This window comes from Buchnera aphidicola (Brachycaudus tragopogonis) (assembly GCF_964059175.1).
GTDB classification, from domain to species: domain Bacteria; phylum Pseudomonadota; class Gammaproteobacteria; order Enterobacterales; family Enterobacteriaceae; genus Buchnera; species Buchnera aphidicola_BM.
Window position 1 is genome coordinate 346,029 of the sequence record NZ_OZ060418.1, and the last position, 57,671, is coordinate 403,699.

Here is a 57,671-nt window from a genome sequence, read left to right on the forward strand (position 1 = left end):
GTTGACCTTTTATATAAAAAACATTATAAGAATCATGTTTCACATTTATAGAAAAAGATTTCATTAAATTAATTGTAATATCAATATAAGGTTTAGAAACTAGATGTCCTTTTATAATAATAGTAGTATCTTTAAAAGCAAGGGGTGCAATCATTAATAATGATGTTAAAAATTGACTAGAAATATTTCCATTTAAAAAAATGGATCCTCCAATAAAACCACCTCTTGTACGTACAGGCGGAAAACCTTTATTTTTTTCATATTCTATAATAGCTCCACCTTGTTTTAAAGCATCAACTAGATCTTCAATAGGTCTTTCGTGCATTCTATCATCTCCGCTTAATACAACATTATTTTTATGCAAAGATAATGCAGATAAAAGAGGTCTCATAGCAGTACCTGCATTACCTAAAAATAATGAAATTGGTTGAGACAATTGAAAAGCTTGACCAATACCTTGAACATAACATTCCTTTTTATTATCAGACAAAATATACTTAACACCTATTTTTTTTAAAGCTTTTAACATATATGTAATATCATCACTATCTAACAAATTAGTTAAACATGTTGTACCATTAGCCATAGAAGATAACAATAAAGCTCTGTTTGAAATGCTTTTAGAACCAGGTAAATAAATAGTTCCATTAACGTAAGATATTGGTTTTAAATTCAAAGAATCTTTCATAATAAATATGCACTCTATTTTATTAAGGTGATCAATTGTCAATACTTATATATTTATCCATATCGATTTTCAAAATATGACATAAATTTTATTAAAGATGCAATACCTTCTAATGGCATAGCATTATAAATAGATGCACGAATTCCACCTATTGCACGATGTCCTCTTAAAGCAATTAAACCTGATTGAAAAGCTTCTTTTAAAAACAGTTCATTTAAATTAGAATCAAATAAATTAAATATAACATTCATTTTAGATCTATTTTTATGATCTATGGTATTAATATAAAAATCACTATTATCTATTTTTTCATATAATAAATTGGATTTAATTTTATTTAATTCTTCAATTTTTTTTAAACCACCTTGTTTTTTTAACCATTTAAAAACTAATCCTGATAAATACCAAGAAAATGTAGGTGGCGTATTAAACATAGAATTATGTTCTGATATTATTTTATAATCTAAAATAGAAGGAGACATCTTAGAAGCATATCCTATTAAATTTTCTCGAATAATAATTATTGTTATACCTGCTGGACCAATATTTTTTTGAGCACCTGCATAAATAAGATCATAATTTTCAATATTAATTAAACGAGATAAAATACACGATGAAAAATCTCCAATTATTATTTTATCTTTAAATTTTGGTTCTTCATCGATAGATAATCCATCTATAGTTTCATTAGGACAATAATGAACATATGCTGAATTCTTACTAATCTCCCATGTTGAAATGGGTGCAAGAGATGTTTTTCCATTAATTGTTTTCTTAATTAATATAGAACGAGGAATACAATATTTCTTGGCTTCTATAAATGCACATTTTGACCAGTATCCGCTATTGATATAATCAGCTGTTTTTAAATTACCTAATAAATTCATAGGAATAGCAGAAAATTGTCCTCTCGCGCCACCTTGACAAAATAATACCTTATAAAAATCAGGTATATTTAGTAAATCTCTTAAATCTTTTTCTGCTTCTGCAGCAACTCGCATAAAATCTTCACTACGATGACTAATCTCCATAACAGAAAAACCTAATTTTTTCCAGTTTTGCAGTTCTTTTTTAGCTTTCTGAAGTACATCTTTTGGAATCATAGCTGGCCCAGCACTAAAATTATAAATTATATTCATATTTTCACCAAACGTATTGATTGCAGCAATATATTTATAATTAATTTATAAATTTTAAGCCCTGCATATATTTTTTTTGAAGGATTTTCGGAATTTCTACACGACCATCAGCATGCTGGTAGTTTTCTAATATAGCTGCTAATGTTCTTCCTATTGCTAATCCTGAACCGTTTAATGTGTGTACTAAAGAAATCTTTTTTTCACATTTTTTTCTATAACGCGCTTTCATACGACGTGCTTGAAAATCGGTCATATTAGAACAGGAAGAAATCTCTCTATATTTTTTTTGGGAAGGAAACCAGACTTCTAAATCATATGTTTTAGATGAAGAAAAACCCATTTCTCCTGTACATAAAAGTACCTTTCTATATGGTAACTGTAACAGTTGTAAAACTTTTTCAGCATGATTGGTTAATTTTTCTAATGCCTCCATAGATTTTTCCGGTTTTACAATTTGAACTAACTCAACTTTATCAAATTGATGTAATCTAATTAATCCTCTTGTATCACGTCCGTAAGAAGAAGCTTCTGATCGGAAGCAAGGAGTATGTGCAGTTAACATAATAGGCAAATCTTTTTCATCTATAATTTTATTATAAAAAAAATTAGTTAATGGTACTTCTGCTGTTGGAATTAATATATAATTATTTTTATCTGTAAAATTTATATGAAATAAATCATCACTAAATTTGGGTAATTGCCCAGTTCCATATAAAGCTTTAGGATGAACTAAATAAGGCACATAAGCTTCTATATAACCATGTTCTATAGTATGTAAATCTAACATAAACTGACCAAGTGCTCTATGTAAAAGAGCAATATTACCTTTCATTATAACAAATCTTGATCCTGACATGTTTGCTGAAGATGTCCAATCTAAATCATCGAATTTTTTTCCTATTGCCACATGATCTTGAACTGTAAAATCATATTTTCTTTTTTGACCCCAGTATGTTATTTCGTGATTACTAATGGATGTATGACCTTCTGGAACGTTATCATCAGGAATATTTGGTATACATAGTGAAAAATTCTGAATTTTTTCTTTTAAAATATTTAATTGAATTTTAGAATCTTGTAATTCTTTTCCAGATTTTATAATCTTATTTTTTAAAATTTTACTGTCTGTTTTTAGATTTTTTGTATCTTTAAATAAACGTGATAAAAAATTGTGATGACATTGTAAATTTTCAGTTTTAACTTGTAATTTTTTACGTTCTTCTTCCATACGGGAAATTTCACATATGTTTAATTTATAACCTTTTTTTAATAATTTTTTAGCTGTTAAATGTAATTCATGTCTTAATAAATAAGGATTTAACATAATATGTTTTGCTTCTTTTTTTAATTATCAATAAATATCGTTGTTGAAAAGCAATATTATTGAAGTAGTAAATATTATTAATTCAAATAAAAAATGTTTTTATATTCATTTTTTTAAATAAATACTTAATATATGAAAGTAAATTGTTGTAAATTTTAAATAAATGTAAAACATTTTTTCACAACATGCATTAAAAAATAATAATTTATTTTATTTAGTAAGATTCTAATCTTATATATTAATTGTATCTATTAACAATAATAATTTATAATATTTTACTAATAAAATATTTTTTCTTTAGATTATATATAACAATTTCTATAACTAGGATAATACACATGAATAACTTTATTAAACATAGTAAAATAATTATTTTAGGTTCTGGACCAGCAGGATATACTGCTGGTATATATGCTTCTAGAGCAAATTTAAATCCTTTATTAATTACTGGAATTAATAAAGGAGGACAATTAATGAATACTGATGAAATTGAAAATTGGCCTGGAGACATTAATAAAATTACTGGCTCAGAATTAATGCATCGTATGCATAAACATGCTCTTAAATTTAATACTGAAATTATATCTGATAATATACATTCAGTCGATTTTAAAAAAAAACCTTTTTATCTAATAGGAGAAAAATATCAATATACTGCTGATTCTGTAATTATTGCTACTGGAGCGAATCCTCGTTATTTAGGATTAAAATCAGAAAGCATTTTTAAAGGAAAAGGTGTATCAACATGCGCAATATGTGATGGTTTTTTTTATAAAAATAAAGAAGTAGCAGTTGTAGGAGGAGGCAACACAGCTATAGAAGAAACATTATATTTATCTAATTTTGTTAAAAAAGTACATTTAATTCATCGTAGAATGAATTTTAGTGCAGAAAAAATTTTACTTGATAGATTAAGAAAAAAAATAGAAAATAAAGAAGTAATTCTATATTTAAATGCTACTGTTAAGGATATATTAGGCAATTCTTCTGGTGTTACCAATGTATTAATTATAAAAAAAAAATCACAGGAACAAAAAGAAATAAAAATACAGATTTCTGGAATATTTATAGCAATTGGATACACTCCCAACACTAGTATTTTTGTTGATCAATTAAAAATGGATGAAGGTTATATTGAAATAATGAAAGGAATGCATGGTGGAAATTACACTCAAACAAGCGTTCCTGGTATTTTTGCAGCAGGAGACGTTGTAGATCACGTATACAGACAAGCAATTACATCATCTGCCAGCGGATGTATGGCAGCATTAGACTGTGAACGTTATCTAAGTACACTAGAATAAAAAAATATTATAAAATATTTTTTCAATTTCTAAAACATACTAGTCAAAATGACTAGTATCTGATATATTCATACCATGAGTAATTGTATAATGAGAATAAAATGCCTAAAGAAGACAACATTGAAATGCAAGGAATAGTAATAGATACATTACCCAATACTATGTTTCGTGTTGAATTAGATAATAAACATGTTATTACAGCACATATTTCAGGAAAAATGAGAAAAAACTACATTAGAATATTAACAGGAGATAAAGTTACTGTAGAATTAACACCCTATGATTTAACTAAGGGAAGAATTATTTTTAGAAGTCGTTAATTTTCAATCAGATACTTTTAAAAAACTACTCAATATACTAATACAAAAAATGTTTGAAATAAAAAAATCAAATTTTTTATATAAAAATTCACTTCTTAAATAAAATGTAATTATCATTTGATAATCAAAACTATTTTAAAAAAATCAACTAATTAAAATTAATTCTATTATTTTATCTTACACAAATAAAAATAAATTTTAAAGAGAATTTATGCGTACTAAATATTGCGGAAAGATACAAATAATTGATGTACATAAAACTGTTCAATTGTGTGGTTGGGTGCATAAAATAAGAAATTTTGGTCAATTTATTTTTATTGATATGAGAGATTACACTGGTCTTGTTCAAGTAATTTTTGAATTAAAAAATATTATAGTTTTCAAAAAAGCTATCAAACTAAAAAATGAATTTTGCATTCAAATTTCTGGTATAGTTAGAAAAAGAGAACAGAAAAATAAAAATTTAAAAATAACTACGGGTGAAATAGAAATATTAGCGAATACATTAAATATCTTAAATACTTCAAAATCGCTGCCATTAAATTATACGAATCATAATTATGATGATTCCCGATTAAAATATCGATATTTAGATCTACGTCGTTTTGATATTCTAGAAAATCTTAAAATAAGAAATCACGTAACTTATTTAATAAGAATATTTATGAAGAAGAAAAATTTCTTAGATATTGAAACTCCTATTCTTACAAAATCTACACCAGAAGGTGCTAGAGATTATTTAGTTCCTAGTCGTAATTATCATGGAAAATTTTATGCATTACCTCAATCTCCTCAACTATTTAAACAATTATTGATGATTTCTGGCATTGATAGATACTATCAAATAGTAAAATGTTTTCGTGATGAAGATTTACGTTCAGATCGACAACCAGAATTTACTCAAATTGATATTGAAGTATCATTTATGAATTCTAAAAAAGTGATCAAGTTAACAGAAAATCTTATAAAACATATTTGGTTAAAAGTCATTAATATTGATTTAGGTAAAATCCCTAAAATATCATATCATGAATCAATAAAACGATATGGATCAGATAAACCTGATTTACGGAATCCAATAGAAATTATTGATGTATCTAATATATTTAAAGAGAAAGAGTTTATATTATTTTTTGATGTAAATTGTTTGAAACATTATCGAATTGCATTATTATGTATTTCTCAAGGTGCTCATTTAAGTAGAAAAAAAATTGATACATATAGTCAATATGTAAAAAAATACAATGCAAAAAAATTATTTTATATAAAAATAAGACAATTAAATCTTGGATTAGAAGGTATCGAAAGTTCGATAAAAAAAATTCTAGATGAAAATATTTTAAACCAAATACTTTATAAAACTAATGCAAAAAATGGAGATATATTATTCTTAATTGCTGATGAAGAAATTATTGTTAATAAATCTCTTGGCATGTTACGTTTAAAATTAGGAAACGATCTGAATATTACTAAAAAAAATATCTGGAAGCCTGTTTGGATCTTAAATTTTCCAATGTTCCATAAAGATTTTAAAGGAAATCTATCTTCTGTACATCATCCTTTTACTGCTATAAAAAATATGGATATAAAAAAATTAAAAAATTCACCGGATAATGCTATTTCAGATAGTTATGATCTTGTCATGAACGGTTATGAAATTGGTGGTGGTTCAGTTCGTATTCATGATGTCAATATGCAAAAAACAGTACTTGATATTATTGGAATAAAAAAAGAAATGCAAAATAAAAAATTTGGTTTTTTAATAGAAGCATTACAATATGGTGCTCCTCCACATGCTGGAATAGCTTTAGGATTAGATAGAATTGTGATGTTACTTACTAATAGTACCAATATAAGAGACGTTATTGCTTTTCCAAAAACCACATCAGCAACTTGTTTAATGACTAATTCTCCTAGTATATTAGATAATGTAATGCTAAAGGAGTTAGGCATTAAAATATTAAAAAAATAAGATTTAGTTATATATTTAAAAAAAATATTTCTTAAAATTACTAAGTAAATAAAGAAATGAAGCAAATAAAACAATAGATGGACTAGCTGGTGTATTATAAAAAACAGATAAAAACATTCCTCCTGTAACAGATATAATACTTACTATTATGGCAATTACGACCATTTTTTCAGGTGATCTAGAAAAATGTTGTGCAGTTGCAGGTGGGATAATTAATAAAGATGTGATTAATAGTGCACCTACGAATTTAATAGATATAGAAATAGTTAAAGCAGTCATCAACATTATAGTCAAACGAGCATAAAATATATTTATACCGTCTATCTGAGCTAATTCTTCATTAATAGTTGCTAATAAAACAGAATTCCAACGATAAAATAAAATACTAAGTATTATTATACTACTTATTATAATTATAATTAAGTCAGATTTTGTAACAGCCAATAAATCACCAAATAAGTAATTTGTAATATCTATTTGTTGAGAATTAGAAGCTATTAAACTGATAAATACTATTCCTAGAGATAATGAACTATGTGATATTATACTTAATATGGTTTCTAGAGCACAAGGTAATAATTTTTCTAACCAGGCTAAAATAATTGCAAGTAAACTTATAAAAAAAAATACTATATAAATAGAGTTAACGTCTAAAGCAACAGATATAGATAAAGCTAATAAAGAGGAATGTGATAAAGTATCACCGAAAGATGACATACGACGCCAAACTATAAATGAACCTAATGGACCAGTTGTTAAAGATAATATAATACCTGCTAGCCATCCTGGTAAAATTAGTTCAAACATAAAAAATCACTCTATTCTATAATAACATATTATTGTTTAAAAATAGTGAACATGATTATGATCGTGATGATAAATTGCTAATTCTTTTCTACTTTTAATACCAAAAATAGAAGTAAATTCTGCGTTTTGACAAACAGATTCAGGTGTTCCAGAACAACAAATATGATTGTTTAAACAAATCACTTCATCCGTTTTAGCCATAACAAAATTTAAGTCATGAGACACCATTAATACAGAACATTTTAATTCGTTCCTAATTGTATTGATTAATTCATATAAAGCAAGTTGTCCTATTACATCTACTCCTTGTGTCGGTTCATCTAAAACAAGCAAATTTGGATCATTTAATAAAGCTCGTGCTAAAAGAACACGTTGCATTTCTCCACCAGATAATTTTTGCAATTGAAAATTTTTTAATGATTCTGCTTTTACACGCTTTAATATTTCTGATATTTTTATATCATTTTGGGTTTTTTGAGATAACTTCATAAATCTTGCTACTGTCATAGGTAAGAGAGTGTTAAGGTATAATTTTTGTGGTACATATCCAATAGATAAATTATATGCTCGAAAAATTGATCCTGAATCAGGTTTTATTAATCCTAAAACAATACGTACTAATGTAGATTTACCGGCACCGTTAGGCCCAATAAGAGTAAGTATACGATTAGGAATTAAAGATAATGATATATTAGAAAGAATTGAACGATTAGAAAAATTCACATAAATATTTTTTAATTTAATAAATTCTAACATAATTTTGTAAATAATATTTTTTATATAGTTTTTAATATAAATATTATAAGATATATTTTTTAATATGAATATAAATATTATGTTAAACAAAAATAAAAAAAAAAATATTATACTGATAATTTTATTATATTGTATACCTAATCTTTGTGATGCTTCTATAGTTACAATATCAAAACCATTAGGATTTATTGCAGCAGCAATTGCAGATGGGATAACTTCAGTAGAAGTCATTACACCTAATAGTGCTACTATGCACAATTATTTTTTACGTCCTTTAGATATTATGAAAATAAGAAATTCTGATTTTGTAATTTCAATTGGCAATAATTTTGAACCACCTTTTTTAAAAAAAATTATACATCATTTTAAAAAAAAAAATATCGAACTTAGTTCGATAAAAAACATTCAATTATATTTAATATATAATTCTAAACATTTCACAAGTAAAAAAAAACAAAAAAATACTTTACAAAACAATCATGAAATTAATAATATATTATATGATATGCATATATGGTTATCACCAAAAATTGCTCTATTATCTGCAATTGTTATACATAACATGTTAATTAAGATTATACCGCAAAAAAAAATACTCATAGAAAAAAATTTAAAACAATTTAAGATTAATTTATTACAATTAGATAAAAATATAAAAAATAGACTTTTATCAGTTAAAAATAAAAAATATTTCATTTTTCATGATGCTTATAAATATTTTGAAAAACATTATAAATTACATCCAACAGGATATTTTAAAAAATATTCCGGAATACAAACAGGAGCTCGCAGTTTATATGAAATTAAAAATCAATTATTGAAAAAAAAAGCAATATGTATTTTTACAGAACCGCAGTTTAATACAAAAATTATAGACGTTATGATACGTGGAACAAATGTTCGAAAAGGTCTTCTTGATCCTATGGGCGTAACGATACCATTGAGTAAAGATAGTTATTTAAAGTTTCTTTTGCAATTGTCTAATCAATATATTCGCTGCTTAAAAATACCTTAAGGAATAAAATAAAGTGCAGCAGATTTATAAAATATTTTCTTTATACTCTTATTGTACATCTTACTTTTATAAGATTGTGCAGATATTAATGAATAACATAATAATTCTTTCTTGTTTATCAGGTTGCGATATTTTATATCATAATCCAGTGAATCAATCTGAAATAAAAACACAACAAATACCCAATAATACAAAAACAAAAAAATATTTAAATGAAATCGATAATATTAAAAAATATTTTCATCGAATTGAAAAAGGAGATAAAATTGTCACATTATTAAATGAATCTAAAGTTCGTTGGAACGACATTTCAAAATTAATTGAAATAGATTTCAATTTAAATAATTTAGAAAATGGTCAAACATTATCCTGGAAAGTTGATTCATTGGGTAAATTGTTAGAATTAAAATGGCAAATATCTAATTTTCAAAAAAACATATATAAAAATGTTAATAATTATTTTTTAGTTTCTAAAAAAAATTTACAAGAAAAACTCATAAATAAAAGAATTTTAATTAAAAAAAATTCAAATTTTTTTCAAAGTGCGCTTCAATCAGGTTTAAATTATTCTGAAATAAATAATGTTATTCAAGCTCTTCAATTACAAGTAAATTTTAAAAAATTAAATACAGGAAGTAATTTTAATTTAGTTTTTTCACACGATTTGTCTAAAAATAAAAACATATTATTAGGCATTAAATTAAATAACTTTGGAAAGAAATATTATTTTATACGTGCATTTAATGGTATATTTTACAATATTGATAATCTAAAAAAAGAAAAATGTCTTATAAATGTGTCCTTTTTGAAAAAATATCGAATCTCTTCTCATTTCAATTTACAACGTTTAAATCCAGTAACACATCGTATTACTCGTCATTTAGGAGTCGATTTAGCCATGCCTCAAGGAACACCTGTTTTAGCAACTATTGATGGCAAAGTGACAAAAATACGATTTAATAAAATAGCTGGTTTTTACATTGTATTAAAAAATAAAAATTATTATACTACTCGATATATGCATCTTAAAAAAATTCTAGTTAAATTAGGTGATAACATCAAAATGGGCCAAAAAATTGCTTTATCGGGTAACACTGGTAGAACTACTGGACCACATTTACATTATGAAGTTTGGTTAAATAACCATGCAGTTGATCCTATAAAGCTAAAATGTATATTATCTGAAACATTAACAAAAAAAGAAAAAAAAATATATCTAGAAGAATCAAAAAAAATATTAAAATATTTGCAATGACAGTTTTTTATTTCATAAAAAACTATCTTACTTTTAAAATTCTACTAGTATTAGTTTTTCCTTTTTTACGCATAATGTCACCTTGAGTAATTATAACTAAGTCTCCAAGAGATAAAAAACCTTTTCTACGTAAAAGAATAATTGCTTCATTAGCTGCTTTAAAACCATCATATTTACTATCAAAATATATTGGAGTGACACCTCTATAAAGCGCTGCTAAATTTAAAGTTTTTTTATGTTTTGATAAAGCAAAAATAGGTAGTCCAGATGTAATTCTGGATGTCATTAATGCAGTTTTACCTGATTCAGTCATTGTAATAATTGCAGTAATGCCTTTTAAATGATTAGCAGCATACATAGCTGACATAGCTATAGTTTCTTCAATATCATTGAATTCAGCATTGAGACGATGCCTGGAAACATTAATACTAGGTACTTTTTCTGCTCCCTGACAAATTTTTGCCATTTTTATAACAGTTTCAGATGGATAATTACCAGATGCGGTTTCTGCTGAAAGCATTACTGCATCACTACCATCTAAAACAGCATTTGCTACATCCATAACTTCTGCACGAGTAGGTGATGGATTAATAATCATAGATTCCATCATCTGTGTTGCAGTAATAACGACTCTATTTAATTGTCTAGCAGCTCTAATTAATTTTTTTTGAATACCTGCTAATTCATAATCACCAATTTCTACACCTAAATCTCCTCTAGCAATCATGATTGCATCAGATGCCAATATTATATCTTCTATAGTTTTTTGATTCAATACAGCTTCAGCGCGTTCTATTTTTGCGATAATTTTAGCGTCACTACCAGATTTTTCAGCTAATCTTCTTGCTTTTTTTAAATCGTCACTACATCTTGGAAATGATATCGCTAAATAATCTACATCAATTTCAGAAGCAAGTATGATGTCTTGTCTATCTTTTTTAGTTAATGAGTTCGCTGATAAACCACCACCTAATTTATTAATACCTTTATTATTAGATAGAATGCCACCTATAATAACTTTTGTAAATATTTCATGATTTATCACTTGTGTGACTTTTAATTGTATTCTTCCATCGTCTAATAATAAAATATCATTTATTTTTAAATCTAATGGTAATTGTTTATAATCGATACCAACTCTTTCTTGATTTCCCTGATCTGGACCTAACAATGAATCTAGTATGAAAATATCACCAATATTTAAAAAAATATTATTTTTTTTAAATTTAGAAATTCTAATTTTAGGGCCTTGTAAATCACCCAGTAACGCAACGTGACAATTGAATCTTGTCATAATTTCTTTTGCTTTTTTTGCTCTTAATTTATGCTCGTTTGCTGAACCATGAGAAAAATTTAATCGCAAAACATTAACTCCAGAAAAAATCATTTTTTCAAGATTATTGTCAATATCTGTAGAAGGTCCTAAAGTAGCTACAATTTTTGTTCTTCTTAAACGCTTTAACATAAAATACCTTTTCATTAAATGTTTTTAAAATCTATGTTGTATAAATTAGTTCGTTTTCTTATTTCTCATACAAAATTGTCAACATTAAATATATATTTATATTTATGAAGTTATTTAGTAAAATCAAAAAAAATATTTCTAATAATAAAAAATAATATTTTATAAAATATAATTATTGATACACGAAAAAAAATTAAATTTTTTTATAAAAACGCTTATTTAAATAATACTGTTTAAATTATTACATTAAAATTTTAAATTTTATATGTAAATTTTAAAAAAAAAGAGAAAATTATGATTATTAAAATAAATCAAGCTTGTGATTTAGTAATTTTTGGTGCAAAAGGAGACCTAGCAAAAAGAAAACTATTACCTTCTTTATACAAATTAGAAAAATCTAAAAAAATACACGAAAATACACGTATTATTGGAGCAGGACGAGCTAACTGGAACACACAAGAATATATAAGCATGGTAAAAACAGCAATCAAAACTTTTTTAAATGAAGAAATTAAAGATGTGGTTTGGAAAAAGTTTAGTTCTCGTTTATATTTTTGCAATATTGATGTTTGTGAAGGTTTGCATTTTTTAAGATTAAAAAAAATATTAGAACAAAAAAAAAATATAGTAATTTACTATTGTGCTGTTCCTCCTAATACATTAAACGCTATTTTTAAAGGTTTAGGTGATACAAATTTAAACGTTCTTCCAGCACGCATAGTATTAGAAAAACCATTAGGAATTTGCTTAAAAACATCTAAAAAAATAAATAATCAAATTTCCAAATATTTTTTAGAATCACAAATTTTTAGAATTGATCATTATCTTGGAAAAGAATCTATACTTAATCTTATTGCTTTACGGTTTGCTAATTCATTTTTTTTTAACAACTGGAACAATCAAACTATTGATCATATTCAAATTACTGTATCTGAAGAAGTAGGTATTGAAGGTAGATGGAATTACTTTGATGAAATGGGACAAATGAGAGATATGGTACAAAACCATCTTTTACAAATATTGACAATTATCGCCATGGACCAACCTGACAGTATTACGTCTGAAAACATTCGACATAAAAAATTAAATATATTGCGTGCATTAAGCCGAATTGATGTTAATAACATTAACGTTAAAACTGTAAGAGGACAATATGATTCTGGAATAATTAAAGGGAAAAAGGTACCAGCTTATATAGAAGAACAAGGTGCAAACAAAAACAGTCAAACTGAAACATTTGTTGCTATTCAAGCAAATATTAATAATAAAAAATGGTTAGGTGTTCCTTTTTATTTAAGAACAGGAAAACGCTTGGCATATAAATATTCTGAAATAGTAATTGTTTTTAAAAAAATACCTACAAACTTATTTCAAAATTCACATTTAGAAATGTTTCAAAATAAATTAATTATACGCTTAGAACCTAATGAAAGTATTAAATTTAATTTTTTTAATAAAATACCAGGATTAGATCAAGAATATAAATTAGAAAGCTCTGAACTAAAATACAACTATTTTGATAGAAAAAAACCAAAAAAATCGATTGATGCTTATGAAAGATTATTACTTGAAAGTATGAGAGGTATACAATCTTTATTTGTATGTCGTGATGAGGTCGAAGAAGCATGGAGATGGATAGATCCAATTATAAATGCATGGAAACAAAACGATAGTAGTACTATTCAATTATATATGTCTGGAACTTGGGGACCACAAAGTTCAAATTTATTGCTAACTCGAGATAATCGTGTTTGGCATAAATATAATTAAAAAAAATTATCTATCTTGACTTAATTAAGATAACTATGTTAGCTTTAAAAATCAATTTTTTAAAATTGGCACAAGTAAAACATTTTTATAATGCTTATCTTTAAATATATTTAATGTTATGTTTTTATAAATATTTCTTTTGCTAATGGAGGAAAATAATATCCTATGATACGCATGATTCTTTTCTTATGTACTAATTTAGCGGTTATGTTAATATTTAGTTTGATTCTTAGCTTAACAGGCATTCAATCAAATACTTTTTATGGTTTGTTAGTTATGTCATTTTTATTTGGTTTTAGTGGTTCTATCTTATCTTTAATTTTATCAAAATGGATAGCATTACGATCTGTTAATGGTAGAATTATCACCCATCCTAAAAACGAAATAGAAAGTTGGTTAATAGATACAATTCGCGAACAATCTATAAAAAAAGGTATAATTATGCCTCAAATAGCAGTATATGATGCTGCTGATATTAATGCATTTGCGACCGGCGCTCGTCGAAATTCCGCTCTAATTGCTATTTCTACAGGATTATTAGAAAATATGACTCGTAATGAAGCTGAAGCTGTCATTGCTCACGAAATCAGTCATATTTCTAATGGTGATATGATCACAATGACATTAGTACAAGGAGTTGTTAATACCTTTGTAATTTTTATATCTCGAATTCTTTCTCAAATAATAAGTAATATTTTGTCAAATAACAAAAATGAAAACGAAGAAAAAAATCCATTTGTGTATTTTTTAATTTCTACATTTCTAGAATTAATTTTTGGTGTTTTAGCCAGTGTTATTACAATGTGGTTTTCTAGACATCGTGAATTTTATGCAGACGCTAGTTCTGCAAAATTAGTAGGTCGTGAAAAAATGATTTCTGCATTAAATCGTTTAAAAACTAGTCATGAACCTCAAGAATCTGATAGTATGATTGCATTCTGTATTAATGGAAAAACTAATTCTTTTTTACAATTATTTGCATCTCATCCTTCTTTAGAAAAAAGAATAGAAGCACTATATAATAAAGAATATATGTAATCAAAAAAAATGTCTCTCTTAATAGAAAGATAAAAAGATTTCTATTAAGAGAAATAAACATATTTAAACTTGTTTTTTTAATATAAGAACATTATAATATAAAAATATTATACATTTTAAAATTTAATTTTTAATTAAATTCTTTAAATAAAAAAACATAAAATTATGCTTATTTATTAAATATTTTTTTAAAAAAATTCAAGTGAAGACAGTAATATAACTTCTTTTACCCAATCTTAAATTCATACCGTATACAAAAATTTTTGTCTTGCTATAATTTTATGGCATCGAGACAAAATAAATATCGTTAAGGAACCCAAAATATGACTAAGATAAAAGATCAAATTAAGTAGTTTAATAAATTTAAAAAAAATTTTTTTATTCTTTTATTTTAAGAAAAAAATAAAATAGCTCTCTGTTCTAAAAAATTAGAAAACTTTTTTAAGCGTAACTTGAGTAAAATATTATTTAAATCAAAAAATATTTTTTATTAACCATTTTTGGTTTTAAAATTCTAAAAATATATTAGTATTAAAAGTCTTTAAAGTATTTTTTAAAAATATTTACTATGATTATCAAAAATAACTCATTAAAACATAATAAATATTCACTGCATAGATGAATTCTCTTAAAATCTTTTCATTCATACGACCTATTTTTATCTAAAACGATATTAAGCTTATAAATATATGATATATTTATAAATTCTATATCTTAGATAAATTGAATATTATGCTGTCCTATTTTTTTTTATGGAGTCTTTCTGATGGAGTTTTTTCTAGACCCGTCAACTTGGGCAGGATTATTAACACTAGTTATTCTAGAAGTAGTATTAGGAATTGATAATTTAATATTTGTAGCTATTTTATCAGAAAAACTACCTCCTAATCAAAGAGATAAAGCACGTTTAATTGGTTTAGGATTAGCTTTAATAATGCGATTAGCATTATTATCATTAATATCTTGGGTTGTAACACTTACTTCTCCTATTATTCAAAATAATTTTTTTTCTTTATCAATACGTGATGTAATTCTTTTATTTGGTGGTTTGTTCTTATTATTTAAAACCACCATGGAGTTACATGAAAGATTAGAAAATAATCATCATGAAAACTCAGAAAATAAAAATTATGCTGGGTTTTGGGCTGTAGTAATTCAAATAGTCATATTAGATGCAGTATTTTCTTTAGATGCTATTATCACAGCTGTTGGTATGGTGAATCAGTTATTAATTATGATGATTGCAGTTATATTGGCAACTATTTTAATGTTATTAGCATCGAAAGCGTTAACTAATTTTATTAATCTTCATCAAACAGTAGTAGTACTATGTCTTAGTTTTTTATTAATGATTGGTTTTAGTTTAGTTACAGAAGCATTAAGATTTTACATTCCTAAAGGATATTTATATGCTGCAATAGGATTTTCTATTTTAATAGAAATTTTTAATCAAATAGCACGTCATAATTTTATGAAAAATCAGTCTAGAAGACCTATGCGACAAAGAGCAGCTGAAGCTATTTTACGTTTAATGGTCGGAGAAAATGACAAAAAAAAACAAGCAATAAACACAGAATTAGATAATAAAAAAACAACATCTATTCCATCTTCACCAGAAACGGAAACATTTAAAGAAGAAGAGCGATATATGATTAATGGTGTTCTTACTTTAGCTGGACGTTCTATTAGAAGTATTATGACTCCTAGAAGAAATATTTCCTGGGTTAACACCGAGAAAAATACTGATGAAATTCGCATGCAATTATTGGATACACCGCATAGTTTATTTCCAGTATGTAAAGGAGAATTAGACGAAATAATAGGAATTGTACGTGCTAAAGAATTGTTAGTTGCTATCGAAAAAAGAATAGATGTATCCACGTTTGCAAGTAAAATATTACCTATTGTTATACCTGATACCTTAGATCCTATTAATCTTCTTGGTGTACTGCGTCGTGCACAAGGTAGTTTTGTAATTGTGAGTAATGAATTTGGAGTAGTTCAAGGGTTAATTACTCCCTTAGATGTTTTAGAAGCAATAGCAGGAGAATTTCCAGATGCTGATGAAACACCAGATATTATAAAAGAAAATAACAGTTGGCTAGTAAAAGGCGAAACAGATTTGCATTCATTACAACAATTATTAAATACCGAAGAACTGATTAAAGAAAATAATTATGCTTCTTTAGGAGGACTTTTAATTGCTCAAAAAGGTCAATTACCCCTTCCTGGAGAAATAATTGATATTTATCCTTTTCATTTTCATATTGTTAAAGCAACTGAATATCGTATTGATTTAGTAAGAATTATTAAAAATCAAGATAAAAATGAATAAATAAAGAAAAAAATTTTTTCATTAATGTTAAAACTTATAGTTTTTTTAAAAATATTTAATTAATCTTTTGAGAAAAGTATGTCTAATATAATTTTGGCAATTGACACATCAATTGATTGTTGTTCTATTGCTATATATAAAAAAAAAATATTTATTTTATATCAGAGAAATGTCAAAAAAAACATACCTCTAAAGTATTACCCATGATTCAAAAATTATTGTTAGAGAGCCAGACAACATTAAAAGAATTAAATTACATTGGTTTTTCAAAAGGACCTGGCAATTTTACTAGTATACGAATTGCAGAAAGTATTGCACAAAGTTTTTTTTTAAGTTTAAAAATTCCTGTAATTGGTATTTCTACTTTAAAAATAATGGCTGAACAAGCGTGGCGAAAATATAAAAAAAAACAAGTAATAGTTGCAATAAAGGCACAATCAACACACGTATATTGGGCTAAATATACTAGAAATGAAAAATCTATTTGGATAGGAGAGCATACAGAATCTTTAGTAAAAAAAGAATTAATTCAAAAAAAAATTAATCATTTGAAAAAACAATGGACTCTTGTTGGTAATGGATGGAAAATAATTGAATATAAAAAATTTTCCAATATTAATAATGTTAATGTTTTTTTTCCTAATGCACGAGATATAATTCCATTTATTTTATTAAAAATTAAAACTGGGATGGTCTTGTATTCTGTTGAAGATGGTCCAAATTATTTATATAATAATTTTTAGAATAAATTATTAATAGTATTATATAAAAAACAATCAATTCTGAAATATTAATATACTTCAGCATTGATTGTATAAAATTAGTATATTTTAAAATAAAAAGATATATTAAAGTATTTAATTAAGTACTTTAATCAGGCAAACTAATATTTAGTTCTAATATAGAAATATCTTCTCTTTTTTGTTCTAATTGAACACTTATCATATTTGGATCTATATTTACATATTTACAAATTACGGAGAGTATTTCACGTTTTAATTGCGGAAAATAATCAGGTTCATTATTATATTTTCTTTGTTCTGCAATAATTATTTGCAATCTCTCTTTTGCAATATTGGCATTTGTAATATTAGCAGTATTTTTGTTCCGGGATAAAAAAAAATCTAATAAAGCCATATCTATCTCCCGAATAAACGTTGTAAAAAACTTTTTTTTTCTTCTTTAACAAAACGAAAACGATGTTTTTCACCTAATAATCTATTAACAGTATCAAAATAAGCACATCCTGCATTAGAATTAACATCTAATATAATTGATTCTCCTTGATTGGACGCACGAAGAATAGATGGATCTTCTGGTATTATACCTATAATAGGTATTTGAAGAATGTCTACAACGTCTGTCATACTTAACATTTCACCTTTTTTAACACGCGTAGGGTTATAACGTGTTAATAAGAGATATTCCTTTATAGGAGTTCTGTTCTGTTCAGCTCTTTTTGATTTTGATGAAATAATCCCTAATATTCGATCTGCGTCTCTTACTGAAGAGACTTCTGGATTAGTAGTAACAATAGCTTCATCTGCAAAATAAATTGCTAGAACTGCACCAGTTTCAATTCCTGCTGGTGAATCGCAAATAATAAAATCAAATGCCATATTTATAAGTTCAGATAAAACTTTTTCTACTCCTGAACGTGTTAAAGAATCTTTGTCTCGAGTTTGTGATGCTGGAAGAATAAATAAGTTATTTATTTTTTTATCTTTAATTAAAGCTTGATTTAGTGTTGCGTCACCTTGAATAACATTAATAAAATCATATACTACTCTGCGTTCGCATCCCATTATTAAATCTAAATTTCTTAATCCTATATCAAAGTCTATAACAATGGTTTTTTTCCCTTTTTTTGCTAAACCTGTTGCAATAGCTGCACTTGAAGTAGTTTTACCTACACCTCCCTTCCCTGAAGTTACTACAATAATCCGTGTCATATAAAAATGTCCTTAAAACAACATGCTTAACTAAGAGAATTTATAGTTAAAAATTTATTTTTCAAGTAAATTTGAACTGGTTTTCCAATAAATTCTGATGGTATTTGATCTGACAACCAATATTCACCAGATATAGAAACTAGTTCAGCAAATAACCCTGTACAAAATATTTTTCTTGTTATATCGCCATTAGCACCTGCAAGAACTCTTCCACGAACTATACCATAAATATGAATATTTCCATCTGCTACTAATTCTGCTCCAGCACTAACATTATTTATAATAATTAAATCGGCATCTTTCGCGTAAATTTTTTGACCGGATCGTACTGGTATATCTACAATATGAGTTTTTTCTATTTTTTGTGTTATACTTTTTTGGTTTTTTTTTAAAGAAGCAATACAAGGATTATAAATAACATTGATGTTATTATTTTTACTTTCTGATAAAATCGGTAATCCTGAATCAATGATATTTTTTTTTAATATATTGTCTTTACAACCACTAACCCCCACAACAGACAAACCATGAGAAACAATAATTTCTTGTATTCTTTTCCAATTTGCTTTATTACACAAAGCTGAAATATTAACAATAATAGGTGCATTTTTAAAAAAATATGGATATTCTTGAATTTTTTTATGTAATGATTGATTTATTAGATCTATATCATGATTATTTATATATAGTACTAACAATGTAAAATTACTACCTTTAATTTCAATAGGTGTTTTTTGCATATTTATTGCTCAATAATATTTACATAAAACATATAATTTTTATTTTTAATAATAAAAATAAAAATTTATACTATGTAGATTATAGTATAAATATTAATTGATAACAATTTCTATTTTTTAATAAAAAAATATGTCATATTATCAATTAAAATAAGTGTTAACTTGAATGAAAAAAAATTTTTTATAAATTGTTACATTAAATAAATTTTTACTTCTTTTATAATCATATATATTTGAAATATAAGGAATATATTTATTTTGTTATTTTCTAAAAGCAGTCAACTTATGTTGCGTCATAGTAAAAAATTTAAAAGAAAAAGAGTTTTTTTTTCAGGAAACATACAAGATAGTTTTCCTATCTATTTATCTACACTAAAAACAAAAATAAATTTTCAAAAATATAGTGATTACATTAATTTTAAAAAAAATAATGTAAAAAATATTAATATTTATAACAATTTATTAGTATCTGATGACATGGTGAAAAATTGCGATACTATAATTTATTATTGGCCTAAAAATAAATCTGAAGCACAATTTCAATTCATCAATTTAATATCTTGTTTACCAATCAACACTCAAATATTTATTGTAGGAGACAATTCCAGTGGAATAAAAAGTGCACCTTTAATACTAAAAAAATGGATTACTTTATATAAAATAGACAACGCTAAACATTCTATATTAATGACTGGTTTGCTTGAAAGAAAAAAAAAATTTATATTAGAAGATTTCTTTAAAACACATGTGTGGGAGAATTTTTCTATAAAATCTTTGCCTGGTGTTTTTGGTAATAAAAAAATAGATGAAGGTAGTAAATTACTTGTTTCTACTTTTTCGAAAAATATAACTGGAAAAATTTTAGATGTTGGTTGTGGAACAGGATTTTTATCAGTGTCTCTATTACATAGAGCACCAAATGTTATGATTACACTAATTGATAATAACATAGTTGCATTAAAATGCAGTGAAGCTACGCTAGATATTAATAAATTAAGCGGAAGAGTTTTATGTAGTGATTTTTATTCAAATATATCTGAAAAATTTGATTTAATTATTTCAAATCCACCTTTTCATGATGATTTAAAAGTTAATTTTGATATAGTAAAAAAAATAGTATGTGACTCAGTAAAACATTTAAATTTTAGAGGAGAATTAAGATTTGTTACTAATAGTTGCTTTAACTATCATTTTTTATTAAAAAAAATGTTTAAAAAATATTTTATAATAACTAGAACCAATAAATATAAAATATATCAAGCTTTTTTAAATTAATTGAATAATATATTTTTGGTACCCGGAGCGGGACTTGAACCCGCAAAGCTATAAAGCCGAGGGATTTTAAGTCCCTTGTGTTTACCAATTTCACCATCCGGGCTTAAATATTTTTAGAGGCGTATCCCGGAATCGAACCGGGTTATACGGATTTGCAGTCCGCTACATCTCCAATCTGTCAATACGCCTATATAACTATTATAGAAAAAAAAAATAAAAATTACAAATAAAAAAATATTTTTTTAAAAAAAAAATAATTTATATGATATATATAAAATTATCTTTACAAAAAGTAAGATAATGATTTATTATTACTTTAATATATAAAAAATTTTTTACTATCGGAGAGGTGGCCGAGTGGTTTAAGGCAGCGGTCTTGAAAACCGCCGACGAGCAATCGTCCGAGAGTTCGAATCTCTCTCTCTCCGAAAAAAAACATTAAAAAATACATATTTAGTAAAAATCATTTTTTATAAAATATTTATCCAATAAAGAAATTTAATAGTAAACATACTTATTGAGTATCAGTAGACAAAATTTCAATTTCTACACGACGATCAGGAGCTAAACAACTAATTAATAAAGGTTTGTTTTCTATATCATTACATACCTGATTAGTTAATGAATATGACTTCCCCATTCCTTGAATAGTTATTTGATTTCTAGAAAACCCTTTAGATGTTAAATAATTTTTAACACTGTAGGCTCGATCTTCAGATAATTTTTGATTATATTCATCATCTCCTAGCCTATCAGAATATCCCGAAAGAACAATTGAGATATTATTTAAATTCTTTTTTTTAATATTTTGATCTAATTGAGCAAGTTTGTCATAAGCAATAGGTTTTAATTCTGTACTATTGAAAGGAAAATTAATATTTTCATTAAATACGGTATAAGGTTTATTTAAAAATTCATCATCCTCAGATGAAAACACATCATTTATATGAGATTCTCCAAATTTCCATCCGAAAGATAAAACTGCGTCTCCTAAAGAAGGTTTAATAGATGATTCTGTTATATTTTTTATACTATTTTTCCAGGTATAATCTAATCTAGTAATAAATTTTTCATTAAAAATATATTCTGCCCCTAAAGAAAGACTAGGAAATAACGGACTTTCTTTATTAAACATGTTTTTTAAATCTTTTTTAGAAGTAAGATTGTCCCAAAAAACTATTCCTCCTAATCGCGTATAAAGATGAAAATCATCTGTTATTGGAAAAGACAATTTTGTGGCAAGTTGAACACTATTGATCTGTACATGTTTTGGTTGTTTTTTTTGAAATATTTTATAAGGGAAAAAACCATTAGTATCATTTTCTATTTCAAAAGAAAAATATGGATTAAATTCATAACCTAAAAAAATCCCAATAATTGGAGCACTTAAATTTTCCTGTAATACATCAACATCACTTTCAGGATCTTTAGAATCATTAATAATATTATATTTTAAAGGATGCAAATGCGACCATCCAATTTTTGTACCTAAATACCATCCATTTTTTTCTTCGGCTTGAACAGACGTCACTAAGCTTGCTAATAAAAATGCGATAGCAAAAGCTCGTTTTTTCATTTGAAACTCCATTGTTTATAGATTAAATGTAAATTAAAAAAAGTTTATAATATATTTTTATAAAAAATAATTAACTTTAAATCTGGCAAGATTTTAAAAATATTATATAGTAAATGTAACGTTAATCATATATCAATAACAATATATCATTAATATATAATTAACATTATCTTACTCTAATTGAGAAAAATTACAGGAAAAACTTAACAAACGTATTCCTAAAAAATGTAACATAACTAAGTATCCGACTCCAGAAATAAAACATACAAAAATTAAACGAATTATTTTATTGAAAAAAGAACCTACATTCCAAAGAGGCATAAAGTGCAATATAAAAAATAAAATTACAAGCATGACTAATATGGATAATATTAAACGAAAAATAAAAACAAAATCATTATATTTTAAAAAAATCATTTTTTTTTGATATAATTTCCAATAAAGTAATAAAAAATTTATCCATCCAGATATACTAACAGATAAAGCAAGACCTGCATGTTTAAAATAAAAAATCAAAATCGGATTCATTAACTGTGTTAAAAATAGCGTTAAAAATGAAATCTGCATAGGAATATTTATTTCTTCACAAGCATAAAAAGCAGAAGCTAATATTTTTACTAAGATAAAAGAAACTAGACCAAAAGAATATAATTCTAGTACTTTTTCAGTCATTAAAACATCAAAATTTGTAAATTTTCCGTATTGAAAAAGAACAACAATTATAGGTTTTGCAAGAAAAAAAAGTATGATAGCACTTGGTAACGATACTATTAGACCAATACGCAGTCCCCAATCAAGTAATTTTTTATATTCTGATTTTATATTATTTTTATATCTTTTAGTAAGAGATGTAAATAAAACAGTACTTAATGATACACCTAATATACCTACTGGAAACTCTATTAATCGATCAGCATAATATATCCAAGATATTGATCCTGAACATAATAATGAAGTAAAAATAGTATTAATGATTAAAGAAATTTGATTAGCAGAAGTACCTAAAATAGCAGGACCTATTTTTTTTAAAAATCTCAAAAGACCAATGTTATTCCAACTGATATTAGGCATAACTAACATATTTATTTTATATAAAAATGGAAATTGATAAAATAATTGAATAAAACCACCGATAATAACAGCCCATGCTAAAGAAATAATAGAAGGATTAAAAAAAGAACTAAAAAAAATAGAAAAAACAATAATACTTATATTTAAAAATACTGGAGATAAAGCAGGAACAGAAAAATAATTCCAACTATTTAAAATAGATGAAAAAAACGAAGATAAGGAAATTAATAAAATATAAGGAAGCATAATTGTTAACAAATGTTCAGATAATCTCAATTTTTCAGGTAATTCTAAAAAACCTGGAGCATTAATTAAAATTAAAAATCTAGAATAAAACATTCCTAATATGATTAAAAAAAACATAAAAAAAATCATAAAACCAAACATAGAAGAAATAAAATTTTGAACATATTTTTCATTTTTACAACTTTTATATTCCATTAATATAGGTACAAACGTTTGAGAAAATGAATTATCAGAAAAAATACGACATAATAAATTAGGAATTTTAAAAGATATAAAAAAAGCATCAGTAAACATAGAAGCGCCAAATGTACTAGCAATTAAAACATCTCGAATAAAACCTAATATACGAGATATTAGAGTCATAAAACTGACTGATATTAAAGATTTTAAAAGATTCATACTAAACTAACCTATAACTATAAAAATATCAGAATATTTAAAAAAAATAAATTAAATTAATTATATACCGAGTTAAACTATTCTAATTCTCTTTAATAAGAAAATAAAAATGACAGAATATGAAAAAAAAATAACTATTATAAAACCTGATGATTGGCATGTTCATTTAAGAGACAATAAAATTTTAAAAAAAGTAATTAACTATACTGGTAAATTTTATGCAAGAGCATTAATTATGCCAAATCTTGACGATCCTATTACAAATTGTTTTAAAAGTATTTCTTATCGTAATAGAATTTTAAAATCAATGAATTGGAATTATAAATTTCAACCATTAATGACTTGTTATTTAACTGATCGTACTATTCCTGAAGAATTAGAAATTGGTTTTTTAAAAAAAATATTTATAGCGGCTAAATTATATCCTTATTGTTCTACAACTAATTCAAAAAAAGGTGTAAAAAAAATTAGTCATATTACTCATATTTTAGAACGTATGGAAAAAATAGGGATGCCATTGTTAATTCATGGTGAAGAGGTTAATAAGAGTATTGATATCTATGATAGAGAAGCAGAATTTATTAAAAATACTTTAGATCCTTTGCGTAATTGTTTTCCAAAATTAAAAATAGTATTAGAACATATTACAACAAAAGAATCTGTAGAATACATTAAAAAATATGGTTCTAATTATTTATGTGCAACAATTACACCACATCATTTAATATTAAATCGAAATGATATGTTTTCTGGTGGAATTCAACCATATCTTTATTGTTTACCTATTTTAAAAAAAAACATACATCAAAAAGCATTGAGACAAGCTATCGCAAGTGGAAATAAACATTTTTTTTTAGGAAGTGATACAGCACCACACTTACATAAAGATAAAATTAATTTTTTTGGTTGTGCAGGAATATTTAATGCTCCCTCTTCTTTATTATCATATGTTACAATTTTTGAAGAAATGCAAGCTTTAAAGTATTTACAATCTTTTTGTTCAGAAAATGGTCCTAAATTTTATAATCTTCCTATTAATAAAGAAACTATTACATTAATTAAAAAACCATTAAAAATAAAAAAAAGAATTAGTGTTGGCAATAATATAATTATTCCATTTTTATCAGGTAAAATTTTAAATTGGTCACTTGAAAACTGATTTAAATAAATTATAATAGTTTTTTAGAATAATAAAAAATACTCAAATCTCTAAATTTCCATTAATATTATAAGTAATACATTTTTGATGTGGCGAAAACAATTCTAAAAAATATTGATTTAAATAAAACTTTTTGTTCAAAAGAATTTTATTTTGCAAATTTATTTTTTTTAAATACAAACATTTTTTAACGATTAAAGTCCAATATTTTTTTAATTTATAATGATTTTCATAAGGAGAAAATATATTAATTTTTTTTTCAAGAGATATTCTCTCTTTATTTAATTGTAAAAATAAATTAAAATAATGCTCCTTTTTTTTAAAAATTGTCTTTAATTCCTTTATAGTAGTATTTTTTAACAAATTTTTATGTTCTTGATCAAGTATATTATCTAAAGAAAGTAAAATATTTTCTATTTTTTTGATTATATTTATTAATATTTCCATGTAATAATTAAAAAAGTTTTTTGTAAATAGCATTATTTTTACATAAAGAGAGAGTTACATCAATAAAAAAATTATATAAAAATTATATTTTTTTATATTATATTAAAATTATTTTAAAAAATGACTTATACAGATATTATAACTTCTCTGTTTTTATTTACAATACCTGTAAGAATTTTTCCATTTTTTGTTTTAACACGTATTTCTTGATTTTCTGCTCCATTACTTAATGATATTGCTGTAGAAGAAATAGTAAAATTTTCTTCATGAATAATAATAACAACATTTTGATTTATGTGAACTAACCAAAACGGACGTGTCATAAAAGATGTTATTGGCTGTAATGGAAAAATATCACGTAGTGTGACTTTGTTAATAACATCTTCTTTCTTAAGATAGGTATTATTAGGTAATATATCTAAACGTCCTATGAGAATTTTTAAATCTGATTTTTGTATTTTAGTACCGCGGGGGATTTTTCTATTTGCTACAATGTATTCCCCTTTTGTTTGAAGTTCTACTTGTAAATAATAATGTCTTTTATCACAAGTTAAAAGAACATCAACTAAACCTAAATAACGAAAATTACTTGGAACTGAAAAAAAAGGTTTTTTACAATATATATTTTTTTTTAATCGAGTACGTAATATAACATTTATGTTTATACTATTTTTTTCAAAAGGATATTCTTTTTTAAAGAAATTACTTAACTGATCAGTTAAACTACTAGAATTAACTTTAAAAGATAAAAAAAACAAAAAAAAACAAAGCATTATTTTTTTTAATATCATTCTTGTCCTTAATTTTATAATACTGACTTGTACTTATGATTTTTTTAAAATTATTTTCTTGATACAAAATGTTTAATAAATGTTTAATAATATAAATATATTATTTTTCAAATATTCCTGAAAATTATATTAAAAATAATAGATGTTATAAGAAACAAAAATAATATTTTTATGTCACTTCCTCAAATAAATTTGTATACTAAATTTTAAGGATAAAATATGTTTAATAACATTAATAAAGTTTTTAACTTTGGTCAACAAGCATTAAATCTATATGCTCAAAGACAAGAAATTTTAGCTTCTAATATTGCTAATGCTGATACACCTGGATATCAATCAAAAGATATGAATTTTGAAAAAGAACTGAATAAAATATTAAAAAATAGAGATATAAAAAACAAATATATTATTTTAAAAAAAACGTCTCCTAATCATTTGAATGCAAGATATAATAATATAATTTCATTAGAAATTAAACCTGTTATTAATAACGAAATTAAACCAGATGGAAATTCAGTTAATATGGATAGAGAAAGAATTGAATTTGTAAATAATAGTTTAAAATATCAATCAAGTTTAACATTTATAAAAAACGAAATTAAAAACATGAAACATGTTATACAAGGATAATATACATCATGTCTCTTTTAAATATATTTAATATTGCAGGTTCAGCAATGACAGCGCAATCACAAAAAATAAATATTATTGCGAGTAACTTAGCAAATATAGATAGCGTAATACAAAAAAATGGCAAGTTTTATCCATATATTGCAAAAAAAGTTGTTTTTGAATTTGATCCTTTAAACAATTCAGAAGTAGGCGGCGTAAAAATATCTGCTATAATCGACGATCCTAGTCCTATGAAATTGATATATAATCCAAATCATCCTATGGCTAATAAAAAAGGTTATATTTTGACATCTAATGTCAATCCTATTTCAGAAACAGTAAATAATCTTGCAGCGGCAAGAAGTTATCAAGCAAATATAGAAGTATTTAAAGCAGCTAAATCTATGATAAATAAGACATTAACGATCAACGAATAATGGAGAATAAATGAGTACTATTTATACTAATTCATCTATAGATAATAAGTTTATTGAAAAAAATGGAAATGACTTACAAAACAATTTAAATCCATTAGATCTACAGAAAAACTTCTTAAACTTATTGATTGCACAAATTAAAAATCAAGATCCTACTGATCCGATTAAGAACACTGAATTAACATCACAATTGGCTCAAATTAATACAGCCACTGGAATTGGGAGATTGAATAATACTGTATCAGGTTTTTCAAATCAAATTAACAGAACTCAAAATCTTCAAATGTCTTCATTAATTGGACATCGTGTGATGATACCTGATACTAAAATTAATTATAATAAAGAAAATAAAGAATTTGGTATGAAATTAATTGGTAACGCAACTGAAGTTAAAATTCAAATTACCGATAAAAAAGGTAAAGTTTTACATGTACGAAAAATGAAAAATATAAAACCTGGTATATATAAATATGTCTGGGATGGTAAGGATTTAAATAAAAATAGTGTAAAATATGACAAGTATAATATTTCAGTTACAGCCCAAAATCAAGATCAAACTGTACCTGCAGAAATTTTAAGTGAAGCATCAGTAAATAGTATTATTACATCTTCTGAAGATCCTATTATAGATTTAGGCGATGCAGGAAATGTAACACTATCAAAAATTCGAGCAATTCTTAAATAAGAATTTTTTTATTCAATATAAATTAAAAGAGTTAAAATATGACCAGTACAGGAGCTATAAATGGTTTGCTTATCAATGATAATTATATAAAAATTATATCTAATAATATTGCTAACGCCTCTACTATAGGATACAAATCTAGTCAACCTGTTTTTTTTGATATCTTTTCACATTCAATTTATTCAAATAGTATTCAAGGATCAGGTGCTGGAATCTCACATATTATACAAAACTTTAATAATGGAATGCTTATTGAAACAAATAGAGATTTAGATTTAGGAATTATAAAAGACGGATTTTTCCGTGTTTTAGATGCTCGAGGCCATGTGTATTATACGCGAAATGGTCAATTTTTACTCGATAAAAATAAAAACATTATTAATATGCAAGGTATGTATCTCACTGGACAAAATAAATCTTTTTCAAAAAATACATTTAATAATTTATCTAATTTAGAAGTAATTAATTTAAGACATGCTGATATATTACAAGCAAAACCCACTTCGTCAATTACATTAAGTGCAATTTTAAATAGTAATATTAATTCGGTTACTACAGACGATCCTCAAAATAACTTATCCGAATCAGGAAACAATATTAGAAAAATTATTATTTATAATAAAGATGAAAAACCAGAAGAAATAACTATTTCTTTCAATAAAAAAGATGAACACACATGGAAAGTTCATGTCAAATCAAATAATGAAAAAGACACTTCTACAGAAAATAGTATAGATAATAGTTTCGAGTTACAATTCAACTCCGATGGTGAATTAATTTCTCATGAATTATTTAAAATTCGATCTCAAAACGCAAAATATGAAAATATTACTCTAAATTTAACTGACACTGTAGAACAATCAAATAGTGATAATTCTTTTAAAGAATTTTATCAAAACGGATATTTAGAAGGATCTTTAAAAACATTTAATATTCTTTCCAATGGAGAAATTATTGGAAGATATTCTAATGAACAAACGTTACCTATTGGTCAAATATTATTATCAAAATTTATTAATCCTGAAAAATTACGTCCTGAAAGTGGTAACGTATGGTCTGCTACTGAAGAGTCAGGTGAAGGAGATATAGGAATAGCAGGTAATTCTGGCTTTGGATTATTAGAAAAAGGAACTTTAGAAACTTCCAACGTAGATTTAAATAAAGAATTAATAAATATGATTGTAGCACAGCGTAACTATCAATCAAATGCTCAATCATTTAAAACAGAAGACAAAATTATTAACACTTTAATAAATTTGCGATAATCTATAGGATTAAATACTGTAATGGAGAATTCAATATATAACTCTATGCTTTCTGCTAATCAACTATTAGAAAAACAAACTATAATTTCTAATAATTTAGCAAATATTTCAACTTCTGGTTTTAAAGAAAAATTTAATTACATACTACAAGTACCAGATACAAACAATTTTTATAATAACTATAATAAAGTTATAAAAGAGTATTATAATTTGTATCCGGGAATACTACGTCATACAGAAAGAAATTTAGATGTATTTATTAAAGATGATGGTTGGTTAACAGTTAAAGATATGAATGGTCAAGAAGCATATACAAAAAATGGTCATTTAAAAATAAATTCAAAAAACAAACTAACGATTCAAAATAATGAAGTAATAGGACGTAACGGTAGTATCACTATACCTAACAATGTTAATTTAAAAATTTTGTCTGATGGAATCATTACTACGGTAGAAAAAAATAAAAATAAAATTTTTCAAACTCAATTAGATCAGTTAAAATTAGTACATCTTCCTTCACAACATTTAATACAAAAAGAAAATGGATTGTTTTATCTTAAAATAAATCATCAACTCAATCAAGATAGTAATAACATTAACAATATTAATAGAAATATACGTCTTCAATCTGGTATGTTAGAAGAAAGCAATGTCAATCCTTCTAAAAACATGATAGAAATGATATCAAATGCTAGACAATTTGAAATGCAAATGAAAATGATATCTGTATGTGATCAAAATTCTGAACGTGCTAATCAATTAATTGATATTAACAACTAGAAAAATAGGATATAATCATGATTCCTTCTTTATGGATTGCTAAAACTGGTCTTGATGCTCAACAAATTAACATGAATGTTATTTCTAACAATTTAGCTAATGTAAGTACTAACGGATTTAAGCGTTCTAGAGCAGTATTTGAAGATTTAATGTATCAAACAATACGACAAGCGGGGACAAATTCATCTGTTGATACAAATTTACCGTCAGGATTACAGATAGGAACCGGAGTACGACCTGTAGCTACTGAAAGAATTCATAGTCAAGGTAATCTTTCAAAAACAGATTCTATAAAAGATGTAGCTATTAATGGACCAGGTTTTTTCCAAGTACAATTACCAGATGGAAATATAGCATATACTAGAGATGGTTCTTTTCAATTCGATCAAAATGGTCAACTAGTAACTAATAGTGGTTTTCCTATTATACCTGAAATTAATGTTCCTCCCAATACTTTAAACATGAATATAGCAAGAGATGGTATTGTTAGTGTTTCAATACAAGGCCAAACACAACCTGTTTTTCTCGGTCAATTGAATTTAATTAATTTTATCAATCACTCTGGATTAGAAAGTTTAGGAGAAAACTTATATCAAGAAACGCAAGCATCAGGAACACCAATTGATACCACTCCAGGATTAAATGGAACTGGTTTTTTATATCAAGGATATGTTGAAACTTCCAATGTGAATGTTGCTGAAGAACTTGTTAATATGATCCAAACTCAAAGAGCATATGAAATAAATAGTAAATCTATTAGTACATCAGATCAAATGTTACAAAAATTATCACAATTATAATGTTTAAATTTTATATTATATTTCATAAAAGGTAACTTGTTCGTGATAAAGTTATTTATTTTTCAAATTAAATATTTCTTCATTACTTTATTTTTGTTATTGCTTCAGAGTTGCGCCTCTGTACAATACAAACCTCTAGTAGAGGGTGTTACAACTGCTGTAGCACCTAATATTTTACCTAAAGTAGTAAATGGTTCTTTGTTTCAAGAAAATACACCTATAAAAACTGGTTATCAACCGTTATTTGAAGATCATCGTCCACATAATATTGGTGATATAATAACAGTTGTATTACAAGAGAATATAAGTGCCAGCAACAGCTCTGCTTCTGATATTAGTCGAGATGGAACAGCTAATCTAGGAATCGCAGTATCTCCTGGACAATTAAACCCTATGTTAGGTGTAGATTTAAAAGATAATCAAGCAGGATTAAATGGAATAGGAAAAAATGCTTTTTCTGGAAAAGGAAGTAATTCAGCTAAAAACAAGTTCACTGGACTGATTACTGTCACTGTTAAAAAAGTACTACCAAATGGAAATTTAAAAGTTGTTGGAGAAAAACAAGTTGCTATTAATGAAGGGGTAGAGTTTATTCGTTTTTCAGGTGTAATAAATCCTAATAATATTAATAAAAATAACTTAGTCGCATCTACACAAATATCTGATACACGTATTGAATATGTGAGTAATGGACGCATTAATGACATTCAAAGAATGGGATGGTTACAAAGATTTTTACTAAAATTTTCTCCTATATAGATATTTTGTATAAAATTATATATCTTCTAAATTAAATTAAAGATCATAAAGGATGTTACTTGTCCTTTATGACATACATATAAAATATGTAAAAAAAATAAAATACAAAAAATAAAAAATTTTTATATAATGAAAATATTTATTGAAAATAAAATATTTATATACTATAACACTTTTTGAAAAGTGCATTAATAAAGGTTTTTTATGTCTAAAATAATATCATTATTACAATTAATTATTTTTATTTTTATTAATCTGTGCATTCCTGCATATGCTGAAAAAATACGTGATTTAACTAGTATTCAAGGAATTCGAGACAATCAACTTATTGGTTATGGTTTAATAGTAGGTCTAGATGGAACAGGCGATCAATCGACACAAGCTCCATTTACCAATCAATCTTTGAATAATATGTTATCTCAATTAGGAGTTATTGTGCCTCCTGATGCTAATATGCATCTAAAAAACGTAGCAGCAGTAATAGTTACAGCAAATTTACCTCCATTTAGTCACACAGGTGAGCAAATAGATATTATAGTATCATCTATAGGAAATGCTAAAAGTCTTAAAGGAGGCACGCTATTAATGACGCCTCTGAAGGGTACTGATAATCAAATTTATGCTATTGCTCAAGGTAATGTACTAGTATCTGAAAAAAATAATACTCAAGAAAAATTTAATTATATTCATTTAAAACAAGCTAATTCGGGAATAATCCATAATGGTGCAACTATTGAACGTGAAATAAACACTAATTTTGGAAAACAAAAAACTATTAATCTTCAATTAAACAGAGAAGATTTTATTACAGCACAACGCATCAGTGATATGATTAATATAAAATATCCAGATACAGCAATACCGATTAATTCAAAAACAGTGCAATTAAATACTTCAGCTAATAATAATGTACAAGTACATATGCTTTCTAATATTCAGAATATTGATATTTCTTTACCATCTCAAGAAGCTAAAGTAGTAGTAAATTCTCGAACTGGTTCAGTTGTTGTCAATCAGGAAGTAAAATTAGGATCATGTGTAGTGTCAAATGGACCTATATCAATAATTGTTCATGAAATAATTAATCAAAAAAGTGAATTAAATGTTTTAAAATCATTAAAGAAAAATACAACAGAAAAATATTTTGAAGCAGATGCAATGAATAAAAATTATATAAATGATTTTCTTTTAAATAGAATTAATTTAAATAAAATAGTCCGTGTTTTAAATAAATTAGGTACAAAACCTTATGAATTAATGTCTATTTTACAGTCAATGAAAAGCGCTGGTTGTTTACATGCTAAATTGGAAATTGTTTAATGAAAGATAATTTATTATTTAATATATCAAATTATGGAACACAATTTATTCGTGAACTAAAATATCAAGTTCATAATGATTCAAAAAAATATTCCATTCAAACTGCTAAAGAAGTAGAAAGTCTATTTATTCAAATGTTACTAAAAAGTATGAGAAACTCTTTACCACAAGATGACTTATTAGGGAATAATCAAAGTCGTCTTTATACAGATATTTATGATCAAGAAATATCAAGATGTATGAGCCAAAAAGGAATAGGATTAACCGACATTATTTTAAAACAAATTCAACCAATACAAAATCTTACAGAACAATAAAAATGATCTAAAAGGGAATAAAAATGAGTTCTATATTAGATACCGCTATTTCTGGTATAAATGCAATGAGAATTTTGATTAACAATACTACTGATAAAATCAATCATCCCGCTGAAAAAAATATAGAAAACCGTATTTTTTTAGAAAATACTATGCAAGATTCTGACTTCAATACTACAGTAAAAGTCCAAGAAATATATGATAACTATAATGATTTTATTACAGAAGAAAAAAGAAAAACCAATGTACAAGTTCAAGATGAACAAACTAAAATTGAACAATTACTTAAATTAGAAGATTTACTATGCGAAAAATCAAATATTTTTAATGAATTAATCAATGCTCTATATGAACAAATAGATAATGATGTTATTAATAAAAATAATATAATCAATCATAATGTCAAAGAAAAATCAAACAAGATTATTTCTGCATTAAAAGATTTTGACAGAAAATTAAAATTTTTAGAAAAAGATATTAAAGAATCCGTCATTAACAATCTACAAAAAGTTAATACATTAATTGATGAAATTCATGATGCCACTATAGACATTCGTTATTTTCCTGTTTTGAAATTACCAAACAGAGTTCAAAGTTTCATTGATAAAAGAGATAATTTAGTAGATGAACTAAATGATTTAGTTGGAGTTAAAGTGGTTAAAGGTGAAGATAGTTATAAAGTTTATTTAAATAATGGAATATGTATTATAGATAACAATCAAAAACAAAACTTAATTCCTTTAACCTCTAAATCTGATGATAGATACATCAGTGTAGGATATATCGATAATAATGAAAAAAGAGTAAAAAAAATAGAGGATATGATACCAAGTGCTTCTTTAGGTGCTCTTCTTAAATTTAGAAAAGAAGAATTAACTCATGCAAGAAATAGAATTGGTCAACTAACAGTGAATTTTGCTGATAGTATCAATTCATACAATATCTTAGGACAAGATGTATTTGGTCATATTGGTAAACAATTTTTTAATATTAGCAATCCAGAAGTTATAGCTAGTTCTACTAATCACTCATCTCCTATAACATCTGCAAAATGGGTTTCTACTAGTAATTCTAAAGATACTGATTACGTTGTGTTTTTAAAAAATAATAATTGGTCAGTAAAAAGACTATCAGATGATTCTTTTGTACAACCTAATATACGTAAAGAAAACAATAATTTATTAATTACTTTTGATGGTATCGAATTTGCAATACAAGGTAAGAATGATGACGGTGATATTTACATGATTAAGCCATATTCTAAAACATTAGAAAAACTAGAATTATTAATCGATGACGATGAACCATTTTTATTTACCTCAAACAATAAAATTAATTATCAAAGTACTAATATTAATATGCCGATTAAAAACATTCACAAAGAAATTTTAGTAAACCATCAAGACACTCTTGATGAATCTTATCAAAAATTCTCTAAAGCAATAGCCTACAAATGTAATTTGCTTGAAGAAGAACTCCCTTTTAAAAAAAATATGATAGGAATACTACGTGATAAAAAAATTTCAATGTCTAATGATGCCAAAAAAGACTATCTAGATTTAAACTATGAACAAGAATGTTACCTTGCCAATGTAAAAGTTTTACAAACAGCAGAACGTATCTTTAATGAAATAATTGACTGCTATAGCTAAAAAACATAATATAATTATATTTTTAAAAAATAAAAACTTACTTTAAAGTAAGTTTTTATTTTTTACAAGTATAAAAATATTAATACATACTATTACAATTATATTTTAGGTTTAGCAGCAGGAGAATAAGAAAAATTTGTTGCAGAATGCGCCCCCGCAGATTTTTTTATCTTAATATTTAATCGCATTAAAAAAGAATTAGAATCAATATTTTTATTATTTTCTTTTAAGAACGTATCTTCAGAAATTTTTGTTACTGGAGCGCTTGATTGATTTTTTTTATTAGATATTAATACATCTTTTTCTTGAAAAATCAGTTTATATTTATATTTTTTATTTTTTTTAATTGCATTCAAATTTTTATATTTTTTGTAGGGATGAATTATAGTTGTTGTTTTTTTGATTGTAGAATTACAATTATTGACTACTTTATTTTCCAATTTTTTTTCTAAAAATATTTGATTTTGAATAAAATGTTTTTTTTCTAAAATAGATGGTATATTCGATATTTTCCTAAAACTATTTTTTTTACTTTTTTTTGTTTTATTTAATAAAAAAATAGGATCTTGAATCCACAACTTACTTAAAGACAACTCTGATGAAAAAACTGAAGACATCACAAATATAGGAAATTGCATAGGATAAGTATTTAAAAAAATATTGTTGATAATCTCGTTTTTTAATATTTTAGGTTTTTCACAATCTCGATAAAATATACCATTATTAATGATATTTTTTCTATTCAATTCATTTAAAACATTTTTTTTTAAAATTTTTTTTTCGTTAATATTATTTTTTTTATTACAGTTATTAAATTTTTTTAAAGAAAAAGCATAATTATTTTTCATAATTTTTGAATTTAAATCTTTTAAATAAAAATTATTAAAGTTGTTACTAATAACATTTAATTTATTATATTTTTTTTCTCTAGCATTATCTAAAGATATATCTTTTTTTTCAAATGATTCTGATAATGTTCTTGTCTTTTTTTTATTACCAGCATGATGTTTTTTTTTTAAATAAATTTTATTTTTACTTTGAACACTATTTTTTTTAATAACTTTGCGTGTCATTAAAATATTTTTGATTAAAAAAGAACTTTTTATCCAGGATATTATTTTAAAAATAAAATTGTTATTAAATAATCTTACACTTTGATTATCACAATTATTTTTTTGAAAATTTTTTTCTTTTTTTATTTTTTTTACATGATGATTAAAAATATTCGAATTTTTTAAATGCAACGTTTTTTTTTCTTTTTTTTCAATTTCATTTTCTTTTAAAATATGTATAACTTTTCTTTTTCGAGTAGTAGAAAGAGCATAGCTCATTGAATTTATGTTTTCACCTTTTCTTATTCTAGAAACAGAATAATGTGGAGTTTTCATATTTTTACTAGGAACAATAATAGTTTTTCCTCCAGCTTGACGTTTTTCAATAGCATGTACTGCATCTCTTTTTTCATTCAATAAATAACAAGCTATTTCTATAGGAACAATAGCATGTACTTGATAAGTATTTTCTTTAAGAGCTTCTTCTTCAATCAGACGCAAAATCGATAAAGACAACGACTCATTATCTCTAATAGTCCCTGTTCCTGTACATCTTGGACAAATATGATGACTAGATTCACCTAAAGAAGAACTCAATCTTTGTCTAGACATTTCTAATAATCCAAATTTAGAAATCTGACCAATTTGAATACGTGCTCTATCTTCACGTGTAATTTCACGCAATCTATTTTCAACCGCTTTCTGATGACTGATAGGTGTCATATCTATAAAATCAATTACAATTAAGCCTCCTAAATCTCTTAAACGTAATTGACGAGAAATCTCATCCACTGCTTCGATATTAGTATTGAATGCTGTAGATTCAATATCCATACCACTTGTAGAACGAGCAGAGTTAATATCAATAGCAGTCAATGCTTCTGTAGTATCAACCATAATTGAACCACCAGAAGGCAATCTTACTTGTCTTTGAAAAGCAGAATTTATCTGTGTTTCAATTTGAAAATAACTAAAAAGTGGTATTTCTCCAGTATATAATTTAATTTTATTAATAAAATCTGGACGTCCTAAAAAAGTAATATGTTCACGAGCAATATCTAATATTTCAGGATTATCAATTAAAATTTCTCCAATATCTTGACGTAAATAATCTCTAAAAGCTCGTACAATGACATTGCTTTCTTGATGAATTAAAAATGGTGCTGTTCGATTTTTAGCTATTATTTGAATTGTTTCCCAATGTTGCAATCTCAGTGATAAATCCCATTTTAAAGATTCTATCGATTTTCCTGCACCAGCAGTTCGAATAATTAAGCTCATATCTTCAGGTAATTGTAAAGAAGATAATAATTCTTTTAAAAGTATTCTATCATTTCCTTCAATTCTTCTCGATATTCCACCAGATTTAGGGTTATTCGGCATAAGAACTAAATAACTTCCTGCCAAACTAATAAAGGTAGTTAAAGCTGCACCCTTTTTACCTCGTTCTTCTTTATTTATTTGAATAATAACTTCTTGACCCTCTTCTAAAACATCTTTAATATTTAAACGTGAATTATTGACATATTTTTCTGGAAAATAATTTTTAGAGATTTCCCTTAGTGGTAAAAAACCATGTTTTTCTTCACCATAATCTACAAATGCAGCTTCTAGACTAGGTTCAATTCGAGTAATTTTTCCTTTATATATATTTGATTTTTTTTGTTCTGATCCAGAATTTTCTATATCAAGATCATATAAACGTTGACCATCAACAAGAGCTACACGCAACTCTTCCTGTTGAGTCGCATTAATTAACATTCTTTTCATTATAACTTTTTCTCTCTTATTTTTATAAATAAGTAAATACATCAACAGGAAATATAAACTGTAAAAAAAATAATTTATTATCATATTATGACTTTTATTTGAAATACCTATAAAAATAAGTTTTTTATAAAAAATTTAAATAAAAAGAATTTCAAAATATAAATACATAAAAAATTAGTATATATACAAAATATATTTTTTAAAAAATTTTTAATACTATATTTTAATAGTAATAAATTTAATTAATATATTTATATCAATAATTATATTATAATAAATAAAAATTAAAAAAATTAACGAAAAATAGAGATTTTTTTAATGAAATACAAAATTCTACCGGTATCTATTATATATATTAACGAAAACATGATAAATCAACGATTAGATAACTTCATGCATAGTCGATTTAAAAATATACCTAAAAGCATGATTTATCGAATTATTAGAACAGGTAAAATTCGAATTAATAAAAAAAGAATATCACCACATTATAAGTTAAAAATTGGAGATATGCTGAGAATTCCACCGATAAGGTTATCATATTATTCAAAAAATACTTTTTTTCCCTTAGAACATGCTACAGTTTTATTAAATAGCATTTTATATGAAGATAACGATTTATTAATTATTAATAAACCTTCAGGAATAGCAGTACATGGAGGAAGTGGACTAAATTTTGGAGTTATAGAATATTTCCGAAAGTTGCGTCCACTAGATAAATTTCTTGAACTTGTTCATCGTATTGATCGTGAAACATCAGGTGTTTTAATATTAGCAAAAAAACGCGTATCTTTAACATTTCTACATGAACAATTAAGAGAAAAAAAAATTAAAAAAGAATATATAGCATTAGTACATGGTGCTTGGCCCTTTCAAATCAAAAAAATTACCGAACCTCTATTAAAAACAAAATTACACAATAAACAAAGAAAAGTTTTAGTAGACTCTATTGGTAAACCTTCACAAACTTATTTTACAATAAAAAAACGATTCTCTTCATCAACTTTACTTTCAATTGTACCAAAAACTGGTCGAACACATCAAATTCGTGTACATACTGCACATATCGGACACCCTATATTATTTGATAAACGTTATGGGGAAAATAGTTTAGATAATAATATAAAAAATAAAACTAATATTAACAGACTCTTACTACATTCATCTGTAATTCATTTTATTCATCCTAAAAATGGTAAAGAAATTTGTATAAAAGCACCTTTAGATTCAGATTTTAAAATGATCTTAAATACTATAATATAGTTTATCAAAAATATTTCTATTTAAAAAAAAATATTTTTTATATTCATTCTAATACATTAATTGTTTTAATACATTTAAAAGAGAAAAAATAATATGGCTGTTCAAAAAAATAAACCTACTCGTTCTAAAAGAGGAATGAGACGTGCTCATGATTCTTTAACAGAACCAACTCTATCTATAGATAAATTTTCTGGAGAAACTCATATCAGACATCATATTACTCTTAATGGTTATTATAAAGGCAAAAAAGTTATTTAAAAAAATTCAAAAAATAGTGCTTATTTAACAAGCACTATTTTTTATAAAAAACCACTTTTATTTTAAATTTAAATAATATTTTTTATATAATTAAATAAATCAATTTTGAAAATATACATATATTTTTATATTTTTAAAAACGTAAAAAAGATAAAAAAAATCTATAATGATATTGTCTTATCCTATATCGTTAAAATAAGGTAATTATAATGACCTTTTTTGCAATGTTATTTCCAGGACAAGGTGCGCAATATATAGGTATGTTATCTTCATTTTTGTACAAAAATAATAATATATTTAAATATACCTTTGACGAAGCATCTCATTATATTCGTTTTAATTTATTAAAATTGATAGAAGAAGGACCTCATAAAAAACTAAATCAAAGCAAATATGCTCAGGTAGCAATATTGACTTCATCTGTATCAATATATCGTCTCTGGCATAATAAAAATGGAAGACCTCCATCATTAATGTCTGGACATAGCCTTGGAGAATATTCTGCTCTTGTATGCTCTGATTCAATAAAATTTTCTGATGCATTAAAAATTGTTTTTCTGCGAGGTATATTGATGCAAAAAATAACTATAAACCGTCCAAGTTTAATGCAAGCAATTATTAATATAGACCAAAAAATAGTTAAAAAAGCATGTTTTATGGCTTCAAGCAAAAAAGTAGTATCTTTAGCAAGTGTAAATTCTTATAATCAAAGCGTTATTTCTGGTGACAAATCTGCTGTATATAAAGTTAGTGAATACTGTAAAAAGTTGGGTGCTCGACATGTATTTAATTTAAATATTAATATACCTGCACATTCTAAATTAATGCAACCAATAGCTGAAAAATTAAAAAATATATTAAAAGTTATTACTATAAAAAAACCAAAAATTCCAATAATTAATAATGTTGATGTAAAAATTGAAAAATCTAGTAATAAAATTAAAAATGCATTAATTAAGCAAATGTATAGTACAGTTAGATGGAAAGAAATTATAGATTTAATACAATTAAAACAAATTTTTACCATGATTGAAATAGGACCTAATAAAATATTAACTAACTTAAATAAAAAAAACAAAAAGATTATTTCATTAAGCACAAACAATTTAAAAAATTTTTTAATAACATTTCAAACAATTAACAAAGGAATTAATGAATAAAAACAAAAAAACTGCATTAATTACAGGTGCGAATCGTGGGATAGGAAAGGCCATCGCAAAAAAACTAATTACAAAAGGTATACAAATTATTGGTACATCTACTACACAAAATGGCGTCGATATAATTAATAATTATGCAAAAGAGAACGGATTTGGTTTTATTTTAAATTTAAAAAATAGCAACACAATTATAAAGATAATACAAAACATTTGTGAAGAAAAATATCCTATTGATATACTGATTAATAATGCAGGAATAAAAGAAGATAAATTATTAGTTAGTATGAATTCCACAGAATGGGAAAAAGTAATTCAAATAAATTTAACATCAATATTTTATCTTGTAAAATCAGTAATTCGTCCTATGATCAAGAAAAGAAAAGGACGAATTATTACTATTAGCTCTATCATTGCTTATACCGGAAATAAAGGACAAGTTAATTATAGTAGTTCAAAATCAGGACTTATAGGATTCCATAAATCGCTAGCATTAGAAGTAGCATCTAAAGGTATTACTGTCAATATTGTTGCACCAGGTTTTATTCAAACAGATTTCACAAGCACATTAAATACAACACAGTATCAAAAATATTTATCTCAAATACCTATGAAAAGACCAGGAAACACTGAAGAAGTAGCTCATGCTGTAGCATTTTTAGCTTCAGAAAAAGCATCTTATATTACAGGTCATACATTACATATAAATGGTGGTATGTATATGATATAATATTCTTATCTCTTATTAATTTATACAATCTTATATCAAAATAAAATGGAATATTTTAAATATGAACAATATCGAAAAACGTATAAAAAAAATAATTACTGAAAAATTAGATATAAAAGAAGAAGAAATTTTTAACACTGCTTCTTTTGTTAATGATCTTGGTGCCGATTCTCTTGATATAGTAGAGTTAATTATGTCTTTAGAAGAGGAATTTAATATTGAAATATCAGACGAAGAAGCAGAAACAATCAATACCATACAACAATCAATTGATTATGTTAAAAATCGTGTATCAAAATAAAAGAATAAATTATTCATCTATTTATTTTTATAAAAAATAATCTAGTACAAATTAGATATAATTGAAATTATATCAATAAATTGTTAAAAATAAAAAAATGAAAAATAATAAATTTATTGTAATCGAAGGATTAGAAGGCGCAGGTAAAACTAATGCTAGTATGTGTATTAAAAATACATTAAATCAAAAAAACATTAAAAACATAATATTAGTACGTCAACCAGGTAGTACACCTATTGCAGAAAAAATTAGAAAATTAATAAAAAATAAATTTGACTCAGACGAATTAACTAAAGAAACAGAATTATTATTAATATATGCGGCAAGAATACAATTAGTTAAAAAAATAATTAAACCAGCATTGAAAAATGGCATGTGGGTCATTTCTGATCGTCATGATTTATCTTCTTTAGCTTATCAAGGTGGTGGATTAGGTATTAAAAAAAAAATAATATCTCAATTAAAAAATTTATTTTTAAAAGATTTTGTTCCAGATTTAACTGTTTATTTAGATGTAGCTCCAAAAATTGGTCTAAAAAGAGCATTAAAAAGAAATACATTAGATCGTATTGAATGCAGAAGTTTAAACTTTTTTAAAAAAACTAGAAAGATTTATTTAAAAAACATATCATTAGATAAAAAAATAATTAAGATTAACGCTAATCTAAACATTGATACTGTTAATAAGAATATTGAAAAAAAAATATCAAATTGGCTTCAGAAAAAAAATATATGAAATTATATCCCTGGCTAATAAAACCATACAATAATATTGTTCAACAACATATAAAAAAAAAAGCTCATCATGCTGTTTTGATTAAAACACAACGAGGAATAGGAGTATCTTTATTAATTTGGTTTATTAGTAGATGGATTTTGTGTCTTAAACCTGTAGGAACAAAATTTTGCAATGAATGTCATGGATGTAAATTAATGTCTTTTAAAAGTCATCCAGATTGGTATTATTTTCAATCTGAAAAAAATAATTTTTTTAATATTGATTATATACGTATTATTAATGAAAAAATATTTACATGTTCACGACAGGGTGGATCTAAAATAATTTTTTTACCTGATACTGAAAAATTGACAGAATCAGCAGCTAATGCTTTTTTAAAAACATTAGAAGAGCCTCCAAAAAGAACTTGGTTTTTTCTAGTTGATTATAAAAATTTAAATTTACATTCCACATTGAATAGTCGTTGTCTAATATATCAATTATTTGCTCCAGATGAGAAAGATAGTTTAAATTGGTTAAAAAACAATACAGATAAAAAAAACAGATCATGTTTAACTGCATTACGAATTAATCAAGGCCTGCCTATATCTGCAAAAAAATTTATTAATGGAGAAATATGGATAGAAAGAATAAATTTTTATAAATGTTTGTTTAATGCTTTTAAAAATAAAAATCTATTAAATATTTTACCAAAACTAAATAAAAAAAATAGTACAATTCAAATTAATTGGATATGTTTTTTACTCTTAGATTCTATTAAATTTAATTTAAATCAAAAAAAACATTTAATAAATCTTGATCAAATAAAATTAATTCAATTTCTTTCTTTTAATTATACACATGTTATTTTAGATATTAGTATTCGTACTTGGATGAAATGTCAATACAGACTAATACAAATATCTGGAATTAATCATGAATTGTTATTATTAGAACAACTGCTAAAATGGGAAAAAATATTAAATATAGAATTTTTACAAACATAATAAAGTGATACAAATAAAAAAGAGATTAAATTATGTTCTTGATTGACTCACATTGTCATATTGATCGATTAAATTATAATTTATTACATAAAAATATAGAAGATGTATTAAATAAATCATTTAATAATAATGTAAAACAATTTTTAACTGTATCAACTTCTATAAATAATTTTTATAAAATCAAAAATTTATGTCAAAAATACATTTCAATTTTTTATTCTTGTGGAATTCATCCTTTAAATTGTGAAAAAGAATTGATTAATTTTTATACAATAAAAAGTATTTTTAAAAAAATAGAAGATTTGTCTTCTGATGAACGCGTAATAGCACTAGGGGAAACCGGGTTAGATTATTTCTATTCATCTGACAATAAAAATATTCAAAAAAAATTTTTTAGAGAACACATTCGAGCTGCAATAAGATTAAAAAAACCAATTATAGTACATTCTCGTCATGCCATCGATGATACTATAAAAATACTACAAGAAGAAAAAGCAGAAAAATGCCAGGGAATATTACATTCATTTACTGAAAATTATAATTCAGCACGTAAATTATTAGATATAGGTTTTTATATTTCTTTTTCTGGAATTATTACTTTTAAAAACTCTGGAGAGTTAGAAACTACATTAAAAAAAATACCATTAGAACGTTTATTAATAGAAACAGATTCACCATATTTATCACCTGTTCCCTATCGAGGAAAAGAAAATCAACCTTCATATTTATTTGAAATAGCAAAAAAAATTTCTATATTAAAAAAAGAAAACGTAGAAAAAATATCAAAAATTACAAGAAAAAACTTTTATACATTATTTAATGTACAAAAAATTTTATGATAACTTTGTAACAAACTTGTTGAATTTAAAAAAAAATTTTAATTTTAATTTCTTTTCTTTAAAGAAAGAAAACATTGAAATAAAAAACGTATTATATATACAATATATTTAGGAGTGTTTTAATATGTTTAAAAACACATTTGCCAATCTCCAAAAAATTGGCAAATCACTAATGTTGCCTGTTTCTGTACTACCTATTGCAGGAATATTGCTTGGCATAGGATCTGCTCACTTTAGTTTATTACCTGATATTATTTCTCAAATAATGGCTCAAACAGGAGGTTCTGTATTTAGTAATATGCCTTTAATTTTTGCAATTGGTGTAGCTCTTGGTTTTACTAACAATGATGGTGTTGCAGCTTTAGCTGCAGTGGTTGCTTATGGTATTTTAATACAAACATTATCTGTAGTCGAACCAATAATTTTGCATACTACTATTGATGTTATTCAAAATAAGCATCTTGCTGATACTGGTATACTAGGAGGTATTATTTCAGGTGCAATTGCAGCATATATGTTTAACAAATTTTATCGTATCCAATTACCTGAATACTTAGGTTTTTTTGCTGGAAAAAGATTCGTACCTATTATTTCAGGATTATTTGCAATATTTATCGGATTAATATTATCTATAATATGGCCTCCTATTGGACATAGTATTCAAATTTTTTCTCAATGGGCTGCTTATCAAAATCCCATTCTTGCTTTTGGACTTTATGGATTAGTAGAAAGAGCATTAGTACCATTTGGTTTACATCATATATGGAATGTACCATTCCAAATGCAAATTGGAGAATATACTAATGCCGCAGGACAAGTATTTCATGGAGACATTGCACGATATATGGCTGGAGACACTACAGCGGGAAATTTATCAGGAGGTTTCATTTTTAAAATGTATGGTTTACCTGGCGCTGCTTTAGCAATTTGGCATTCTGCTAAAAAAGAAAATAAAAGTAAAATAGGTAGTATTATGGTTTCGGCAGCATTAACTGCTTTTTTAACAGGTATTACTGAGCCAATTGAATTTTCATTTATTATTGTAGCACCAGTATTATATGTTATTCATTCTATTTTAGCTGGATTATCTTTTCCTTTATGCATTTTTTTAGACATGCGAGCAGGAACAAGCTTTTCACATGGATTTATAGATTTTATAGTATTAAGTGGAAATAGTCATCATATATTTTTCTTTCCAATTATTGGTATACTTTATGGATTACTATACTATAGTATTTTCTATTTATTAATAACTCGTTTTGATTTAAATACACCAGGGCGAGAAAAAAATAAAAATACTATCTTGTCAAAAAGCAATATTGAAATAGCACCATATATTGTTCAAGCTTTAGGTGGAAAAAATAACATTAAAAATTTAGATGCATGTATTACTAGACTGAGAATTACTGTTTTTGAAATCAAACAAGTGAATAAAGAAGATTTACACAATCTTGGCGCAGCAGGAATAATTATATCAGGATCAGGAATACAAGCTGTTTTTGGTACTAGATCTGAAAATATTAAAACTGCTATAGATATATATATAAAAAAAAACATTATATCTTAAAATAAAGGAATTTTTTATCATGAAACATGAATCACTTTTTCAAGACATCATTAATAAAAAAACACCAGAAAATATTATTTATCAAGATACAATAGTGACAGCATTTAAAGATATAAATCCTAAAGCTCCAGTGCATATATTAATTGTACCTAATATTTTTATTTCATCATTAAATGAGATTAATGAAAAAAACAAAGACATTTTAGCACATATGTTTTCTATTGCTATAAAAATTGCTAAACAAAAAAAAATTAGTAAAGAAGGATATAAAATAATTGTTAATTGTAATAAGAATGGAGGACAAGAAATAAATTATCTTCATATGCATTTATTAGGCGGAAAAAAATTAAATTCATTATATTAATAATTATTACTTAATAAAATATTTATATATGAAAAAAATTTCTCTATTTTAAATTAAAGGATGATATTTGAGTAAATATTTAATATGTATATTTTTGACTATAATTTTTATAACTGGTTGTTCATTTTCTAATCATCTAGAAAAAACTCTCGTAAAAATAAAAAGTTTAAATTTTTTTTCACAAAAATCAAAAAATATTTCATTGAATTTTAATTGTGCCTTAGAAAAAATTATTTTAAATTTATTATCATTAAATGATGTATCAGTTGATAATAAAATATTGTTTTTTGTAGATATATTAAAAAATAAATCTCACTCTACTATAGACACAAAAAAATTAACAAATTTAATAAAAAATGAAATTTCTAAACATACTAATCATGTTTATTTTTTTGACAACAAAACAATTAATGAAAATAAAAAAAAATTAGGAATTTTAAATATAAAAGATTCAATAAATACCAGCACTGCTATTTTATTATCTAGAAACAATAATGTGAAATATTATCTTTACAGTTGTCTTGATGAAGAAAAAAATTTTTTTTTATTAAAAATACAATTAACACTGGTTAAAACCGGAGAAATAGTATTTTCACAAATAGAAAGGTTTTACGAGTAATACTATTAAAAAAATTCAAAATAAAATGTTTTTTCATATCTACAACTATCATAGCATAAAGAAAATTCTACATCCTTCACGAATATATCTTATTTTTAATAAGAGCAGTTCTTTCTACTGAAATGTATATAGTTAAAACACTATATTATTTTTTAACATATAAAAAATAGATTGTGCTATTTATAACTCAGTAGAAAGTTCTAACTCTTAATGATTAAAAAAATTATATAATATTTTTAATATTAAAGAAAAAATATTATCTTTTATAAAGATATTAGAATTGATAAACTATTCCTGCACCAAGAACATTGTCTGTAGAAATATTATTTTTTTTAACATAATCATTATTACTCTTTAATAAATTAATTTTATAATTCATATAAGTAGAAATATTTTTATTAAATTCATAACGAGTAGAAATATTAATTTGTTTTGCTAATTCAAAAGCGTTATTATTAGATGTATTTACTATACTTGAATTTATTTGTCCTTTAGAATCTAAATAACTTAAAGAAGGATGAAATCCAGAGTGAAAATTATATTCTGCAATAGCTTCAATATTTTCTATTTTACCTACAGATTTTTCAGTAGATCCGTCTTGTTTTTCATGAAGATCAAATGGTGTTAAATTACTTCCTACACCATAAAAAGCTGCAATATATATATCATTTGCATCATACTTAAAACCTAATCCATATGCATCTACGGAATTGAGAGCTTCTTTTTTATCAGACTTTAATTTTTCGGAAGAGAAAAAAGAACCTACAGCAGTAAGTCCTACGTCAGTTTCATATTTTAAAGATGCACCCCAGGCAGAACTATTTTTTTGATTATCTTGTTTGTTTTTCACTTGATCTGCATATTGAAGTCCAATACTAATTCCATCTAATAAACCAAAAAAATTATTATTTCTATAAGTCAGTAAACTATTATTTCTTCCTAACATATAATTATCATTATAAGAAAAAATACTATCTTGAGTAATATATGGTATATGATTAGTTAATAATTGCGCGTCATGTAAAATTCCATAATTACGACCATAATCTATTGAACCCCAATTACCATACTTAAAACCAGCATATCCTAAACGCACAGCATTAGTTTTTTGTGTAGTTAAAAATTCTTCTGGAGCATTAACATACGTTTTATATTCAATATTTGCATAACTTAATAGTTCATCACTAATGTTTACTTCTCCTGATAAACCTAAAATAGCGTTTGTATTATCATGATGAGAGTTAATCGTTTTAGACAAAAAACCATGAGATAATTCATGATTAGGATTCATACTACCGTGCAACTCTAATTTATTACCATTTTTATTAAAAATTTCTAAAGCATTAACTCCATTACTAGCAGCTAATAATATTGGTATTACTATTGCTAAAGATTTACGATTTATCATAATTTTATGCTACCTTTTTAGTAAATTTAATTGCAATAAATATGAATTTAAATTCAGATAAAACAACTATTATTGTTATAGATTGAATATTCCTATTCAATTTTCAAAAACTGACTTAATGAATATTACAAAAAACAAAATTAAAAATGAGAATTTTTTACAGTACGTGGAAATGGAATAATATCTCGTATATTTGAAACTCCAGTAATATAAGATATTAGTCGTTCGAAACCCATCCCAAAACCTGAATGTGGAACTGTACCGTATCGACGAAGATCTCTATACCACCAATAGTCTTCTTTTTTTAATCCTAATTCTAACAAACGTTCATCTAAAATAGAAAGTCGTTCTTCTCGTTGTGAACCACCTATTAGTTCTCCAATATTTGGAACTAATAAATCTATTGCTGAAACAGTTTTTTTATCATCATTTAATCTCATATAAAAAGCTTTTAGTTCCTTAGGATAATTTTTAATAATTACAGGAACTTTAAAATGTTTTTCTACAAGAAAACGCTCATGTTCAGAAGCTAAATCAACACCAAAAAAAACAGATTTTTTAAATTTAATGTTAGAGTTTAACAAAATATTTATAGCATCTAAATAATTTATACGTACAAAATTTGTTTGTAAAAATTGTTTCAAACGAATAACAATATCATTATCAATATAACTTTTAAGAAAATTAATATCTGGCATACAATTTTGTAAAAGAGATTTGAAAACATATTTTAACATATGCTCAACAAAATCTGATATATCATTTAAACTTGTAAAAGCTGACTCTACTTCTAGCATCCAAAATTCTGCTAAATGACGACTCGTATTAGAATTTTCTGCACGAAATGTAGGACCAAAAGTATAAACTCTAGATAAGGCACAAGCATACGTTTCTATATTAAGTTGTCCCGAAACAGTTAAAAAAGATTCTTTACCAAAAAAATCTTTTTTAAAATCAACGGAACCATCTTTATTTTTAGGAATGTTGTTCATATCTAGTGTTGAAACACGAAACATTTCTCCAGCACCTTCAGTATTTAAACCAGTGATAATAGGTGTAGGAACCCAATAATAATTATTTTTTTGTAAAAAGCAATGTAATGCTTGTAATACATGATTTCTAATTCGTACTATTACACCAATTAAATTAGTTCTTGCTCGTAAATGAGCTACTTCTCTTAAGTATTCTACGCTATGTTTCTTAGCAGATATCGGATAAGTATCCGGATTTTCTATCCATCCTAAAATTTTAATTTGTGTCGCTTTAATTTCATATTTTTGTTGATTTCCAATTGATAATATTAATATTCCAGTAAGAATAACAGAACATCCAATTGTTAAATGTAATATTTCTTTATAATAATTAGATAAAGAATTATTCGCAACTACTTGTATCGAATAAAAACATGAACCATCATAAATTGTAATAAAAGAAAAGCCAGATTTTGAATTTCTGCGGTTTCGAACCCATCCACAGACAGTAATGGAAGTATTTACTATAATATCATCTTTATATATATCTGATATTGATACTGTATTCATAAAATCTTTCCTTTTATACTTATATTTAAAATAGTTTCTTATAAAAATAATTTTTCTAATAAAAAAATTGTTAATTTTTATTTAAAAAAATATCAGTGCTATTTTTTTTATAACAAAATTTTTATACAATCTAAATTAGATCTGTTTTCTTGATGGTATATCAAAAACATTATATAAAATTTTTAAAAAATTTTTATCTGAACAAAATGTTTTACCTGGACTATCAGATATTTTTGCAACAGGTTTTCCATTACATTCTGTTAATTTAATTACAATATTCAATGGTTTAACATAAGGAATATCACAGGTTAATTTTGTTCCTATTCCGAAAACAACGTTAATCCTACGACTAAATTTTTTATAAAGAGAAATAATTTTTTTGAAATTCAAGTTATCTGAAAATAATAATGTTTTAGTACCAGGATCTACTCCTAATTTTTCATAATGTTGTAAAGCCTTTTCACCCCATTTTACTGGATCGCCTGAATCATGTCTGATCCCTTTATAAGAAGAAGTAAAAAATAAATTAAAGTCACGTAAAAAGGCGTCCATAGTAATAGAATCTGTTAATGCAATACTTAAATGACTTCCGTACTGATCCAACCATTTTTGCAATGCTAAAGTTTGACTTTTTTTTAAATTAGAACTAATTTGTTGGTGTGCTTGAAACCATTCATGAGCTTGTGTTCCTACTGGTGATAAATTTAATATTCTTGCTATATGATAATTACTTGAACCAATTAGAAAAGGAAATTTTTCTTTTAACCTTTTAACAATAGAATATTGTACATCATAAGAAAATCTTCTTCTTGTACCAAAATCAACAATCTTTAAATGAGATAAATCTATATATTTAGTGTAATGAAAAAAATTTTTTAATTTTAAATCTAAATGTTCTATAGCATTTTTAGAACTTATTTTGGGAGAAAAGTTACTATGAAATACTTCACTAATTAATGCTAATATAGGAACTTCCCATAATATTACTTCTTTCCATAATCCACTTATACGAATGTGTAATTGTCCTTGATAATTATTTATTTTCACTTGTGAAATATTATAACGAAATTTTTTCAACCAATGTAAATATTCTTGTTTAAAAAATGGAAAAGAGTTCATATAAATATATTCTTCATGACTTAAAGATAAAGATCTCATCATGCTAATTTGTTCTAATAAAACATGAGAATAACAGCCTAAAAAATTATCTCCTCTACAAATAAACTCTGCGACTACATCTACATTCTTATAATTATAAAAAATAGCTTGTTGCATATGAAGTTTATATGCGTCAGTGTCAAGTAAAGTTTTTACTATTGGATAATCATATCGTTTCATAATATATTTTATATTTTTATTATACTCTTTTTTCATATATGATAACTAAAATATTATATAATTTTATATTTAAATTGTATAAAAAATTTTTTAATTTTTTATAAAAAACAACATAAATAAGAAAGTAATTAACTTTTCAAAAATAATCTTTCTATAAGATGTTTGATGTCAATTGTTATGGAATTTTACTTTATATTAAAAAGGAATTATAATGTTTTATTATTTAATTCGTAAACTGTTATTTTTAATAGACCCCGAAAAATCTCACATCTTTGTATTAAAATGTCTTAATTTTAAACAAGCTCAAATATTAAAAAAAATCTGCTTTTACAAGAACAAATCATCACAAAACATTAAATGTATGGGTTTAAATTTCAGTAACAAACTAGGAACAGCAGCAGGAATAGATAAAAATGGTGAATATATAAACTGTTTATCAGAAATGGGGTTTGGTTTTATTGAAGTAGGTACTGTTACCCCTTTACCTCAATATGGTCATCCTAAACCTAGGTTGTTCAGAATAACTCAAATGGAAGGAATAATTAACAGAATGGGATTTAACAATCTTGGAATAGATAATTTAATTAAAAATATAAAAAAATCTCATTTTAAAGGAATTTTAGGAGTTAATATTGGAAAAAATAGAGATACTAGTATTAAAAATTCAATAAATGATTACTTAGTATGTATAGAAAAAATTTATAACTATGCTAGTTACATTTCTATTAATATTTCATCACCTAATACTATTGATTTAAGAACTCTACAACATGGAACAATTCTAAATGAATTGCTATATAATATAAAAAATAAACAAGCAGAGTTACATAAAAAATATTTTAAATATGTTCCTATAGCAATTAAAATCTCACCAGATCTTTCAAAAAAAGAATTAAAATACATCTCAAAAAAATTAATTGAATATAAACTCGATGGAGTAATTGCTACCAATACAACATTAGACCGTTCGCTAATATCAGGATACAAACATAGTTTAGAAGAAGGAGGAATTAGCGGATTGCCTCTACAGAAAAAAAGCACTAATGTTATTTTATTATTATCAAAATATTTACAAAAAAAAATTCCTATTATTGGAGTTGGAGGCATTAATTCTATAGATTCAGCACAAGAAAAAATTCAATCAGGTGCTACCTTGATACAAATTTATTCTGGATTAGTATATCATGGACCGTATCTTATTAGAAAAATTATTGAAAATATATAAAAAATTGTATTAGTTTAAAATATAAAATTTTATAGATGCAATAAAAACAAATATTTTTCATATTAAATTTCACATTTAACTTAATTAAATTAATTATAAAAAAATGCACTATTTATTTGCAAGTACAAATTTTGGCACTGAAAAATTGTTAGAAAAAGAACTCCTATTTATAGGAGCAAAAAAATTAAATGTAATCAATGGAGGCATTTATTTTGAAGCAAATGAATTACTATTATATAAAAGTTTAATGTGGAGTCGCATAGCTTCTCGTATTTTTTTATGTATAAAAAAATTTAAAATATCTGACAAGGAAGAACTTTATTCTAATATATATAGCATCAATTGGACTAAAATATTTTGCGTAAAAAATACCTTTTTAATTAATTTTAAAGGAATTAATAATATTATTCGTAATAGTTTATTTGGAGCACTGATAATAAAAGATGCCATTGTTGATCAGTTTAATAAAACATACTCAGCACGTCCCAATATTAATCCTATCAATCCTGATATTCGTATTAAATCATTTTTATTTAATGATAATACAATACATATCATGTTGGATTTAAGTGGACCAGCTTTAAATAAAAGAGGATATAGAAAAAATTCCCATTCTACTCCTATTAAAGAAAACTTAGGAGCTGCAATTGTATTAAATTCAGAATGGAATAATAGTATTCCTATGATAGATCCAATGTGTGGATCAGGAACATTATTAATTGAAGCTGCCATGATAGCTTGCGATAGAGCACCTGGATTAAAAAGATTAAAATGGGGTTTTGAGTCATGGAAAAAATATAATAAAAATGTATGGATAAATGTTGTTAAAGAAGCAGAAAAAAGATTTAAAATAGGCATAAAAAAATGCTTAAAAAATCATTTTATAGGATATGATTATAATCCTACAGTTATAGAAAACGCTAAAATAAATGCATCGAATGCAGGTTTATCAAAAATAATAAAATTTTTTACACAAAATTTAAATGACTTAAAAAATGTTTATAGTATTGCAACAATTGGAATAATATTAAGTAATCCACCATATGGAGAAAGACAGCAAACTGAAAGTCAACTTGTAGGTTTATATATACAATTAGGAGTATCATCGAAAAGATATTTTCAAAATTGGAAATTATCTATTTTTAGTTCATCAAAATTTTTATTAAATTTTTTGCAAATGCAATCAGATAAAGAATATATTTTAAAAAATGGAGCATTAAATTGCATTCAAAAAAATTATACTATTTTCTCAAACAAATTAAATATAGAAGATAATGAATATAGCAATAGATTAAAGAAAAATTTTAATAAATTAAAAAAATGGACTATTCGGGAAAAAATAGAATGTTTTCGTGTATATAACGCTGATTTACCGAATTATAATATAATAGTTGATATTTATAGTAAATGGCTAGTTATTCAAGAATATAAAGCTCCTAAATTAATAAATTGTAAAAAATCACACAAAAGATTATGTCATGCTATTTATTACGCAAAAGAAATATTATCTATTGATATTAATAATATAATATTTAAAATTAGACAAAAAAATAAAAATAAAACACAATATAAAAAATTATTTGACAGCAATAGTTTTATTATAATTAAAGAATATAATGCAAAATTTCTAGTTAATTTAGTAGATTATTTAGATACTGGATTATTTTCAGATAAACGACTTATCAGAAAATTATTAGGAGTCATGTCACCAGGTAAGGATTTTTTAAATTTATTTTCATATACTGGAACTGCTAGCGTTTATGCTGGATTAGGAAAAGCTAACAGTACAACGAGTGTAGATATATCTAATACTTATATAGAATGGTCGATTCGAAATATGTCTATTAATAATTTAAATGGTTCTAATCATAATTTTATTAAAGCAGATTGCCTAAATTGGTTACAAAAAAATAATAAAAAATTTGATCTTATATTTATCAATCCACCAACTTTTTCCAATTCAAAAAATATGAAAAAATCTTTTGATTTAAAAAGAGATTATCTTATTCTAATGAGATATTTAAAAAGCACTTTGCGGTATAATGGTAATATTATTTTTTCAAGTTCTACGCGTAATTTTAACATTAATATTGATTCTCTTGAAAAAATAAAATTATATGCAAAAAATATTACGGAAAAAACACAATGTAAAGATCATTTAAATAATTCAAATATTTTTCATTCCTGGTTAATAAAACATGCCTAATAAATATAAGGACAGAAAAAATTTATGCCTCTAATTCAAATTAAAGATGCATGTTTATCATTTAGTAATTTAAATATTTTAAAAAATAGTACACTTCATATTAATCCACATGAAAGAATATGTTTAATTGGTAAAAATGGAACTGGAAAATCAACTATTTTAAAAATTATTAATAAAAAACAAGACTTAGACCATGGTCTTGTAATTTACCGAAAAAATATAAAAATATCTTATTTAAAACAAGAAAATCCTATAAATATTAATGTTTCTATATATGATTTTCTTAGTTCAGGATTTAACAATAGTCAAATAAAACAAGAAAAAAATTATAATATCTCTTTAATTAAAAAAAAATTAAATATAAATCAAATTATAGAAATAGAAAAAACAATTGAATTAATTCAATTAAAAAAAAATATTTTGTTATCTGAACTATCTGGAGGTTTATTAAGAAAGGTAGCATTAAGTCGTGCTCTAATAGGAAAACCCGATGTACTGTTACTTGATGAACCAACCAATCATTTAGATATGAAAACAGTTAAATGGCTTGAAAAATTTTTAAAACAATTTAATGGGAGTATATTATTTGTATCACATGATAGAAATTTTATTCAAAATGTATCTACACGTATTGTGGACCTAGATCGAGGAAAATTAATTTCTTGGCCAGGAGATTATAAAAATTTTATAAAATTAAAAAATGATAGTAATCGCATCGAAAAAATTCAAAAAAAAATATTCGATAAAAATCTTGAAAAAGAAGAAAAATGGATTAGAAAAGGTATTAAAGCACGTTCTACTAGAAATGAAGGTAGGGTGAAAAATTTAAAATTATTACGAAAAGAATATCATAATTATACACAAATAGAAAAATTAACTGATATAAAAATCAATCAATCTAATAATCATTTGGGAAAAATAATTTTTGAAATAGATAATATAACTTTTTTGATAAAAAATAAATTTATTGTAAAAAATTTTTCATCAATAATTCAACATGGTGATAAAATAGCATTGATTGGGAATAATGGATGTGGAAAAAGTACTATGATAAAAATTTTAATAGGAGAAAAAACCCCACAAAATGGACATATTTATAAAAGTACAGGATTAAAAATATCATATTTTGATCAAAATAGATCTATATTAGATCCAAATAAATCTATTATAGATAATATATCTTATGGAAAAGAAACGATCATTATTAACGGAAAGGAACAGCATTTAATAGGATATCTAAAAAATTTTCTTTTTAAACCTAATCAATTAAAATCTTTTGTAAAGACACTATCTGGTGGTGAATGTAATAGATTGCTTTTAGCAAAAATATTTTTACAACCTAGTAATGTTTTAATTCTAGATGAACCAACTAACGATCTAGATTTAGATACACTAGAATTATTAGAAAAAATTGTTATCGATTATAAAGGAACCGTTTTAATAGTTAGCCATGATGAAAAATTTGTTAATAATACAGTTAATAAATGTTGGTTATTTAAAAAAAATGGATCAATTACGACTCATATCGGTAATTATGACTCTCTAAAAAAAGAAAAAAATTATCTAATACAAGAAATAAAATATAAAAAAATAAAACAAAACAAATTAAATGTTAATAGTAAAAAAAATGCAAATAATAACAAAATTAAAAAAGAATTGCAGATTACATTAATCAAAATAGAAAAAATAGAATCTGATATTAAAAAATTGCAAAATACAATCAATCACCCATGTTTTTTTAAAAAAAAAATAGACGAGAAACTGCCAGTTTTAAAACAATTAATGCAAGAAGAAAAAAAACTAAAAGAAACATTAATATATTGGGAAAATTTAGAAAATATTAATATAAAAAACAAAACATAAAATATTTTTAGATTATTATATATGGTAATTTAAATTAAATTTTCTTCATGCAATTTAAAGAACAACAATTATTAAAAGCAATTGCACAATTTTTACATTGAATAAAAAGAAGATGACATGCATTATTTTTACAATTAATATAACTATCCGAAAGATTATTACACTGAGAACAAGATGATATTATTTCTTCTGAAACTTTTTCACTCATACGATAATCAAATACAAAATTTTTTCCTTTAAAAAGAACTGGTAGTCCATTTTTTCTAGCATCATGTACGTAACCAATAATACCTCCTTCTAAATGATATACAAATTTAAAACCATTAAAACGCATCCAAGCAGTCGCTTTTTCACAACGAATACCACCTGTGCAATACATTACAATTCTTTTATTTTTAGCATGTTCCATTAATCTAATTACATTTTTTAACTGTTCTCTAAAAGTTAAACTTTTAATTTCAATTGCTTTTTCAAAATGACCAATCGCATACTCATAAGAATTTCTCATATCAATAAATATTGTTTTTGTATCGTTTAACATCATATTAACTTGTCTTGATTTTATGTAAACACCAACATCATCAGGATTGAAATTAGGATCTGTAATTCCATCTTCTACAATTTTTTTTCTTACCTTAACGGAAAGCATCCAAAAAGATTTTTTGTTGTTTAATGATTTATTAATACGTAAATTATTTAACACAGAATGTAATTGATATAAAAATTGTTTTATAAAAAAATAATTTTTTACAGGAACGCTTATTTGAGCATTAATGCCTTCATAAGCTATATAAATTCTTCCTAAAACATCATTTTTATAAAAATTTCTATAAATTTTATCTCTATATTCTTGAGGATTTTTAATAGAAAAATATTTATAAAAAGACAATGTTAAACGAGGTTCTTTTTCATATAACATATTATTCTTTAATTTTTTTTTGCAAATAATATTATGTAAAATAGACATTAAAATA

At 24.6% G+C, this 57,671-nt stretch carries 53 protein-coding genes and 3 tRNA genes (1 of these 56 only partly in view); 36 read left to right on the plus strand and 20 right to left on the minus strand.

Annotated features, from left to right (window positions below; translation table 11 throughout):
- The 3 genes in view from aroA to serS are tightly spaced (at most 53 nt apart) and all read right to left on the minus strand, a layout consistent with a single transcriptional unit that may run on beyond the window.
- Positions 1-688 carry the 5' portion of a 3-phosphoshikimate 1-carboxyvinyltransferase gene (gene aroA / locus AB4W64_RS01600; RefSeq protein ID WP_367677758.1) on the minus strand. The gene continues 593 nt to the left of window position 1, outside the view, so the window shows 688 of its 1,281 coding nt (coding positions 1-688); the start codon lies at positions 686-688; the stop codon falls past the left edge of the window.
- Between the two features lie 53 nt (positions 689-741).
- A complete protein-coding gene (gene serC, locus AB4W64_RS01605) occupies positions 742-1,827 on the minus strand; it encodes a 3-phosphoserine/phosphohydroxythreonine transaminase (protein WP_367677759.1) in 1,086 nt (361 codons plus the stop codon).
- Between the two features lie 40 nt (positions 1,828-1,867).
- Entirely contained in the window at positions 1,868-3,151 is a 1,284-nt protein-coding gene (gene serS / locus AB4W64_RS01610; protein WP_367677760.1) for a serine--tRNA ligase, read from the minus strand.
- 338 nt (positions 3,152-3,489) lie between these two features.
- Here serS and trxB point away from each other — a divergent pair, with 338 nt between their 5' ends.
- From trxB to aspS, 3 genes are all read left to right on the plus strand, one after another.
- A complete protein-coding gene (trxB, locus tag AB4W64_RS01615; protein ID WP_367677761.1) occupies positions 3,490-4,455 on the plus strand; it encodes a thioredoxin-disulfide reductase in 966 nt (321 codons plus the stop codon).
- A 101-nt stretch (positions 4,456-4,556) separates the two neighbouring features.
- Positions 4,557-4,775 (plus strand): translation initiation factor IF-1, encoded by a 219-nt coding sequence (infA, locus tag AB4W64_RS01620; RefSeq protein ID WP_367677762.1) that lies wholly within the window; start codon positions 4,557-4,559, stop codon positions 4,773-4,775.
- Positions 4,776-4,986: 211 nt separating this feature from the next.
- Positions 4,987-6,747: an aspartate--tRNA ligase gene (aspS, locus tag AB4W64_RS01625; protein WP_367677763.1), complete on the plus strand. Its 1,761-nt coding sequence runs from the start codon at positions 4,987-4,989 to the stop codon at positions 6,745-6,747.
- Positions 6,748-6,762: 15 nt separating this feature from the next.
- On the opposite strand, the gene znuB is transcribed toward aspS, so the two are convergent.
- Positions 6,763-7,554 carry a zinc ABC transporter permease subunit ZnuB gene (znuB, locus tag AB4W64_RS01630; protein ID WP_367677764.1) on the minus strand — a complete coding sequence of 264 codons (792 nt, stop codon included), beginning with the start codon at positions 7,552-7,554 and terminating at the stop codon, positions 6,763-6,765.
- Positions 7,555-7,590: 36 nt separating this feature from the next.
- Positions 7,591-8,310 carry a zinc ABC transporter ATP-binding protein ZnuC gene (znuC, locus tag AB4W64_RS01635; protein WP_367677765.1) on the minus strand — a complete coding sequence of 240 codons (720 nt, stop codon included), beginning with the start codon at positions 8,308-8,310 and terminating at the stop codon, positions 7,591-7,593.
- Between the two features lie 64 nt (positions 8,311-8,374).
- Between znuC and znuA the strand changes: the two genes are divergently transcribed.
- Both znuA and mepM read left to right on the plus strand, forming a co-directional pair.
- The gene (gene znuA / locus AB4W64_RS01640) at positions 8,375-9,325 is read left to right on the plus strand and encodes a zinc ABC transporter substrate-binding protein ZnuA (protein ID WP_367677766.1); all 951 of its coding nucleotides are present in this window, start codon (positions 8,375-8,377) and stop codon (positions 9,323-9,325) included.
- An 88-nt stretch (positions 9,326-9,413) separates the two neighbouring features.
- The gene (gene mepM, locus AB4W64_RS01645) at positions 9,414-10,580 is read left to right on the plus strand and encodes a murein DD-endopeptidase MepM (RefSeq protein ID WP_367677767.1); all 1,167 of its coding nucleotides are present in this window, start codon (positions 9,414-9,416) and stop codon (positions 10,578-10,580) included.
- Between the two features lie 22 nt (positions 10,581-10,602).
- On the opposite strand, the gene pyk is transcribed toward mepM, so the two are convergent.
- Entirely contained in the window at positions 10,603-12,045 is a 1,443-nt protein-coding gene (pyk, locus tag AB4W64_RS01650; RefSeq protein ID WP_367677768.1) for a pyruvate kinase, read from the minus strand.
- 294 nt (positions 12,046-12,339) lie between these two features.
- Here pyk and zwf point away from each other — a divergent pair, with 294 nt between their 5' ends.
- The 4 genes from zwf to tsaB all read left to right on the plus strand — a co-directional run bounded on the left by zwf (position 12,340) and on the right by tsaB (position 17,931).
- Positions 12,340-13,815: a glucose-6-phosphate dehydrogenase gene (gene zwf, locus AB4W64_RS01655; RefSeq protein WP_367677769.1), complete on the plus strand. Its 1,476-nt coding sequence runs from the start codon at positions 12,340-12,342 to the stop codon at positions 13,813-13,815.
- A 165-nt stretch (positions 13,816-13,980) separates the two neighbouring features.
- A complete protein-coding gene (gene htpX, locus AB4W64_RS01660) occupies positions 13,981-14,853 on the plus strand; it encodes a protease HtpX (RefSeq protein WP_367677770.1) in 873 nt (290 codons plus the stop codon).
- A gap of 766 nt (positions 14,854-15,619) precedes the next feature.
- Positions 15,620-17,188, plus strand: a complete 1,569-nt coding sequence (locus tag AB4W64_RS01665) for a TerC family protein (protein ID WP_367677771.1) — start codon at positions 15,620-15,622, stop codon at positions 17,186-17,188.
- A gap of 203 nt (positions 17,189-17,391) precedes the next feature.
- Positions 17,392-17,931 carry a tRNA (adenosine(37)-N6)-threonylcarbamoyltransferase complex dimerization subunit type 1 TsaB gene (tsaB, locus tag AB4W64_RS01670; protein ID WP_367677772.1) on the plus strand — a complete coding sequence of 180 codons (540 nt, stop codon included), beginning with the start codon at positions 17,392-17,394 and terminating at the stop codon, positions 17,929-17,931.
- A gap of 127 nt (positions 17,932-18,058) precedes the next feature.
- On the opposite strand, the gene minE is transcribed toward tsaB, so the two are convergent.
- Genes minE through minC form a run of 3 tightly spaced genes read right to left on the minus strand, consistent with a single transcriptional unit; the run spans position 18,059 to position 19,880 of the window.
- Entirely contained in the window at positions 18,059-18,325 is a 267-nt protein-coding gene (gene minE / locus AB4W64_RS01675; protein ID WP_367677773.1) for a cell division topological specificity factor MinE, read from the minus strand.
- Between the two features lie 2 nt (positions 18,326-18,327).
- The gene (gene minD / locus AB4W64_RS01680; RefSeq protein WP_367677774.1) at positions 18,328-19,140 is read right to left on the minus strand and encodes a septum site-determining protein MinD; all 813 of its coding nucleotides are present in this window, start codon (positions 19,138-19,140) and stop codon (positions 18,328-18,330) included.
- Between the two features lie 26 nt (positions 19,141-19,166).
- Positions 19,167-19,880, minus strand: coding sequence for a septum site-determining protein MinC (gene minC / locus AB4W64_RS01685; RefSeq protein WP_367677775.1), 714 nt, complete (start codon positions 19,878-19,880; stop codon positions 19,167-19,169).
- Between the two features lie 258 nt (positions 19,881-20,138).
- On the opposite strand from minC, the gene rsmC reads away from it, so the two are divergent.
- Positions 20,139-21,155, plus strand: coding sequence for a 16S rRNA (guanine(1207)-N(2))-methyltransferase RsmC (gene rsmC, locus AB4W64_RS01690; protein ID WP_367677776.1), 1,017 nt, complete (start codon positions 20,139-20,141; stop codon positions 21,153-21,155).
- 16 nt (positions 21,156-21,171) lie between these two features.
- On the opposite strand, the gene AB4W64_RS01695 is transcribed toward rsmC, so the two are convergent.
- Together AB4W64_RS01695 and AB4W64_RS01700 are read right to left on the minus strand one after the other, a co-directional pair.
- Positions 21,172-21,258, minus strand: a tRNA-Leu gene (locus AB4W64_RS01695).
- A 14-nt stretch (positions 21,259-21,272) separates the two neighbouring features.
- Positions 21,273-21,343: transfer RNA gene (locus AB4W64_RS01700), tRNA-Cys, on the minus strand.
- A 155-nt stretch (positions 21,344-21,498) separates the two neighbouring features.
- Here AB4W64_RS01700 and AB4W64_RS01705 point away from each other — a divergent pair.
- Positions 21,499-21,583, plus strand: a tRNA-Ser gene (locus AB4W64_RS01705).
- Positions 21,584-21,669: 86 nt separating this feature from the next.
- Here AB4W64_RS01705 and AB4W64_RS01710 read toward each other — a convergent pair.
- Together AB4W64_RS01710 and murJ are read right to left on the minus strand one after the other, a co-directional pair.
- A complete protein-coding gene (locus tag AB4W64_RS01710; RefSeq protein WP_367677777.1) occupies positions 21,670-22,731 on the minus strand; it encodes an OmpA family protein in 1,062 nt (353 codons plus the stop codon).
- A gap of 171 nt (positions 22,732-22,902) precedes the next feature.
- Positions 22,903-24,447 carry a murein biosynthesis integral membrane protein MurJ gene (murJ, locus tag AB4W64_RS01715; protein ID WP_367677778.1) on the minus strand — a complete coding sequence of 515 codons (1,545 nt, stop codon included), beginning with the start codon at positions 24,445-24,447 and terminating at the stop codon, positions 22,903-22,905.
- Between the two features lie 109 nt (positions 24,448-24,556).
- On the opposite strand from murJ, the gene pyrC reads away from it, so the two are divergent.
- Positions 24,557-25,606: a dihydroorotase gene (pyrC, locus tag AB4W64_RS01720; protein ID WP_367677779.1), complete on the plus strand. Its 1,050-nt coding sequence runs from the start codon at positions 24,557-24,559 to the stop codon at positions 25,604-25,606.
- Between the two features lie 42 nt (positions 25,607-25,648).
- Here the strand turns inward: pyrC and flgN are convergent, their stop codons facing one another.
- Together flgN and flgA are read right to left on the minus strand one after the other, a co-directional pair.
- Positions 25,649-26,086, minus strand: a complete 438-nt coding sequence (flgN, locus tag AB4W64_RS01725) for a flagellar export chaperone FlgN (protein ID WP_367677780.1) — start codon at positions 26,084-26,086, stop codon at positions 25,649-25,651.
- 92 nt (positions 26,087-26,178) lie between these two features.
- The gene (gene flgA / locus AB4W64_RS01730; protein ID WP_367677781.1) at positions 26,179-26,844 is read right to left on the minus strand and encodes a flagellar basal body P-ring formation chaperone FlgA; all 666 of its coding nucleotides are present in this window, start codon (positions 26,842-26,844) and stop codon (positions 26,179-26,181) included.
- 219 nt (positions 26,845-27,063) lie between these two features.
- On the opposite strand from flgA, the gene flgB reads away from it, so the two are divergent.
- From flgB to AB4W64_RS01780, 10 genes are all read left to right on the plus strand, one after another.
- The gene (gene flgB / locus AB4W64_RS01735) at positions 27,064-27,474 is read left to right on the plus strand and encodes a flagellar basal body rod protein FlgB (protein WP_367677782.1); all 411 of its coding nucleotides are present in this window, start codon (positions 27,064-27,066) and stop codon (positions 27,472-27,474) included.
- Between the two features lie 8 nt (positions 27,475-27,482).
- Positions 27,483-27,893 (plus strand): flagellar basal body rod protein FlgC, encoded by a 411-nt coding sequence (flgC, locus tag AB4W64_RS01740; RefSeq protein WP_367677783.1) that lies wholly within the window; start codon positions 27,483-27,485, stop codon positions 27,891-27,893.
- Positions 27,894-27,903: 10 nt separating this feature from the next.
- On the plus strand, positions 27,904-28,578 hold the full coding sequence (locus AB4W64_RS01745) for a flagellar hook assembly protein FlgD (protein ID WP_367677784.1): 675 nt from the start codon (positions 27,904-27,906) through the stop codon (positions 28,576-28,578).
- A 38-nt stretch (positions 28,579-28,616) separates the two neighbouring features.
- Positions 28,617-29,843 carry a flagellar hook protein FlgE gene (locus AB4W64_RS01750; protein WP_367677785.1) on the plus strand — a complete coding sequence of 409 codons (1,227 nt, stop codon included), beginning with the start codon at positions 28,617-28,619 and terminating at the stop codon, positions 29,841-29,843.
- 21 nt (positions 29,844-29,864) lie between these two features.
- Positions 29,865-30,623: a flagellar basal-body rod protein FlgF gene (gene flgF, locus AB4W64_RS01755; RefSeq protein ID WP_367677786.1), complete on the plus strand. Its 759-nt coding sequence runs from the start codon at positions 29,865-29,867 to the stop codon at positions 30,621-30,623.
- A gap of 17 nt (positions 30,624-30,640) precedes the next feature.
- Positions 30,641-31,423, plus strand: a complete 783-nt coding sequence (gene flgG, locus AB4W64_RS01760; RefSeq protein WP_367677787.1) for a flagellar basal-body rod protein FlgG — start codon at positions 30,641-30,643, stop codon at positions 31,421-31,423.
- A 42-nt stretch (positions 31,424-31,465) separates the two neighbouring features.
- The gene (locus tag AB4W64_RS01765) at positions 31,466-32,182 is read left to right on the plus strand and encodes a flagellar basal body L-ring protein FlgH (RefSeq protein ID WP_367677788.1); all 717 of its coding nucleotides are present in this window, start codon (positions 31,466-31,468) and stop codon (positions 32,180-32,182) included.
- A 204-nt stretch (positions 32,183-32,386) separates the two neighbouring features.
- Positions 32,387-33,502: a flagellar basal body P-ring protein FlgI gene (locus AB4W64_RS01770; protein ID WP_367677789.1), complete on the plus strand. Its 1,116-nt coding sequence runs from the start codon at positions 32,387-32,389 to the stop codon at positions 33,500-33,502.
- Complete coding sequence (locus tag AB4W64_RS01775) at positions 33,502-33,819, plus strand: rod-binding protein (protein ID WP_367677790.1); 318 nt, start codon at positions 33,502-33,504, stop codon at positions 33,817-33,819. Before AB4W64_RS01770 ends, AB4W64_RS01775 begins: the two co-directional genes overlap by 1 nt.
- 23 nt (positions 33,820-33,842) lie before the next feature.
- Positions 33,843-35,471, plus strand: a complete 1,629-nt coding sequence (locus AB4W64_RS01780; RefSeq protein WP_367677791.1) for a FlgK family flagellar hook-associated protein — start codon at positions 33,843-33,845, stop codon at positions 35,469-35,471.
- 98 nt (positions 35,472-35,569) lie between these two features.
- Here the strand turns inward: AB4W64_RS01780 and rne are convergent, their stop codons facing one another.
- Positions 35,570-38,293 (minus strand): ribonuclease E, encoded by a 2,724-nt coding sequence (gene rne, locus AB4W64_RS01785; protein WP_367677792.1) that lies wholly within the window; start codon positions 38,291-38,293, stop codon positions 35,570-35,572.
- Positions 38,294-38,611: 318 nt separating this feature from the next.
- Here rne and rluC point away from each other — a divergent pair, with 318 nt between their 5' ends.
- The 11 genes from rluC to AB4W64_RS01840 all read left to right on the plus strand — a co-directional run bounded on the left by rluC (position 38,612) and on the right by AB4W64_RS01840 (position 47,116).
- Positions 38,612-39,556: a 23S rRNA pseudouridine(955/2504/2580) synthase RluC gene (gene rluC, locus AB4W64_RS01790; RefSeq protein ID WP_367677793.1), complete on the plus strand. Its 945-nt coding sequence runs from the start codon at positions 38,612-38,614 to the stop codon at positions 39,554-39,556.
- 93 nt (positions 39,557-39,649) lie between these two features.
- Positions 39,650-39,814 (plus strand): 50S ribosomal protein L32, encoded by a 165-nt coding sequence (gene rpmF / locus AB4W64_RS01795; RefSeq protein ID WP_367677794.1) that lies wholly within the window; start codon positions 39,650-39,652, stop codon positions 39,812-39,814.
- 209 nt (positions 39,815-40,023) lie between these two features.
- Positions 40,024-40,974: an ACP S-malonyltransferase gene (gene fabD / locus AB4W64_RS01800; protein WP_367677795.1), complete on the plus strand. Its 951-nt coding sequence runs from the start codon at positions 40,024-40,026 to the stop codon at positions 40,972-40,974.
- On the plus strand, positions 40,967-41,701 hold the full coding sequence (fabG, locus tag AB4W64_RS01805) for a 3-oxoacyl-[acyl-carrier-protein] reductase (RefSeq protein WP_367677796.1): 735 nt from the start codon (positions 40,967-40,969) through the stop codon (positions 41,699-41,701). The genes fabD and fabG overlap by 8 nt, the downstream gene beginning before the upstream one ends.
- 61 nt (positions 41,702-41,762) lie before the next feature.
- Complete coding sequence (gene acpP / locus AB4W64_RS01810; RefSeq protein WP_367677797.1) at positions 41,763-42,002, plus strand: acyl carrier protein; 240 nt, start codon at positions 41,763-41,765, stop codon at positions 42,000-42,002.
- 97 nt (positions 42,003-42,099) lie between these two features.
- Entirely contained in the window at positions 42,100-42,738 is a 639-nt protein-coding gene (tmk, locus tag AB4W64_RS01815; protein ID WP_367677798.1) for a dTMP kinase, read from the plus strand.
- Entirely contained in the window at positions 42,735-43,727 is a 993-nt protein-coding gene (locus tag AB4W64_RS01820; protein ID WP_367677799.1) for a DNA polymerase III subunit delta' C-terminal domain-containing protein, read from the plus strand. Before tmk ends, AB4W64_RS01820 begins: the two co-directional genes overlap by 4 nt.
- Before the next feature lie 32 nt (positions 43,728-43,759).
- The gene (locus tag AB4W64_RS01825) at positions 43,760-44,566 is read left to right on the plus strand and encodes a TatD family hydrolase (RefSeq protein WP_367677800.1); all 807 of its coding nucleotides are present in this window, start codon (positions 43,760-43,762) and stop codon (positions 44,564-44,566) included.
- A 124-nt stretch (positions 44,567-44,690) separates the two neighbouring features.
- Positions 44,691-46,133, plus strand: a complete 1,443-nt coding sequence (gene ptsG / locus AB4W64_RS01830; protein ID WP_367677801.1) for a PTS glucose transporter subunit IIBC — start codon at positions 44,691-44,693, stop codon at positions 46,131-46,133.
- A 19-nt stretch (positions 46,134-46,152) separates the two neighbouring features.
- Positions 46,153-46,497 (plus strand): histidine triad nucleotide-binding protein, encoded by a 345-nt coding sequence (locus tag AB4W64_RS01835; protein WP_367677802.1) that lies wholly within the window; start codon positions 46,153-46,155, stop codon positions 46,495-46,497.
- A gap of 67 nt (positions 46,498-46,564) precedes the next feature.
- Positions 46,565-47,116, plus strand: coding sequence for a hypothetical protein (locus AB4W64_RS01840; RefSeq protein WP_367677803.1), 552 nt, complete (start codon positions 46,565-46,567; stop codon positions 47,114-47,116).
- A 274-nt stretch (positions 47,117-47,390) separates the two neighbouring features.
- On the opposite strand, the gene AB4W64_RS01845 is transcribed toward AB4W64_RS01840, so the two are convergent.
- The 3 genes from AB4W64_RS01845 to pncB all read right to left on the minus strand — a co-directional run bounded on the left by AB4W64_RS01845 (position 47,391) and on the right by pncB (position 51,403).
- Complete coding sequence (locus AB4W64_RS01845) at positions 47,391-48,524, minus strand: porin (protein WP_367677804.1); 1,134 nt, start codon at positions 48,522-48,524, stop codon at positions 47,391-47,393.
- A gap of 140 nt (positions 48,525-48,664) precedes the next feature.
- Positions 48,665-50,065: an asparagine--tRNA ligase gene (asnS, locus tag AB4W64_RS01850; RefSeq protein ID WP_367677805.1), complete on the minus strand. Its 1,401-nt coding sequence runs from the start codon at positions 50,063-50,065 to the stop codon at positions 48,665-48,667.
- A 135-nt stretch (positions 50,066-50,200) separates the two neighbouring features.
- Positions 50,201-51,403, minus strand: a complete 1,203-nt coding sequence (pncB, locus tag AB4W64_RS01855; protein WP_367678295.1) for a nicotinate phosphoribosyltransferase — start codon at positions 51,401-51,403, stop codon at positions 50,201-50,203.
- Between the two features lie 211 nt (positions 51,404-51,614).
- Here pncB and pyrD point away from each other — a divergent pair, with 211 nt between their 5' ends.
- The 3 genes from pyrD to AB4W64_RS01870 all read left to right on the plus strand — a co-directional run bounded on the left by pyrD (position 51,615) and on the right by AB4W64_RS01870 (position 56,697).
- On the plus strand, positions 51,615-52,628 hold the full coding sequence (gene pyrD, locus AB4W64_RS01860; protein ID WP_367677806.1) for a quinone-dependent dihydroorotate dehydrogenase: 1,014 nt from the start codon (positions 51,615-51,617) through the stop codon (positions 52,626-52,628).
- A 103-nt stretch (positions 52,629-52,731) separates the two neighbouring features.
- On the plus strand, positions 52,732-54,834 hold the full coding sequence (gene rlmKL / locus AB4W64_RS01865) for a bifunctional 23S rRNA (guanine(2069)-N(7))-methyltransferase RlmK/23S rRNA (guanine(2445)-N(2))-methyltransferase RlmL (protein WP_367677807.1): 2,103 nt from the start codon (positions 52,732-52,734) through the stop codon (positions 54,832-54,834).
- A 24-nt stretch (positions 54,835-54,858) separates the two neighbouring features.
- Complete coding sequence (locus AB4W64_RS01870; protein WP_367677808.1) at positions 54,859-56,697, plus strand: ATP-binding cassette domain-containing protein; 1,839 nt, start codon at positions 54,859-54,861, stop codon at positions 56,695-56,697.
- A gap of 34 nt (positions 56,698-56,731) precedes the next feature.
- Here the strand turns inward: AB4W64_RS01870 and AB4W64_RS01875 are convergent, their stop codons facing one another.
- A complete protein-coding gene (locus tag AB4W64_RS01875) occupies positions 56,732-57,664 on the minus strand; it encodes a rhodanese-related sulfurtransferase (RefSeq protein WP_367677809.1) in 933 nt (310 codons plus the stop codon).
- Between the last annotated feature and the right edge of the window lie 7 nt (positions 57,665-57,671).

What these genes read in the sequence shown, in the direction of transcription:
- serC (WP_367677759.1), bottom strand. Translation starts at nt 1,827, where the DNA reads ATGAATATAATTTATAATTTTAGTGCTGGGCCAGCTATGATTCCAAAA.
- serS (WP_367677760.1), bottom strand. Translation starts at nt 3,151, where the DNA reads ATGTTAAATCCTTATTTATTAAGACATGAATTACATTTAACAGCTAAA.
- trxB (WP_367677761.1), top strand. Translation starts at nt 3,490, where the DNA reads ATGAATAACTTTATTAAACATAGTAAAATAATTATTTTAGGTTCTGGA.
- infA (WP_367677762.1), top strand. Translation starts at nt 4,557, where the DNA reads ATGCCTAAAGAAGACAACATTGAAATGCAAGGAATAGTAATAGATACA.
- aspS (WP_367677763.1), top strand. Translation starts at nt 4,987, where the DNA reads ATGCGTACTAAATATTGCGGAAAGATACAAATAATTGATGTACATAAA.
- znuB (WP_367677764.1), bottom strand. Translation starts at nt 7,554, where the DNA reads ATGTTTGAACTAATTTTACCAGGATGGCTAGCAGGTATTATATTATCT.
- znuC (WP_367677765.1), bottom strand. Translation starts at nt 8,310, where the DNA reads ATGTTAGAATTTATTAAATTAAAAAATATTTATGTGAATTTTTCTAAT.
- znuA (WP_367677766.1), top strand. Translation starts at nt 8,375, where the DNA reads ATGAATATAAATATTATGTTAAACAAAAATAAAAAAAAAAATATTATA.
- mepM (WP_367677767.1), top strand. Translation starts at nt 9,414, where the DNA reads ATGAATAACATAATAATTCTTTCTTGTTTATCAGGTTGCGATATTTTA.
- pyk (WP_367677768.1), bottom strand. Translation starts at nt 12,045, where the DNA reads ATGTTAAAGCGTTTAAGAAGAACAAAAATTGTAGCTACTTTAGGACCT.
- zwf (WP_367677769.1), top strand. Translation starts at nt 12,340, where the DNA reads ATGATTATTAAAATAAATCAAGCTTGTGATTTAGTAATTTTTGGTGCA.
- htpX (WP_367677770.1), top strand. Translation starts at nt 13,981, where the DNA reads ATGATACGCATGATTCTTTTCTTATGTACTAATTTAGCGGTTATGTTA.
- AB4W64_RS01665 (WP_367677771.1), top strand. Translation starts at nt 15,620, where the DNA reads ATGGAGTTTTTTCTAGACCCGTCAACTTGGGCAGGATTATTAACACTA.
- tsaB (WP_367677772.1), top strand. Translation starts at nt 17,392, where the DNA reads ATGATTCAAAAATTATTGTTAGAGAGCCAGACAACATTAAAAGAATTA.
- minE (WP_367677773.1), bottom strand. Translation starts at nt 18,325, where the DNA reads ATGGCTTTATTAGATTTTTTTTTATCCCGGAACAAAAATACTGCTAAT.
- minD (WP_367677774.1), bottom strand. Translation starts at nt 19,140, where the DNA reads ATGACACGGATTATTGTAGTAACTTCAGGGAAGGGAGGTGTAGGTAAA.
- minC (WP_367677775.1), bottom strand. Translation starts at nt 19,880, where the DNA reads ATGCAAAAAACACCTATTGAAATTAAAGGTAGTAATTTTACATTGTTA.
- AB4W64_RS01710 (WP_367677777.1), bottom strand. Translation starts at nt 22,731, where the DNA reads ATGAAAAAACGAGCTTTTGCTATCGCATTTTTATTAGCAAGCTTAGTG.
- murJ (WP_367677778.1), bottom strand. Translation starts at nt 24,447, where the DNA reads ATGAATCTTTTAAAATCTTTAATATCAGTCAGTTTTATGACTCTAATA.
- pyrC (WP_367677779.1), top strand. Translation starts at nt 24,557, where the DNA reads ATGACAGAATATGAAAAAAAAATAACTATTATAAAACCTGATGATTGG.
- flgN (WP_367677780.1), bottom strand. Translation starts at nt 26,086, where the DNA reads ATGCTATTTACAAAAAACTTTTTTAATTATTACATGGAAATATTAATA.
- flgA (WP_367677781.1), bottom strand. Translation starts at nt 26,844, where the DNA reads ATGATATTAAAAAAAATAATGCTTTGTTTTTTTTTGTTTTTTTTATCT.
- flgB (WP_367677782.1), top strand. Translation starts at nt 27,064, where the DNA reads ATGTTTAATAACATTAATAAAGTTTTTAACTTTGGTCAACAAGCATTA.
- flgC (WP_367677783.1), top strand. Translation starts at nt 27,483, where the DNA reads ATGTCTCTTTTAAATATATTTAATATTGCAGGTTCAGCAATGACAGCG.
- AB4W64_RS01745 (WP_367677784.1), top strand. Translation starts at nt 27,904, where the DNA reads ATGAGTACTATTTATACTAATTCATCTATAGATAATAAGTTTATTGAA.
- AB4W64_RS01750 (WP_367677785.1), top strand. Translation starts at nt 28,617, where the DNA reads ATGACCAGTACAGGAGCTATAAATGGTTTGCTTATCAATGATAATTAT.
- flgF (WP_367677786.1), top strand. Translation starts at nt 29,865, where the DNA reads ATGGAGAATTCAATATATAACTCTATGCTTTCTGCTAATCAACTATTA.
- flgG (WP_367677787.1), top strand. Translation starts at nt 30,641, where the DNA reads ATGATTCCTTCTTTATGGATTGCTAAAACTGGTCTTGATGCTCAACAA.
- AB4W64_RS01770 (WP_367677789.1), top strand. Translation starts at nt 32,387, where the DNA reads ATGTCTAAAATAATATCATTATTACAATTAATTATTTTTATTTTTATT.
- AB4W64_RS01775 (WP_367677790.1), top strand. Translation starts at nt 33,502, where the DNA reads ATGAAAGATAATTTATTATTTAATATATCAAATTATGGAACACAATTT.
- AB4W64_RS01780 (WP_367677791.1), top strand. Translation starts at nt 33,843, where the DNA reads ATGAGTTCTATATTAGATACCGCTATTTCTGGTATAAATGCAATGAGA.
- rne (WP_367677792.1), bottom strand. Translation starts at nt 38,293, where the DNA reads ATGAAAAGAATGTTAATTAATGCGACTCAACAGGAAGAGTTGCGTGTA.
- rluC (WP_367677793.1), top strand. Translation starts at nt 38,612, where the DNA reads ATGAAATACAAAATTCTACCGGTATCTATTATATATATTAACGAAAAC.
- rpmF (WP_367677794.1), top strand. Translation starts at nt 39,650, where the DNA reads ATGGCTGTTCAAAAAAATAAACCTACTCGTTCTAAAAGAGGAATGAGA.
- fabD (WP_367677795.1), top strand. Translation starts at nt 40,024, where the DNA reads ATGACCTTTTTTGCAATGTTATTTCCAGGACAAGGTGCGCAATATATA.
- fabG (WP_367677796.1), top strand. Translation starts at nt 40,967, where the DNA reads ATGAATAAAAACAAAAAAACTGCATTAATTACAGGTGCGAATCGTGGG.
- acpP (WP_367677797.1), top strand. Translation starts at nt 41,763, where the DNA reads ATGAACAATATCGAAAAACGTATAAAAAAAATAATTACTGAAAAATTA.
- tmk (WP_367677798.1), top strand. Translation starts at nt 42,100, where the DNA reads ATGAAAAATAATAAATTTATTGTAATCGAAGGATTAGAAGGCGCAGGT.
- AB4W64_RS01820 (WP_367677799.1), top strand. Translation starts at nt 42,735, where the DNA reads ATGAAATTATATCCCTGGCTAATAAAACCATACAATAATATTGTTCAA.
- AB4W64_RS01825 (WP_367677800.1), top strand. Translation starts at nt 43,760, where the DNA reads ATGTTCTTGATTGACTCACATTGTCATATTGATCGATTAAATTATAAT.
- ptsG (WP_367677801.1), top strand. Translation starts at nt 44,691, where the DNA reads ATGTTTAAAAACACATTTGCCAATCTCCAAAAAATTGGCAAATCACTA.
- AB4W64_RS01835 (WP_367677802.1), top strand. Translation starts at nt 46,153, where the DNA reads ATGAAACATGAATCACTTTTTCAAGACATCATTAATAAAAAAACACCA.
- AB4W64_RS01845 (WP_367677804.1), bottom strand. Translation starts at nt 48,524, where the DNA reads ATGATAAATCGTAAATCTTTAGCAATAGTAATACCAATATTATTAGCT.
- asnS (WP_367677805.1), bottom strand. Translation starts at nt 50,065, where the DNA reads ATGAATACAGTATCAATATCAGATATATATAAAGATGATATTATAGTA.
- pncB (WP_367678295.1), bottom strand. Translation starts at nt 51,403, where the DNA reads ATGAAACGATATGATTATCCAATAGTAAAAACTTTACTTGACACTGAC.
- pyrD (WP_367677806.1), top strand. Translation starts at nt 51,615, where the DNA reads ATGTTTTATTATTTAATTCGTAAACTGTTATTTTTAATAGACCCCGAA.
- rlmKL (WP_367677807.1), top strand. Translation starts at nt 52,732, where the DNA reads ATGCACTATTTATTTGCAAGTACAAATTTTGGCACTGAAAAATTGTTA.
- AB4W64_RS01870 (WP_367677808.1), top strand. Translation starts at nt 54,859, where the DNA reads ATGCCTCTAATTCAAATTAAAGATGCATGTTTATCATTTAGTAATTTA.
- AB4W64_RS01875 (WP_367677809.1), bottom strand. Translation starts at nt 57,664, where the DNA reads ATGTCTATTTTACATAATATTATTTGCAAAAAAAAATTAAAGAATAAT.